Origin of the sequence: Bradyrhizobium sp. CCBAU 53338, assembly GCF_015291665.1 — a bacterium.
Taxonomy (GTDB): Bacteria; Pseudomonadota; Alphaproteobacteria; order Rhizobiales; family Xanthobacteraceae; genus Bradyrhizobium.
In genome coordinates, this window is the sequence record NZ_CP030048.1 from 564,369 (window position 1) to 620,177 (window position 55,809).

Annotated in this window: 55 protein-coding genes (2 of these 55 running past the window's edge); 26 read left to right on the forward strand and 29 right to left on the reverse strand. The window is 64.7% G+C overall.

The genetic code is table 11. The features are described from left to right. The 3 genes from XH90_RS02675 to XH90_RS02685 form a co-directional block, all read left to right on the forward strand. Nucleotides 1–448 carry the final stretch of an acetyl-CoA C-acetyltransferase gene (locus tag XH90_RS02675; RefSeq protein WP_194479085.1) on the forward strand. 731 nt of this gene lie to the left of the window's left edge, so 448 of the gene's 1,179 nt are visible here — the last part of the coding sequence; the start codon falls outside the window, past its left edge; the stop codon is at nt 446–448. 249 nt (nt 449–697) lie between these two features. Then, nucleotides 698–1,423, forward strand: a complete 726-nt coding sequence (phbB, locus tag XH90_RS02680) for an acetoacetyl-CoA reductase (RefSeq protein ID WP_194479086.1) — start codon at nt 698–700, stop codon at nt 1,421–1,423. Between the two features lie 100 nt (nt 1,424–1,523). Continuing rightward, nucleotides 1,524–2,393, forward strand: coding sequence for a DMT family transporter (locus tag XH90_RS02685; protein ID WP_194479087.1), 870 nt, complete (start codon nt 1,524–1,526; stop codon nt 2,391–2,393). Between the two features lie 6 nt (nt 2,394–2,399). Here the strand turns inward: XH90_RS02685 and XH90_RS02690 are convergent, their stop codons facing one another. The 3 genes from XH90_RS02690 to gloB all read right to left on the reverse strand — a co-directional run bounded on the left by XH90_RS02690 (nt 2,400) and on the right by gloB (nt 4,371). After that, nucleotides 2,400–3,083: a flavin reductase family protein gene (locus XH90_RS02690; protein ID WP_194479088.1), complete on the reverse strand. Its 684-nt coding sequence runs from the start codon at nt 3,081–3,083 to the stop codon at nt 2,400–2,402. Between the two features lie 74 nt (nt 3,084–3,157). Further along, nucleotides 3,158–3,580, reverse strand: a complete 423-nt coding sequence (locus XH90_RS02695) for a cupin domain-containing protein (RefSeq protein WP_194479089.1) — start codon at nt 3,578–3,580, stop codon at nt 3,158–3,160. A gap of 23 nt (nt 3,581–3,603) precedes the next feature. Then, nucleotides 3,604–4,371: a hydroxyacylglutathione hydrolase gene (gloB, locus tag XH90_RS02700; protein WP_194479090.1), complete on the reverse strand. Its 768-nt coding sequence runs from the start codon at nt 4,369–4,371 to the stop codon at nt 3,604–3,606. Nucleotides 4,372–4,479: 108 nt separating this feature from the next. On the opposite strand from gloB, the gene XH90_RS02705 reads away from it, so the two are divergent. Continuing rightward, nucleotides 4,480–5,223: a methyltransferase domain-containing protein gene (locus XH90_RS02705; RefSeq protein ID WP_194479091.1), complete on the forward strand. Its 744-nt coding sequence runs from the start codon at nt 4,480–4,482 to the stop codon at nt 5,221–5,223. A 61-nt stretch (nt 5,224–5,284) separates the two neighbouring features. Here XH90_RS02705 and XH90_RS02710 read toward each other — a convergent pair whose 3' ends face one another. Together XH90_RS02710 and prmC are read right to left on the reverse strand one after the other, a co-directional pair. Then, nucleotides 5,285–6,082, reverse strand: coding sequence for a DUF4167 domain-containing protein (locus tag XH90_RS02710; RefSeq protein WP_194479092.1), 798 nt, complete (start codon nt 6,080–6,082; stop codon nt 5,285–5,287). A 463-nt stretch (nt 6,083–6,545) separates the two neighbouring features. Continuing rightward, nucleotides 6,546–7,442 (reverse strand): peptide chain release factor N(5)-glutamine methyltransferase, encoded by an 897-nt coding sequence (gene prmC, locus XH90_RS02715; protein WP_194482566.1) that lies wholly within the window; start codon nt 7,440–7,442, stop codon nt 6,546–6,548. 93 nt (nt 7,443–7,535) lie between these two features. Between prmC and XH90_RS02720 the strand changes: the two genes are divergently transcribed. Then, a complete protein-coding gene (locus tag XH90_RS02720) occupies nt 7,536–7,961 on the forward strand; it encodes an HIT family protein (RefSeq protein WP_194479093.1) in 426 nt (141 codons plus the stop codon). On the opposite strand, the gene XH90_RS02725 is transcribed toward XH90_RS02720, so the two are convergent. The 4 genes from XH90_RS02725 to XH90_RS02740 form a co-directional block, all read right to left on the reverse strand. Next, the gene (locus tag XH90_RS02725) at nt 7,958–8,656 is read right to left on the reverse strand and encodes an ABC transporter ATP-binding protein (RefSeq protein WP_194479094.1); all 699 of its coding nucleotides are present in this window, start codon (nt 8,654–8,656) and stop codon (nt 7,958–7,960) included. The two genes, XH90_RS02720 and XH90_RS02725, sit on opposite strands and share 4 nt — an antisense overlap. Further along, nucleotides 8,653–10,494: an ATP-binding cassette domain-containing protein gene (locus XH90_RS02730; RefSeq protein WP_194479095.1), complete on the reverse strand. Its 1,842-nt coding sequence runs from the start codon at nt 10,492–10,494 to the stop codon at nt 8,653–8,655. Before XH90_RS02730 ends, XH90_RS02725 begins: the two co-directional genes overlap by 4 nt. Before the next feature lie 11 nt (nt 10,495–10,505). After that, complete coding sequence (locus XH90_RS02735; protein WP_194479096.1) at nt 10,506–11,381, reverse strand: branched-chain amino acid ABC transporter permease; 876 nt, start codon at nt 11,379–11,381, stop codon at nt 10,506–10,508. A 99-nt stretch (nt 11,382–11,480) separates the two neighbouring features. Further along, nucleotides 11,481–12,815: a substrate-binding protein gene (locus XH90_RS02740; RefSeq protein ID WP_194479097.1), complete on the reverse strand. Its 1,335-nt coding sequence runs from the start codon at nt 12,813–12,815 to the stop codon at nt 11,481–11,483. 250 nt (nt 12,816–13,065) lie between these two features. On the opposite strand from XH90_RS02740, the gene XH90_RS02745 reads away from it, so the two are divergent. Next, complete coding sequence (locus tag XH90_RS02745; protein ID WP_194479098.1) at nt 13,066–13,656, forward strand: hypothetical protein; 591 nt, start codon at nt 13,066–13,068, stop codon at nt 13,654–13,656. A 110-nt stretch (nt 13,657–13,766) separates the two neighbouring features. After that, the gene (locus tag XH90_RS02750; protein WP_194479099.1) at nt 13,767–14,246 is read left to right on the forward strand and encodes a MarR family winged helix-turn-helix transcriptional regulator; all 480 of its coding nucleotides are present in this window, start codon (nt 13,767–13,769) and stop codon (nt 14,244–14,246) included. A gap of 15 nt (nt 14,247–14,261) precedes the next feature. Here the strand turns inward: XH90_RS02750 and prfA are convergent, their stop codons facing one another. The 3 genes from prfA to XH90_RS02765 form a co-directional block, all read right to left on the reverse strand. Next, nucleotides 14,262–15,347: a peptide chain release factor 1 gene (gene prfA, locus XH90_RS02755; protein WP_194479100.1), complete on the reverse strand. Its 1,086-nt coding sequence runs from the start codon at nt 15,345–15,347 to the stop codon at nt 14,262–14,264. A gap of 57 nt (nt 15,348–15,404) precedes the next feature. After that, nucleotides 15,405–17,672 carry a phosphoenolpyruvate--protein phosphotransferase gene (gene ptsP, locus XH90_RS02760; protein WP_194479101.1) on the reverse strand — a complete coding sequence of 756 codons (2,268 nt, stop codon included), beginning with the start codon at nt 17,670–17,672 and terminating at the stop codon, nt 15,405–15,407. Nucleotides 17,673–18,040: 368 nt separating this feature from the next. Then, the gene (locus XH90_RS02765; protein WP_194479102.1) at nt 18,041–19,297 is read right to left on the reverse strand and encodes an aspartate kinase; all 1,257 of its coding nucleotides are present in this window, start codon (nt 19,295–19,297) and stop codon (nt 18,041–18,043) included. A 152-nt stretch (nt 19,298–19,449) separates the two neighbouring features. On the opposite strand from XH90_RS02765, the gene XH90_RS02770 reads away from it, so the two are divergent. From XH90_RS02770 to XH90_RS02780, 3 genes are all read left to right on the forward strand, one after another. Beyond that, on the forward strand, nt 19,450–19,917 hold the full coding sequence (locus XH90_RS02770) for a PH domain-containing protein (protein ID WP_194479103.1): 468 nt from the start codon (nt 19,450–19,452) through the stop codon (nt 19,915–19,917). 14 nt (nt 19,918–19,931) lie between these two features. After that, nucleotides 19,932–20,705 carry a bifunctional 2-polyprenyl-6-hydroxyphenol methylase/3-demethylubiquinol 3-O-methyltransferase UbiG gene (ubiG, locus tag XH90_RS02775; RefSeq protein WP_194479104.1) on the forward strand — a complete coding sequence of 258 codons (774 nt, stop codon included), beginning with the start codon at nt 19,932–19,934 and terminating at the stop codon, nt 20,703–20,705. Between the two features lie 140 nt (nt 20,706–20,845). Then, nucleotides 20,846–21,745 carry an EamA family transporter gene (locus XH90_RS02780; RefSeq protein ID WP_194479105.1) on the forward strand — a complete coding sequence of 300 codons (900 nt, stop codon included), beginning with the start codon at nt 20,846–20,848 and terminating at the stop codon, nt 21,743–21,745. Between the two features lie 113 nt (nt 21,746–21,858). Here the strand turns inward: XH90_RS02780 and XH90_RS02785 are convergent, their stop codons facing one another. From XH90_RS02785 to XH90_RS02800, 4 genes are read right to left on the reverse strand one after another with little or no spacing between them, the layout of a single operon-like run. Further along, a complete protein-coding gene (locus XH90_RS02785; RefSeq protein ID WP_194479106.1) occupies nt 21,859–22,335 on the reverse strand; it encodes a DUF1178 family protein in 477 nt (158 codons plus the stop codon). Further along, entirely contained in the window at nt 22,332–23,207 is an 876-nt protein-coding gene (locus XH90_RS02790; RefSeq protein ID WP_194479107.1) for a carbon-nitrogen hydrolase family protein, read from the reverse strand. Before XH90_RS02790 ends, XH90_RS02785 begins: the two co-directional genes overlap by 4 nt. Further along, nucleotides 23,204–23,479: a glutaredoxin 3 gene (gene grxC, locus XH90_RS02795; RefSeq protein ID WP_194482567.1), complete on the reverse strand. Its 276-nt coding sequence runs from the start codon at nt 23,477–23,479 to the stop codon at nt 23,204–23,206. Before grxC ends, XH90_RS02790 begins: the two co-directional genes overlap by 4 nt. 47 nt (nt 23,480–23,526) lie before the next feature. Further along, nucleotides 23,527–24,324, reverse strand: a complete 798-nt coding sequence (locus XH90_RS02800) for a ComF family protein (RefSeq protein WP_194479108.1) — start codon at nt 24,322–24,324, stop codon at nt 23,527–23,529. A 64-nt stretch (nt 24,325–24,388) separates the two neighbouring features. Here XH90_RS02800 and XH90_RS02805 point away from each other — a divergent pair, with 64 nt between their 5' ends. After that, the gene (locus XH90_RS02805) at nt 24,389–25,237 is read left to right on the forward strand and encodes a methyltransferase domain-containing protein (RefSeq protein ID WP_194482568.1); all 849 of its coding nucleotides are present in this window, start codon (nt 24,389–24,391) and stop codon (nt 25,235–25,237) included. Nucleotides 25,238–25,262: 25 nt separating this feature from the next. On the opposite strand, the gene mutT is transcribed toward XH90_RS02805, so the two are convergent. After that, a complete protein-coding gene (gene mutT / locus XH90_RS02810) occupies nt 25,263–25,673 on the reverse strand; it encodes an 8-oxo-dGTP diphosphatase MutT (protein WP_194479109.1) in 411 nt (136 codons plus the stop codon). A gap of 138 nt (nt 25,674–25,811) precedes the next feature. Here mutT and XH90_RS02815 point away from each other — a divergent pair, with 138 nt between their 5' ends. Next, nucleotides 25,812–27,143, forward strand: coding sequence for a TadE/TadG family type IV pilus assembly protein (locus tag XH90_RS02815; protein WP_194479110.1), 1,332 nt, complete (start codon nt 25,812–25,814; stop codon nt 27,141–27,143). A 3-nt stretch (nt 27,144–27,146) separates the two neighbouring features. Here XH90_RS02815 and argJ read toward each other — a convergent pair whose 3' ends face one another. Next, nucleotides 27,147–28,388, reverse strand: coding sequence for a bifunctional glutamate N-acetyltransferase/amino-acid acetyltransferase ArgJ (gene argJ, locus XH90_RS02820; protein ID WP_194479111.1), 1,242 nt, complete (start codon nt 28,386–28,388; stop codon nt 27,147–27,149). 111 nt (nt 28,389–28,499) lie between these two features. Then, a complete protein-coding gene (locus tag XH90_RS02825) occupies nt 28,500–29,438 on the reverse strand; it encodes a peptidylprolyl isomerase (RefSeq protein ID WP_194479112.1) in 939 nt (312 codons plus the stop codon). A gap of 352 nt (nt 29,439–29,790) precedes the next feature. On the opposite strand from XH90_RS02825, the gene secA reads away from it, so the two are divergent. Next, nucleotides 29,791–32,631 carry a preprotein translocase subunit SecA gene (gene secA / locus XH90_RS02830; protein ID WP_194479113.1) on the forward strand — a complete coding sequence of 947 codons (2,841 nt, stop codon included), beginning with the start codon at nt 29,791–29,793 and terminating at the stop codon, nt 32,629–32,631. Nucleotides 32,632–32,863: 232 nt separating this feature from the next. On the opposite strand, the gene XH90_RS02835 is transcribed toward secA, so the two are convergent. Both XH90_RS02835 and XH90_RS02840 read right to left on the reverse strand, forming a co-directional pair. After that, nucleotides 32,864–33,199, reverse strand: coding sequence for a GYD domain-containing protein (locus XH90_RS02835; protein WP_194479114.1), 336 nt, complete (start codon nt 33,197–33,199; stop codon nt 32,864–32,866). A gap of 272 nt (nt 33,200–33,471) precedes the next feature. Continuing rightward, complete coding sequence (locus XH90_RS02840) at nt 33,472–33,906, reverse strand: MarR family winged helix-turn-helix transcriptional regulator (RefSeq protein WP_057747431.1); 435 nt, start codon at nt 33,904–33,906, stop codon at nt 33,472–33,474. A 179-nt stretch (nt 33,907–34,085) separates the two neighbouring features. Here XH90_RS02840 and XH90_RS02845 point away from each other — a divergent pair, with 179 nt between their 5' ends. The 7 genes from XH90_RS02845 (at nt 34,086) to XH90_RS02875 (ending at nt 41,558) form a co-directional block, all read left to right on the forward strand. Further along, nucleotides 34,086–35,270: a substrate-binding domain-containing protein gene (locus XH90_RS02845; RefSeq protein WP_194479115.1), complete on the forward strand. Its 1,185-nt coding sequence runs from the start codon at nt 34,086–34,088 to the stop codon at nt 35,268–35,270. A 150-nt stretch (nt 35,271–35,420) separates the two neighbouring features. Beyond that, entirely contained in the window at nt 35,421–36,935 is a 1,515-nt protein-coding gene (locus XH90_RS02850; protein WP_194479116.1) for an amidase, read from the forward strand. A gap of 36 nt (nt 36,936–36,971) precedes the next feature. Further along, nucleotides 36,972–37,829 carry a branched-chain amino acid ABC transporter permease gene (locus XH90_RS02855; RefSeq protein WP_194479117.1) on the forward strand — a complete coding sequence of 286 codons (858 nt, stop codon included), beginning with the start codon at nt 36,972–36,974 and terminating at the stop codon, nt 37,827–37,829. 4 nt (nt 37,830–37,833) lie between these two features. Next, nucleotides 37,834–39,048, forward strand: a complete 1,215-nt coding sequence (locus XH90_RS02860) for a substrate-binding protein (protein ID WP_194479118.1) — start codon at nt 37,834–37,836, stop codon at nt 39,046–39,048. A gap of 6 nt (nt 39,049–39,054) precedes the next feature. Continuing rightward, nucleotides 39,055–40,149, forward strand: coding sequence for a branched-chain amino acid ABC transporter permease (locus XH90_RS02865; protein ID WP_194479119.1), 1,095 nt, complete (start codon nt 39,055–39,057; stop codon nt 40,147–40,149). Further along, on the forward strand, nt 40,136–40,870 hold the full coding sequence (locus XH90_RS02870) for an ABC transporter ATP-binding protein (protein ID WP_194479120.1): 735 nt from the start codon (nt 40,136–40,138) through the stop codon (nt 40,868–40,870). The genes XH90_RS02865 and XH90_RS02870 overlap by 14 nt, the downstream gene beginning before the upstream one ends. Beyond that, the gene (locus XH90_RS02875) at nt 40,863–41,558 is read left to right on the forward strand and encodes an ABC transporter ATP-binding protein (RefSeq protein WP_194479121.1); all 696 of its coding nucleotides are present in this window, start codon (nt 40,863–40,865) and stop codon (nt 41,556–41,558) included. The genes XH90_RS02870 and XH90_RS02875 overlap by 8 nt, the downstream gene beginning before the upstream one ends. A gap of 26 nt (nt 41,559–41,584) precedes the next feature. Here the strand turns inward: XH90_RS02875 and XH90_RS02880 are convergent, their stop codons facing one another. From XH90_RS02880 to XH90_RS02895, 4 genes are all read right to left on the reverse strand, one after another. After that, complete coding sequence (locus tag XH90_RS02880) at nt 41,585–43,114, reverse strand: L,D-transpeptidase family protein (RefSeq protein ID WP_246755678.1); 1,530 nt, start codon at nt 43,112–43,114, stop codon at nt 41,585–41,587. A gap of 439 nt (nt 43,115–43,553) precedes the next feature. After that, nucleotides 43,554–44,516, reverse strand: a complete 963-nt coding sequence (locus XH90_RS02885) for an acetyl-CoA carboxylase carboxyltransferase subunit alpha (RefSeq protein ID WP_194479123.1) — start codon at nt 44,514–44,516, stop codon at nt 43,554–43,556. A gap of 188 nt (nt 44,517–44,704) precedes the next feature. Then, a complete protein-coding gene (xerD, locus tag XH90_RS02890) occupies nt 44,705–45,670 on the reverse strand; it encodes a site-specific tyrosine recombinase XerD (RefSeq protein ID WP_194479124.1) in 966 nt (321 codons plus the stop codon). A gap of 17 nt (nt 45,671–45,687) precedes the next feature. Beyond that, nucleotides 45,688–45,834, reverse strand: a complete 147-nt coding sequence (locus XH90_RS02895) for a histidine kinase (protein ID WP_194479125.1) — start codon at nt 45,832–45,834, stop codon at nt 45,688–45,690. A 170-nt stretch (nt 45,835–46,004) separates the two neighbouring features. Here XH90_RS02895 and XH90_RS02900 point away from each other — a divergent pair, with 170 nt between their 5' ends. Genes XH90_RS02900 through XH90_RS02910 form a run of 3 tightly spaced genes read left to right on the forward strand, consistent with a single transcriptional unit; the run spans nt 46,005 to nt 49,108 of the window. Then, nucleotides 46,005–46,628, forward strand: a complete 624-nt coding sequence (locus XH90_RS02900) for a shikimate kinase (RefSeq protein WP_194482569.1) — start codon at nt 46,005–46,007, stop codon at nt 46,626–46,628. Continuing rightward, complete coding sequence (gene aroB, locus XH90_RS02905; protein WP_194479126.1) at nt 46,625–47,773, forward strand: 3-dehydroquinate synthase; 1,149 nt, start codon at nt 46,625–46,627, stop codon at nt 47,771–47,773. The genes XH90_RS02900 and aroB overlap by 4 nt, the downstream gene beginning before the upstream one ends. Nucleotides 47,774–47,803: 30 nt before the next feature. After that, complete coding sequence (locus XH90_RS02910) at nt 47,804–49,108, forward strand: HlyC/CorC family transporter (RefSeq protein ID WP_194479127.1); 1,305 nt, start codon at nt 47,804–47,806, stop codon at nt 49,106–49,108. A gap of 113 nt (nt 49,109–49,221) precedes the next feature. Here XH90_RS02910 and XH90_RS02915 read toward each other — a convergent pair whose 3' ends face one another. Beyond that, nucleotides 49,222–49,491, reverse strand: a complete 270-nt coding sequence (locus tag XH90_RS02915; RefSeq protein ID WP_371748380.1) for a BolA family protein — start codon at nt 49,489–49,491, stop codon at nt 49,222–49,224. Nucleotides 49,492–49,651: 160 nt separating this feature from the next. Between XH90_RS02915 and XH90_RS02920 the strand changes: the two genes are divergently transcribed. After that, nucleotides 49,652–50,284: a J domain-containing protein gene (locus XH90_RS02920; protein ID WP_194479129.1), complete on the forward strand. Its 633-nt coding sequence runs from the start codon at nt 49,652–49,654 to the stop codon at nt 50,282–50,284. A gap of 234 nt (nt 50,285–50,518) precedes the next feature. On the opposite strand, the gene XH90_RS02925 is transcribed toward XH90_RS02920, so the two are convergent. Together XH90_RS02925 and XH90_RS02930 are read right to left on the reverse strand one after the other, a co-directional pair. Further along, nucleotides 50,519–51,484, reverse strand: coding sequence for an IS5 family transposase (locus XH90_RS02925; RefSeq protein ID WP_194476884.1), 966 nt, complete (start codon nt 51,482–51,484; stop codon nt 50,519–50,521). A 100-nt stretch (nt 51,485–51,584) separates the two neighbouring features. Next, entirely contained in the window at nt 51,585–52,688 is a 1,104-nt protein-coding gene (locus XH90_RS02930) for a citrate synthase/methylcitrate synthase (RefSeq protein WP_194479130.1), read from the reverse strand. Nucleotides 52,689–52,770: 82 nt separating this feature from the next. On the opposite strand from XH90_RS02930, the gene XH90_RS02935 reads away from it, so the two are divergent. Continuing rightward, nucleotides 52,771–53,985 carry a citrate synthase family protein gene (locus XH90_RS02935; RefSeq protein WP_194479131.1) on the forward strand — a complete coding sequence of 405 codons (1,215 nt, stop codon included), beginning with the start codon at nt 52,771–52,773 and terminating at the stop codon, nt 53,983–53,985. A gap of 6 nt (nt 53,986–53,991) precedes the next feature. Here the strand turns inward: XH90_RS02935 and XH90_RS02940 are convergent, their stop codons facing one another. Continuing rightward, on the reverse strand, nt 53,992–54,651 hold the full coding sequence (locus XH90_RS02940; protein WP_194479132.1) for a DedA family protein: 660 nt from the start codon (nt 54,649–54,651) through the stop codon (nt 53,992–53,994). Nucleotides 54,652–54,947: 296 nt separating this feature from the next. Here XH90_RS02940 and cobS point away from each other — a divergent pair, with 296 nt between their 5' ends. Then, nucleotides 54,948–55,809, forward strand: the 5' portion of a protein-coding gene (gene cobS / locus XH90_RS02945) for a cobaltochelatase subunit CobS (protein WP_028141859.1). It continues 137 nt past the right edge of the window; only the first 862 of its 999 coding nucleotides appear in the window; its start codon is at nt 54,948–54,950; its stop codon lies beyond the right edge, outside the window.

Here is a 55,809-nt window from a genome sequence, read left to right on the forward strand (position 1 = left end):
CTCGGCCTCCGGCATCAATGACGGCGCCGCTGCCGTGGTGCTGATGACCGCCAAGCAGGCCGCCAAGGAAGGCAAGAAGCCGCTCGCGCGCATCGTGTCCTGGGCGCAGGCCGGCGTCGATCCGAAGATCATGGGCTCGGGCCCGATCCCGGCTTCGCGCGCCGCGCTGAAGAAGGCCGGCTGGAGCGTCGGCGATCTCGACCTGATCGAGGCCAACGAGGCTTTTGCGGCGCAGGCCTGTGCCGTCAACAAGGACCTCGGCTGGGATACGTCCAAGGTCAACGTCAATGGCGGCGCGATCGCGATCGGCCACCCGGTCGGCGCATCAGGCGCGCGCGTACTGGTGACGCTGCTGCACGAAATGCAGAAGCGTGATTCGAAGAAGGGCCTTGCCACGCTGTGTATCGGCGGTGGCATGGGTATCGCGATGTGTCTCGCGCGCGACTGAAGCTGACGCCACACTGACGCGTAACTTGCGCGTGCGCTGCACACATGAGTGAGTGCGTTGCACGCGACTAAAAAGGCGGCGGTTGCAAATCAAATATTCTTCGCAACCGCGCAAGCCTCGACTAAATACAAACGCCCGGCTCAACGCCGGGCGTTTTGTTCTTGATGTCCGTCAAAGCAGCCGCATAATCCACCACTAAAAAACGATCACGTCAGAAACGTCCGAAGAGTCCAAGGGAAGGAATACGATATGGCACGTGTTGCATTGGTCACGGGTGGTACGCGGGGCATCGGTGCTGCGATCAGCAAGGGTTTGAAGGCGGCCGGCTACAAGGTTGCGGCGAGCTATGCCGGCAACGACGCGGCGGCGGAGAAGTTCAAGGCCGAGACCGGTATTGCCGTCTACAAATGGGACGTCAGCAGCTTCGATGCCTGCGCCGAGGGCGTGAAGAAGGTCGAGGCCGATCTCGGACCGGTGGAGGTGCTCGTCAACAATGCCGGCATCACGCGCGACACCGCCTTCCACAAGATGACGCTCGAGCAGTGGAACGCCGTCATCAACACGAATCTCGGTTCGCTGTTCAACATGACGCGCCAGGTGATCGAGGGCATGCGTGCCCGCAAGTTCGGCCGTATCATCTCGATCTCGTCGATCAACGGCCAGAAGGGCCAGTTCGGCCAAGTCAACTATTCCGCGGCGAAGGCCGGCGATATCGGTTTCACCAAGGCGCTCGCGCTCGAGAACGCCAAGGGCGGCATCACAGTGAATGCGATCTGCCCCGGCTACATCAACACCGAAATGGTCCAGGCGGTGCCGAAGGACGTCCTGGAGAAAAACGTGATCCCGCAGATCCCGGTCAACCGGCTCGGCGAGCCAGAGGAGATCGCGCGCGCGGTCGTGTTCCTGGCGGCCGACGAAGCCGGCTTCATCACGGGATCGACGCTGTCCATCAACGGTGGCCAGTATCAGGCCTGACAGGAATCAAGCTTGTAGCGTTGGGCATGACAAGGCGATAGTGAAGACGCAAATGCCCGGCCTCGTGCCGGGCATAAGCGTCCTCAGAGCCTTGTGATTCATGACCCCGCGCACCGCCACCCTGATCGGGCTGACCGCGATCCTGATGTGGTCGCTGCTGTCGCTGATGACGGTGGCCACCGGCAAGATCCCGGCCTTTCAGCTTGCCGCCATGACGTTTGCGATCGGCGGTCTCGTTGGGCTGCTGACCTGGATTGGCCGCGGCGACGCCGCGAAGAGCCTGCGCCAGCCGCTGGTCGTCTGGGTCGTCGGCGTCGGTGGCCTGTTCGGCTATCATGCGCTGTATTTCCTCGCGCTGCGTTTCGCGCCGCCGGCCGAAGCCGGACTTCTCAACTACATGTGGCCGCTGCTGATCGTGCTGTTCTCGTCCTTCCTTCCGGGCGAGCGGCTGGCCGTGCATCACATCATCGGTGCCGTGCTCGGCCTCGTCGGCACCGTGCTGCTGTTTGCCGGCAATACGTCGGGCTTCGCGCCGGGCGCCGTGCCGGGATTGATCGCGGCGTTCATCGCCGCCTTTGTCTGGGCCGCCTATTCGGTCTTGTCGCGGCGATTGAAGGCCGTCCCGACCGACGCAGTCGCAGGCTTCTGCCTCGCCACATCGGCGCTCGCCGCGCTGATGCATGCTGGACTGGAGACCACGGTTTGGCCCGAGACCATGTTGCAATGGCTTGCGGTGGTCGGGCTCGGCATCGGTCCCGTCGGCGCGGCCTTCTACGCCTGGGATATCGGCATGAAGCGCGGTGATATTCGCGTTCTCGGCGCCGCGTCTTACGCGACGCCGCTGCTGTCGACCGGCTTCCTCATCGCCGCCGGTTTCGCCAAAGCCAGCGCCAACATTGCTGTCGCCGCGATCCTGATCGCCGGTGGCGGCCTGATCGCAGCCAAGGACATGGTGCTGCGGAAGCGCTGAAGCGCATCAACGCGCCGGCTGCCAGCCCGGAGGCCGGTACATCACCTCCGGGATCTGTCCAAGCTCGGAGCGCTGCAAGCGTTGCGGCGTCAGGGCATAAAACTCCTGAAAGCTCATGATCAGCGGCCGCCATTTGTCAGGATCGATACGGTTGCTTGAGCCATCCATCATGATGTCGGGATGCGCGTGCACGCGGGTAATGCGGACCTCGATCGCAGTGAGATTGCCGCCCCAGGCTGCATCGTCCTGCGCCATCTCGCGCACATGTGCGACCTTCGCTTCCATCTGCACCGGGCACTCGGCCACGCGCGGCGCCCGGATCGTTTCGCTCGCCAATGCCGTCAGACTGCTGAGCTCGAACTTGTCTTTCTCGTGCCGATAGCCGCAATAGAGTTTTCCAGGCGGTACAGGGTTGGAGCCCGTGGTGCGCGCGAGGCGGTCGACGGCGCTGACGAGATCGGCCGAGGGCAGATTGAGCGCGCATTCGCCGGTGCGAATCATGTTCTCGGTGGTCTTCGAATTGCGCGCGAGCCCCAACATGCAGCGCCATCCAACCCACCACGCCGAGGACATCGGTGCGAGATTGTGAGAGTCGTCGTCATTGGTCGATCCGATCAGGACGACCGGCGTTCCGAAATACAGAATGGCCGGGTCGATCTGGACGGCGGCGGGACCGAGTGTTCCGTGCATCGTGCGCTCCTTTTGATTGGAAGCGCTGTCGTAGTGGGGGAAGCCGATCGAACCCACCCGATTTCAGATTGAGATCAAGGCTCCCAGCCCTTCGGCGCGAGCTCGAATTTTGCAAACTCGAAAGCGGGGGCCACGGTGCAGCCGACCAGCGTCCACTCGCCTGACGTCTCCGCCATCTGCCATGCATCCGCCGGTACGATCGCCTGCGGCCGCTCGCCGCCGACAAGATCGGTGCCGAGGCGCACCTCGTGCTGCGAGCATCCCTCATGGGCGATGCGCAGCGTCAGCGGGCTGCCGGCGTAATAATGCCAGGTCTCGACCGCATCGATGCGATGCCAGTGCGAGCGCTCGCCGCGCGCGAGCAGGAAATAGATGAGGGTCGAGCGTGACCGGCCGTTGGCGTCGGTGGTCTGGTCGCGAAAGGTTTCGCGATAGTGCCCGCCCTCGGGGTGCGGGCGGAGTTCGAGGCGCGCGATGATCTCGGCTGCGGTCGGCATCGATCCCCGTCAGGATTTAATCTTCAGGACTTGTTCTTGCGCTCGCGCAGCTCGCCGAACACCGCGGCGGCCTCCGCGCCCTTCATGTGTAGCCTGGCTGCGACCGACGGTTCATCAGCGCGGAGGAACACGTTTGCTCGCTTCTCATCACCAAGCAGTGAGGGAATCGTCGGCTTGTTGTCCGCTCGCAGCTTCGCAACCTCGGCCGCGCGCGCCTGCAGCGCCGCATTGTCGGGCTCCACCGTGAGAGCGAATTTGACGTTGGACGCCGTGTACTCGTGGCCGCAATAGAGCTTGAAGTCGTCGGGCAGTGCCCGCAGCTTCAACAGCGAGTCCCACATCATCGGATAGTTGCCCTCGAACACGCGGCCGCAGCCGATCGAGAACAGCGTATCGGCGGCGAACAGCGTCTTCTCGGTGTCGAACACGTAGGAGATGTGGTCGAGCGTATGGCCGGGCGTTTCCAGCACGCGCCCCAGCAGCGAGCCGACCTTGACCACGTCGCCATTGGCGACGCGCAAATCGACATCGGCAATCTTCGTCGTCTTGTCGTGCGGCGCGACGACGCGGCAATCGTATTTCCGCTTGAGCTCGGCGACGCCGCCGACATGATCGCCATGATGATGGGTGATCAGGATGTCGGTGAGCTGCCAGCCCTCCCGCTCCAGCGCCTTGATGATGGGACCGGCCTCGGGGGCGTCGATCGACGCGGTTGCCTTGGTTTCCACATCGTGGATCAGATAACCGAAATTGTCGTTTAAACAGGTGAAAGTACGAATTTCGGCGGCCATGACATCTCCATCGCGCTCAGCCCCGCCAGACAAATATGGCGTTAACGTTGCGCAGGCAATGCAATATTCAGCGCGCGGCGAGCGCCCTGTGCATGTTACATTGCCGTCATGACCATCGACGTCGTCGACCTTCGCGAGTTCTATTCCCGCCGCCTCGGTATCGTGGCGCGGCAGATGATCAATCGCGGCATCAGGCAGCGCTGGCCGGGCGCCGAGGGCCAGCGCGTGCTTGGCGTAGGCTATCCGACGCCCTATCTCGGGCTGTTTCGCGAAGACGCCGAGCGCTGCATCGCCTTCATGCCGGCGGCCCAGGGCGTGTTGAAATGGCCCACGGGGCGGCCCGCGCTGGCCACGCTGGTCGACGAGTTCTCACTGCCGCTCCCCGACGCTGCGGTGGACCGTATCCTGCTGGTTCATGCGCTCGAGATGTCGGATGATCCCGCCGCGCTGCTGCGGGAGGTCTGGCGGGTGCTCTCGCCGTCCGGGCGCGTCATCGCTGTGATCCCGAACCGGCGCGGGGTGTGGACACGCAGCGACAATACGCCGTTCGGCCACGGCCGACCCTATTCGCGCTCGCAGATCACGGACCTGTTGCGCCAGACCTGGTTCACGCCGACCGGCTGGGGCGAGGCATTGTTCATGCCGCCTTATGCGGGCCGCTGGGTGCTCAAATCGGCGCAGATGTGGGAGCGAGCGGGCGCTGCGCTCTCGCTGCCGTTCGCAGGCGTCCACATCGTCGAAGCGACCAAGCAGGTCTATCGTGCGATCCCCGCCAAGCGCGAACGGGCGCGGCTGATCCCTTCGCTGAAGCCGGTGCTGGTGCCGTCCTCGACGACTGTAACGCGGACCTGAAAACAAATCGTCCCGGCGAAGCCGGGACGAAGCAGTCCATGAGATCGGGGATGGGTGCGGCTTACTCGCCGGGGGCGAGATCGTCGCTGGTCGCGGCCGGAGCGGCCTCGCGCTCGGGGCGCGGACCGCCATGCGGCCGGCGGCGCCGTCGCGGATAGCGCTCGCCACCGCCGCCACCATTGCCACCTTCGAAGCCGCCGGGCGCACCGTTCGTCTGCGGCTGTGCGCCGGTGATGAAGGACGGCAGGCGATCGACGCTGCCGGCGTCGGCGACGACGGGCTGCGGCTGGTTCTGCGGTTGCGGCTGCTGATGATACTGCGGCTGCGGACGATGGTCGCGTTCGCGGTGCTCGCGCGGCTGCTGCTGGTCGCGCTGATAGGGCTGCTGGCTATCGCGATTGTCGCGCTGCTGATAGTCGCGCTGGTGATCGCGCTGGCCGTCGCGGTCGCGCATGAAGGGCTGCTGCTGCTGGGGTGGCTGCGGAACGAAGCCGGGCTCCTGGCCGAACGCCGAGAAATTCTCGCCGTCGTCATCGCTATCGTCGCTGCTGGTGCTGATGGGCTCGTCGCCGCGCGGCTGCTGGCTCTGGCGGAACTGTTCCTGCGCCGCTGCGATCAGGCGGAAATAGTGCTCGGCATGCTGGTAGTAGTTTTCGGCGGCGACCGGGTCGCCCGAGGAGCGCGCATCACGCGCAAGCTGGAGATATTTTTCGGCGATGTGGGAGGCGGTGCCGCGGATCTTGATGTCGGGGCCGTTCGATTCGTAGACCCGGGTCATCGGGTTCTGGCCACGCCGGTTGTTGTTATTGTTGTTGTTATTGCGGTTGCGCATCCGCTGCTTGTTCTGACCGTTTCTCATGTCCTGCCTTTAATTCCAGCCCTAAAGGTTGCACGCATTACTGATTGCTAGGAGTGACCTGGTGACAGCGGTTCACAAGCCTCGCGCGCACCGCGCGCTGGAGCGGATTGAACCCTGCCAATGTTCGTCGACCGTCGCGTTCAACAAAGACGCGTTCCCCACCCGCCAGCATTCATTGCCAGCGAACCCATTCATATCGCTTGCCGAAACAAGCCCAGCTTTACTGCGTAAGTCTTCAAGCGCAATATCAGGCTTTCGTTCACTTTGCGGTCGGAGAGCAGCGCAGCGCCTCTGGCCATCGCGCTCAACAGGACCTGCGGCTTGGAACCTATAATCAGTAAAGCTCTCGCCCGAGAGCCCGGCTTTCGCCCGTAGGTCTACGGGGCCGGCACCGATGTGTTGACCGGAACGTAGTCGTTCCCACGGGATATTCCAAGAGGTTTTTTAGAGCCCAATCCGGCTTTTATGGGGGCATTTTTCGGGCCGAGACGGCCCTGGGAATGCCTGCCAGGTCGGCCTTGGGCGGCCGGTCGATCGATAACGCGGCAGCTGCCATCAAGGTTTCAATATCCGCGGCCTGGCCCTGTCCGGCCTCGACGATCAGGGCGCCGCCGGGGACGAGCCGCTCGGCCGCCTGCGGGATCAGGACGCGGTAGGCGTCGTAACCGTCATTGCCGCCGTCGAGCGCCAGATGCGGATCGTGCTCGCGCACCTCGATGCCGAGTTTCGGAATTTCCCCTGCGGGGATATAGGGCGGGTTCGACACGATCAGATCGAACGGACCCGAGAGCGCCGCCGCGTAGGAGCAGGCGACGAAGCCGGCACGGTCGGCAAGGCCGAGGGCGGTGGCATTGCCTCTGGCGGTATGAAGCGCGGTCAGGCTGAGATCGGTGCCGACGCCAAACGCATCGGGAATCTCGTGCAGCAGCGCGAGCAGGATCGCGCCGGACCCGGTGCCGATATCGGCGATGCGGGGTCGCCGGCCAGTGATCGCCAGCTCGCGAAAAATCTCGAGCGCCAGCTCGACCACGGTCTCGGTATCCGGCCGCGGCACCAGCGTTGCCTCGGACAGTCGGAACGGCAGGCCCCAGAATTCCCGCATGCCGAGAATGCGAGCGACCGGCTCGCGCGCGAGTCTGCGCTGCGCGTATCCCTCGAGCCGCGCTGCCTCGTCCAGCGAGAGTTGCCGCGTCGCCTGCGTGATCAGCCCGGTCAGATCGAGCCCCAGCGCGGCGCCGACGAGCAGGCGTGCATCGAGGGAGGGTTCTTCGATACCCGCTGCTTGCAGCCGCGTCGTGAGCGCGCGCCGCGCGCTCTCGATGCTGTGTCCGGAATCGAAACCTGTCGCCAAGGGAACCATCCTGCCTGGCATCGTGGATAGATCGGCGGCCTTGCTTGCGTCAATGGAAAGGAGCGCGTTTGATCGCGCACCGCGCTGCAAAGGAGAACGTCAATGAACGCCTATGACAGTCAGAACGTCTTCGCGAAGATCCTGCGCGGCGAGATTCCCTGTTTCGAGGTGTTCAGGGACGACCGCAGCTTCGCCTTCCTCGACATCATGCCGCGCTCGCCCGGGCATACGCTGGTGATTCCGAGGGCGCCGGCGCGCGGCATTCTCGACATTGCCGACGACGATCTTGCCGCGGTGGCCCGGACCGCCAAGCGGATCGCGGTCGCGGGCATGAAGGCGTTCGACGCGGAAGGGATCATCCTCCAGCAGTTCAGCGAGCCGGCCAGCGGGCAGGTGGTGTTTCACCTGCACATGCACGTCATGCCGGTCAGGGCCGGCGTCGAGCTGCTGCCCGCGCAGACGCGCAAGGAAGACATGGCCGTGCTCGCAGATCACGCCAAGCGGATGATTGTGGCAATTGGGAGCTAAACGCCGAGATAGCGCTGCAGCAGCTCTGGCTGGGCCTTGAGCTCCTGCGCCGGCCCCTCGTGGACGATATGGCCGTTGTTGATGATGTAGATCCGCGTCGCCAGCGCCAGCGTCGCCGCCAGATTCTGCTCGACCAGCACGATGGTCTGGCCGGCGGCGGCGAGCTCGCGGCAGGCCTTGACGAGATCGTGGACGATGACGGGCGCGAGTCCCTCGAATGGCTCGTCCAGCAGCACGATCTTGGGATCGCGAACCAAGGCGCGTGCGATCGCCAGCATCTGCTGCTCGCCGCCGGAGAGCTCGGTGCCGCGGTTGCCGCGCCGCTCCTTCAGCCGCGGAAACATCTCGTAGATGCGCCCGAGCGGCCAGCGCTTTGGCGCGGTGATGCCGGCGAGAAGGATGTTCTCCTCGACCGACAGGCTGCCGAAGATGCGACGCTCCTCGTGGACGAGCTGCATGCCCGCCTGCGCGATCTTGTGGCTCCTGCGGCCGGCGACATCGGTGCCGTCGAACTTCACGCTGCCGCTGCGCGGCGTCACCACGCCCATCAGGCTCTTCAGCGTGGTGCTCTTGCCGGCGCCATTGCGGCCGAGCAGCGCCACCACCTCGTGACGCTCGACATGCAGGTCGACGTCGAACAGGATGTGGGAATCGCCGTAATAGCTGTTCAGGCCGTTGACCTCGATCAGGCTCATGCGGCGATCTCCCCATGCACGCCGCCGAGATAGGCTTCCTGCACGGCCGCGTTATTCTTGATTTCCTCGGGCGTTCCCGAGATCAGCACCTTGCCCTCCTGGAGCACCGTCACACGCTCGACCAGCTCGAACAGCGAATCCATGTCGTGGTCGATGATGATCATGGTTCGGCCGCGCGCGATCGACTTGAGCAGCTTGACGGTCTCGACGCGCTCGCGCGGGCTCATGCCGGCGAGCGGCTCGTCGAGCAGGAGCAGGCGCGGTGACGTCGCCAGCGCAAGCCCGATCTCAAGCCTGCGCTTCTCGCCATAGGCGAGCTCGGAGACAGGCGTGTCGGCGCGCCGGGTCAGGTTGACCAGCGCGAGCGTGTGCGCCACCTGCTCCGTCAGGCCTTTGACGCCGGCGAGCGAGCGAAACAGGTCGAGCCGGAATTTGCCGCGCAGCTCGGCGAGGGCGGCGATCGTCAGGTTCTGACGCACCGTCAGGCCGGTAAAGAGCTGGTTGACCTGGTAGCTCTTGGTCAGCCCGAGCTGGCAGACGTCCGTGACCTTCAATCCCGTGATGTCGCGCCCTTCGAAGACGATCTGGCCGGAGGTCGGCGCGATCTCGCAGGTCAGCATCTTGAAGAAGGTCGATTTGCCGGCGCCGTTGGGACCGATGATGCCGCGCAATTCGCCCTGATTGACGCTGAAATCAATGTCACTGTTGGCGACGAGGCCGCCATAACGCTTGGTGAGGCCGGTGGCTTTCAGGATCGGCCCGGAATAGGCGGGGTGTTCGACCTCCTTGGCCTGCATCGGGGCAGGCGGCGCTTGCTGAGGCGTCTCGACCTCGGCCTCCTCGCTCTCGGCAGCCTTACGGGCGCGCCCGCCCGAGACGAGGCCGTAGAGATCGACGAGGCCGCCGACGATGCCGCCGCGGAGGAAGCAGACCAGCAGCACGAACACGACGCCGAGCACGAGCTTCCAGGCCGCTCCCAGCCCAAGTGCGGACTGGAGGAAATCCTGCAGGAATAGCCAGACGGTCGCGCCGACCAGCGGCCCGAACAGCGTGCCGCGGCCGCCGATCGCGGTCTGCATCACGAGCTGGCCGGAGGTGTCGAACGTGAAGGCGTCGGGCGGCATGAAGGCCTGGAGCACGCCGAGCAGGCCGCCGGCGAAACCCGCGTAAGCGGCGGCGATCACGAAGGCGGTCAGCTTGTAGCCGTGGATGTTGTGGCCGACCGCGGTGGCGCGCAGCGGATTGTCCCTGATCGCGCTGAAGATGGCGCCGACAGGCGAGCGCACGATCCGGAGTGCGATGATGACGCCGACGAAATAGCACAGCGCGATGAACTGATAGAGCGACCAGCCATTGGTGAAATGGATGGTGGTGAAGCCGAGATTGAAGCTCGGCGTCGGCACGCCCGGTAGCCCGTTCTCGCCGCCGGTGAAATCCGAGAGCGGATTGAATTCGACGAAGAAGAACACCTCCGCGATCGCCACGGTGATCATGGCGAAGTAGATGCCGGTGCGGCGCAGTGCGATCAGGCCGATCAGATAGCCGGTCGCTGCCGCTGCAATCATGCCGATGACCAGCGCGCCCAGCACGTTGCTGAAGCCGGTGCGGGTCAATAGGTATGCGGCGACGAAGCCGCCGGTGCCGTAGAAGGCGGACTGGCCGAACGACAACAGGCCGGTGAATCCGAACAGGATGTCGAAGCCGAGGCCGAACAGGCCCCAGACCAGGATCCGGTTCACCGTGTTCGGTGCGAAGCCGAGATGGGGCAGTACGAAGGGAGCCACGATCAGGCCGATGGCCGTCAGTGTCTCGATCAGGAACGGGCGTTGCTTGAGCATCAGCGGATCACTTATTCGCGGCCCTGCACGCCGAGCAGGCCATGCGGTCGCACCACGAGCACGAGCGTCATCGCCGCAAACAGCATCACATAGGCGTAACCGGGGTTGAACATGGAGGTGACGCTGATGATCTCGCCTGCGATCAGGCCGCCGAGGATCGCGCCGGGGAACGAGCCGACGCCGCCGATCACCACCACGACGAAGGTCTCGACGAGAATGTCGTCGCCGACGCCAGGGGTCAGCGACACCACCGGCGCGTTGACGATGCCGGCAAAGCCTGCGGCCATCGCGCCGATGCCGAACACCACCATGAAGACCTGGTAGACGTTGATCCCGAGCGAATCGACCATCACCGAGTCCTCGATGCCGGCGCGCACGATCATGCCGAGGCGGGTCCGGTAGAGCACGATGAACAGCGCGCCGAGCGCAATCGCGACGATGCCGACCACGGCGAGGCGGTAGGTCGGATAGAACATGAAGCCGAGATTGGTGATGCCCTGGAACAGCGCCGGCGGCGGCACCACCAGCGACTGGCTCGAGAAGATCAGCCGCACGATCTCGACGAAGCAGATGCCGAGCCCGAACGTCACCAGCAGTTGGTCCTCGTGCGGCCGGTGATAGAAATGGCGGATAATGACGCGTTCCATCACCACGCCGAGCAGCATCACGAACAGCGAGCCCGCGATGACGGCGAGGATGAACGATTCCGTGTACTGGTAGGTGACGTAGCCGGCATAGCCGCCGATCATGAACATCGCGCCATGCGCGAGGTTGAGCACGCCGAGGGTGCCGTAGATGATGGTCAGGCCGGAGCTGATCAGCGCGAGCAGGGCGCCGAGCGCGAGCCCGTTGAAAAGCTGCGAAACGAGATTAGGCCAACTGATCATGCGACGATCGCCGTTGTGACGCGCGTTTGAGCTGCGTCAAAAAAGGTGACGCCGCAGGTCCAGAGGGTGGCCTACGGCGTCACAGGGGTTAGCTCGGGCTCAGGTGTAGTCGCCGAGATGGCAGCCGAACGCGTCGGGCTTCTGCATCAGGCCTTCACCCGGAACGATCTCGACGACGTCGTACCAGTCTTCCTTGCTCTTCATGTCCTTCTGCTGCTTGCCCTTGACGATGATGACCGGGCGAACGCATTGGTGATCCTCGGGACGGTAGTGCACGTCGCCGACGAGCGAGGGGATCGTTTCGCCCCTCTCGTAGGCCTTGATCACGTCCGGCGGATTGAAGCTGCCGGCTTCCTCGCACATGTGGGCCCAGTGCGCGAAGCTGACATAGGCGTTCTCCGCGCCCCATTCCGGCTTGTAGCCGTATTTCTTCTCGAAGGCCGCGTTGAACATCTTGGCAAGCGGGAACTTGTCTTCGATCGTCCACCAGTAATCGGTCGCGGCAAAGACGCCCTGCATCAGGCCGCCGGTCTCGCGCGCGATGAAGGGCACCTGGTAGGGAACCACCAGCTTCATCTTGTCGAGCACGCCGAACTGCTTGGCTTGCTGGGTCGACAGCACCGCGTCATGGCCCCAGTTCACGTTGATGAGCACGTCGGCGCCGGAGTTGGCGACATTGAGCAGATACGAGGAATAGTCAGGCGCGCCGAGCGGGGCGACCTGGTTGGTGACGGTGGTCCATCCGGCTGTCGCGAGGAAGTCCTGCATCGACTTGGTGACGGTGTGGCCGTAGGTGTAGTCGGGGGTCAGATACGCGGCCTTCTTGCCCTTGCCGAACTCCCGCACCATCACCGGGCCGATCGCCGCCGCAGCAGTCTGGCCGAAGAAGTTCTGGCGGACGCCGTAGCGCACGCAGTCCTTGCCGGTGGTGTCGTTCGAGCCGGAGATGCCGCACACGAACAGCACATGCTCGCGCTGGGCCAGCTTGTTCAACGCCACGGCGACGGCGCTCGACGTGCCGCCCGTGATCATGATCGCCTTGTTCTCGCTGATGAAGCGCTGCTGCGCTTGCACGGCTTCGTTGGGCTTCGCCGCGGAATCCGCGACGCCGAACTTCAGTTCCTTGCCGAGCACGCCCTTGCTGGTCTTCGGCGAGATCTTCTTGATCAGCTCGTGACCTTCGTTGATGTGCTCGATCGCCAGCTGATAGCCCTTGAGCTCGTCCTCGCCCTGCACGGCGTATGTGCCGGTGCGCGGAACCGAGATTCCGATGAAGGCAGTGGAACCCGATACGCCCGCGGGATAGGTGCCGATCGCCGGCTTGTCCTCGGCGAAGGCGGGCATCGCGGGCAGCACCGAGCCGCCGATGAGACCTGCGGTGGTCTGGAGCAGACCACGGCGCGAAAGGCCGCGGCGGATGAGATCGTCAGTCATGGTGGTTCCTCCGAACATCATTCTTGTTTGTAGGCAAAACACGAGTTGTCCGGCGGCGGCCGACCTCGAAGGCCTGCGCGCGCCGGGCACGTCACATCCGCGTGTAGCTCTTGGACGCAAGCATTGCTTGTGAAGGCCTTCTGTCAATTTCGCCTTTGGTCGAACGATGGAAATTATGTCGTGAAAACATATCGGATCGCGATATATATTAGTCTTTGTGAGTACGAGGCTGGCGGGTTCGGCGAGGGAAATGGCGCGACAAACGACAGTGATGGGCAGCCGGAAGCGACAGGCCTGGCCGCAGGAGACGGAGCGGAAGGAGGCTGCGCGGCTTTCGGGGGAGGGTAGCGATGCCGCTCGCGCGCCCGAGCCGCGCAATCGCCCGGCTGGTGAGCGCGGACCCGCCGTCGGCGCGGTTCAGGCCAAGCGCGCGCCGGCACCGATGAAGCGATTGGGCGTGCGGGCCCAGAACGTCCTGAAAGAGCTCGCGCTCGAGCTCACCGGCGAGCAGCCGCCGAAGGGGAATTGGTCGCCCTCGCGCGATCTGCTGCGCGCGCTGACCGCCGAGCACCTCGCGACCGCGCGCAATTGCGGGCCGCATACGATACGGGAAATCGTCGACTGGGCGCAGGGCTGCGGCGTCACCATCAAGCCGGTGATCAAGTCCGGCGGCTCGTTGTCCGAGATGTGGGAAAAGCTGATCGCCAACGCAGCCTCTGGCGCGTTGACCAGCACCGAGATCGTCAGCGCGCTGCAGCGGTCCGTCAGGAGGAAAAGCGTGCGAATTCCGATCGCGTTTCAGGTCATCCTGGTGAAGATCCTGCTCTCGAGCTTCGAATAGACGATCGGATAGATGTGCATCGGTATCACCGCCCGGTTGGTCCGGTCGCGGCCGCTTGCTACTTTAGGCTAAGCCTCCCGCCATGGCGGGCGGCATGGTCGAGGTGGGGCATGGCTCAGGCGAAGAAGGCGCAGCGGTCCAAGGTGGTGACGTCAGCCAGGCGCACCGGCAGCGCGATGCGTGATTCGGATTACGCAGCGCTGGCGCAGTTTCGCTACCAGATCCGCAGCTTTCTGGCATTCAGCGAGGCGGCTGCCGTCAAGCAGGGATTGACGCCGACGCAGCATCAGGCGCTGCTCGGCATCAAGGGCTTTGTCCGTCCGGGCCCGGCAACTGTCGGAGACGTCGCGAAGTTTCTGCTGATCCGGCATCACTCCGCCGTCGAACTAATCAACCGGCTCGAAAAGCTGGAACTGGTCAGCCGCGTCGCCGATCCCGAAGACGCCAGACGCGTACACCTCAGGCTTGCGAAGAAGGGTGAGCAGAAGCTCCAGGCGCTCTCGCGGAAAAACCTCGAGGAACTCCGCCGCGCCCCGAGCTCGGCGCTGAGCCGTCTGTTGAAGTCGTTCGGAGAGCCCGGCGACGCCTGAGCGTCGTGGGCCCCGTTATGCCGCCGCCCCTTGCGCGGCAAGCTGTGCGGCTTGGTGCTCGGTGGTCAGCGCATCGGTGAGTTCGCCGAGCGCTTCGCCTGCGATCACCTGCGGCAGCTTGTAGAGCGTCAGATTGATCCGATGATCCGTGACGCGCCCTTGCGGGAAGTTATAGGTGCGGATGCGCTCGCTGCGATCGCCGGAGCCGACCTTCTCCTTGCGCTCGGCCGAGCGCGCGGCGTCGACGCGCTGCCGCTCGGCGTCGTAGATGCGCGAACGCAGGATGTTCATGGCGGAGGCGCGGTTCTTGTGCTGCGAGCGGCTGTCCTGCATCATCACCACGATGCCGGTCGGGATGTGGGTGATGCGGATCGCCGATTCGGTCTTGTTGACGTGCTGGCCGCCGGCGCCTTGCGCGCGCATGGTCTCGATGCGCAGATCCTCGTTCTTGATCTCGACGTCGACATCCTCGACCTCCGGCAGCACGGCGACCGTGGCCGCCGAGGTATGGATGCGCCCCTGCGTCTCGGTGTCGGGCACGCGCTGCACGCGGTGCACGCCGGATTCGAATTTCAGCTTGGAGAATGCGCCGCGGCCCTGCACCTCCGCGATGATTTCCTTGTAGCCGCCGACGGTGCCTTCGCTCGCCGAGATCACCTCGACTTTCCAGCCTTGCAGGCTCGCGAAGCGCTCGTACATCCGGAACAGATCGCCGGCGAACAGCGAGGCCTCGTCGCCGCCGGTGCCGGCGCGAATTTCCAGTACGACGTTGCGGTCGTCCATGGCGTCCTTGGGCAGGAGCGCGATGCGGATCTTCTGGACCAGTTCCTCGATCTTCGGATTGAGCTCGTCGCGCTCGGCTTCCGCCATGCTGCGCATCTCGGCATCGGTCGCGGGATCGGCGATCAGCGCCTCGGTGTCGGCGAGCTCTTTGACGGCTGAGCGATAAGTCTTCACCGCCTCGATCAGCGGGGTGATCTCGGCAAGCTCGCGCGTGACCTGTACGTAGCGTTCGGACGAGAGCTGTCCGAGCGATTCGGCTTCGAGCGAAGCGTGATGCGCGAGCAGAACGTCCAGTTTGGCTTCGGGGAGTGACGACATCGGTTCAGTCTCAAATGGCGGAGGGAGGCGAGGGGGCGAGGACGGGCGGCAGGCCCGCTACAACGCCAGGCCCTCGGCCTCGGCAAATTCCGTCAGCTTCTGCCGGATCGAGACGCTGCCGGTCGGCGCATCCAGCAGCGGGCCGAGCATCGCTGCGGCCTTCTTGACGTCGAGGTCGATCACCATCGCCTTGACCGGGCCGAGCGCGGTCGCCGACAGCGACAGCGAGCGGTAGCCCATCGCGAGCAGCGCCAGCGCACCGATCGGTTTCGAGGCCATCTCGCCGCAGAGCGACAGCGATTTCTTCGCGGCCTGCGTCTTTTGCGCGATGTCGCGCAGCGCCCGCAGGATCGGCGTCGACATCGTGTCGAAGCGTTCGGAGACCTTGGCATTGCCGCGGTCGACAGCGAACAGGAACTGGAACAGATCGTTCGAGCCGACCGAGATGAAGTCGACCTTCTTCAGGAGCTCGTCGAGCTGATAGAGCAGCGCCGGCACCTCGACCATGGTGCCGATATCGATGCGCTCCGGCAGCGTGTGGCCGTGCTGCCGCAAATATGTCAGCTCGCGCTCGACCAGGGCCTTCGCCGAATCGAACTCGGCGACCTCCGAGATCATCGGAAACATGATGCGCAGCGCACGGCCGCCACCGGCGCGCAAGAGCGCACGGATCTGGCCGCGCAACAGGCCGGGACGATCGAGCCCGAGGCGAATCGCGCGCCAGCCGAGCGCGGGATTCTCCTCGATCACCGTTTCCATGTATGGCAGCGCCTTGTCGCCCCCGATGTCGAGGGTGCGGAAAGTGACGGGCTTCTGGCCTGCGGCATCCAGCACGGCGCGGTAGAGCGCGAGCTGGTCGCTGGTGCGCGGCAGGCTCTGGCCGACCATGAATTGCAACTCGGTGCGGAACAGGCCGATGCCGGCGCTGCCGGTGTCGTCGATATGGGGCAGGTCGATGGCGAGGCCCGCATTGATCAGCAGCTCGACCTTCTCGCCGTCCTTGGTGACGCAAGGCCGGTCGCGCAGCGCCAGATATTGCGCCTGGCGGCGGGCGCGGAAACGCACCCGCTCGGCATAAGCCGCTTCGATTTCCTGCGACGGGCGCACATAGATCGAGCCCGAAGTGCCGTCGACGATGATGGCGTCGCCGGGGTCGGCAATGCCGGGCGCGTTCGGGACTTCACCGACCGCGGGAATGCCGAGCGCGCGTGCCACGATCGAGACGTGGGAATTGGCGGTCCCCTCCTCCAGCACGATGCCGCGCAGGCGCTTGCGGTCGTAGTCGAGCAGCGCCGCCGGGCCCATCGCGCGCGCGATGACGATGGCATTGTCGGGCATCTGCTCGCGCGAGGGCGCATGGTCCTGGCCGACCAGCTGCCGCATCAGGCGATAGCCGAGATCCTCGAGATCGTGCAGTCGGTCGCGCAAGTAGGGATCGGTCACGCGCAGCATGCGGGCACGGGTGTCGGACTGGACGCGCTCGACCGCAGCTTCCGCGGTAAGGCCGGTGGCGACCGCCTCGTGCAGCTTGTGCGACCAGCCCTGGTCGTTGGCGAACATGCGGTAGGCTTCGAGCACGTCGCGGTGCTCGCCGCCCTCGGCGACGTCGCCGCGCTCCAGCATGCGGTCTAGATCCGAGCGCAGCTTGGCCAGCGCGGCGTCGAGCCGCTTGATCTCCTTCGGCAGGTCCTCGGCGATATAGTCCTTGATGACGACGCGCGGCTCGTGCAGCACGACATGGCCGAGCGCGATGCCTTCCGAGAGAATGGCGCCGGCCTTCTGCGTGGAATGGCGCGCGGCCGGCTCCAGGCCGGGCTGGGCCAGCGCGGACAACTCGCCGGAGGCGATCAGCTCCGCCAGCACCATGGCGGTGGTTTGCAGCGCCTCGAGCTCTTCCTCGACATAGGTGCGCTTGGCGCGGTTCTGCACAACCAGCACGCCGAGGGTGTTGCCGGCGCGCAGGATCGGCACGCCGAGGAAGGAGTGATAGATCTCTTCGCCGGTCTCGGGGCGGAACGAGAAAGCCGGGTGGCTCTGTGCGTCGTTCAGATTGAGCGGCGTGGCCTCGCTGGCGACGAGGCCGACCAGGCCCTCATGGGCGCTCAGCACGGTGTGGTGCACGGCCTCGCGGTTCAGACCTTCGGTGGCGTAGAGCTCAAGGGTGTTGTCGATGCGCAGCACATAGACCGAGCACACCTCGGCCACCATGTTGGCGGCGATCAGCACCACGATCTTGTCCAGCCGCTCCTGGGCCGAGACCTGCTCCGCCATGGTTTCGCGGAGCCGTCTCAACAAGACGCGGGGACCTCCCGACGCGCTCCGCATGAACCGTCAATCTCCTCCGTCTGCCGGCCCGGCGATATTGGCCGGCGGCTGGCCTAAAATTCCAGAAAAACAATCAATTTGTTTGTCCGGCGCAGGCGCAAACCCAAATCTTCTTGAGATTCAGTGCTTGCACCGAATCAGCGGCCTGAACTGGGACACAGTCTGCGGCAGCCCACCCTGTTCGCCGTATAGCGAATTGAGGCTTGTTTTGCCAAGCAAAACGCCTGCCAAACGCGAAGGTGTGTACACCTTCGCATTTGCTGCGACCGCTAAGAGAAAATTAGTCCAGGCATGGTCCGGAAATGCGAAGCGGTTTTCCGGAGAGACCGTGCTCAAACAAGAACTTGAAGCGCGACGACGGTCGCGCTTCAGGCCTGATCGAGGCCGTAGAGCGTGTGCAGCGTGCGCACGGCAAGCTCGGTATAGGCGGTGTCGATCAAAACCGAGAACTTGATCTCGGAGGTTGTAATGGCCCGGATGTTGATATTCCGTCCGGCGAGGGCTGAAAACGCCTGGGCGGCGACGCCGGCATGGCTGCGCATCCCGCTGCCGATCACCGAGATCTTGGCGACGTCGGTCGCGGTGTCGAGCCTGGCATAGCCGATCTTGGCCTTGGCGGCGGTAATCGTGTCCTTGGCCCTGACGTAGTCGGCGGCCGGCACCGTGAAGGTCAGGTCGGTGGTCTTGCCGTCTTCCGACACGTTCTGGACGATCATGTCGACGTTGATATTGGCCTCGGCGAGCGGGCCGAAGATCGACGCGGCGACGCCGGGCTTGTCCTCGATCTGGCGCACCGAGATCTGGGCCTCGTCCTTCGAGAAGGCGATACCGGTGACGACGTGATTTTCCATGATCTCCTCCTCGCCGCAGATCAGCGTGCCGGGCGGCTGGTTGGCATGCGGGTCGATGTCCTCGGGCTTGTCGAAGCTCGAGCGGACGAAGATCGGCATGTTGTGGACCATGCCGAGTTCCACCGAGCGCACCTGCAGCACCTTGGCGCCCTGGGAAGCCAGTTCCAGCATGTCCTCGAACGCGATCTTGTCGAGCCTCTTGGCCTTCGGCACGATTCGCGGATCGGTGGTGTAGACGCCGTCGACGTCCGTGTAGATGTCGCAGCGGTCGGCCTTGACGGCTGCGGCGACCGCCACGGCCGAGGTGTCGGAGCCGCCGCGGCCGAGCGTGGTGATGCGGTTGGTCTTGGGATCGATGCCCTGGAAGCCGGCGATGACGGCGACCTCCTTGCGATCCTTGAAACGGGAGATGATCTCGCTGCCGTCGATGTCCTCGATCCGGGCCGAGGCATGGGCATCGCTGGTCTTGATCGGGATCTGCCAGCCCTGCCAGGAGCGGGCCTGGATACCCATGCTCTGGAGCACGATGGCCAGCAGGCCGGAGGTCACCTGTTCGCCGGATGCGACGACGGCGTCGTATTCGCGCGCGTCGTGCATCGGCGAGGCCTCGGTGCACCAGGCCACCAGTTCGTTGGTCTTGCCCGACATCGCCGAGACGACCACCGCCACTTCATGGCCGGCGTCGACCTCACGCTTCACATGGCGTGCGACGTTGCGGATACGTTCGATGTTGGCGACGGACGTGCCGCCGAATTTCATCACGAGACGGCTCATGACGACGCGTGCATTCCCTCTTGAGGATCAGTATGGTGACCCGCGCCGGACGGATGCCCTGGGGGATACCGACCGCGCGTATACAGAGGGGCGGGGCCGGGGGCAAGCGGGTTCCTGCAGGGCCCAATCCGGGCAATGGGTTATCAGAGGTTATGGCGCGCTATATTGACGAAATCCTGCAGCCCGGCGAGCGGGTGCTGTATTCGACCAATGCGCATTGGATTTTCTATTTCCCGGCCATTCTGGCCTGGATCGTGGCCCTGGTCCTGTTCGCGGTCTCCCGCCGGAGCGATATCTACAGCGTGGAGATGCTGTGCCTGCTCGGCTCCGGCCTGGTGGCGCTGGCCGCCCTTTACTGGACGGTGAAAGGCTGGTTCCATCGCCTCACCACGGAGACCGATGTCACCAATCTCCGGGTTGTGCACAAGATCGGCTTCATCAAGCGCCGCACCTTTGAAATGGCGCTGGACAAGGTCGAGAGTGTCGACGTCAACCAGACCATCCTTGGACGTATCCTCAACTACGGCGACGTGACCATCAATGGCGTCGGCGAAGGACGCGAGACCATCCGCACCATCGCCTCTCCTCTCGCCTTCCGTAGTTCGATCACCACGCGGTAGGACCGCGCGTAACCATGAGCATGCAGCAAGATTCTTCCGCAACTGCTTCCCCGCCGGCGGGCTCGACCGTCGATGCCGCCGAGATCGCGAAATTCTCAAAGCTCTCGGCCGAGTGGTGGGATCCCAAGGGCAAGATGGCGCCGCTGCACCGGATCAATCCGCTGCGGCTCGGCTATATCCGCGACGCCGCCTGCCGCAAGTTCGAGCGCAACGTGCGCAGTCTCAACTGCCTCGGCGGCCTGCGCGTGCTCGACATCGGCTGCGGTGCCGGCCTGTTGTGCGAGCCGCTGTCGCGCCTTGGCGCGCAGGTCATCGGCGTCGATCCGTCGGCCAGCAACATCGCTGCCGCAAAGCTGCATGCCGGCAAGAGCCATCTGTCGATCGACTATCGCTGCACCACGGTGGAGGGGATCGACCCGCGCGAGCGTTTTGACATCGTCCTGGCGATGGAAGTGGTCGAACACGTCGTCGACGTCGGCGTCTTCCTGAAGCGCTGCGCCTCGATGCTGAAGCCGAACGGCCTGATGGTAGTGTCCACGCTCAACCGCAACTGGAAGAGCTTTGCGCTCGCCATTGTCGGCGCCGAATACGTCCTGCGCTGGCTGCCGCGCGGCACCCACGAATGGAACAAGTTCGTCACCCCGGACGAACTGACCAAATACCTCCTCGACAACCGTCTCGTCATCACCGAGCAGACCGGTGTGGTTTACTCGCCATTCGCCGACAAATGGACGCTCTCGTCGGACATGGACGTGAACTACATGGTGGTGGCGGAAGGAATGGTCTGAGGCCAAGCAGTCTCTAAGTACTCGCCGGGACGACGGCGGAGAGTGTAGCGAGAGCATCGCTCCTATGACGTGGGCGTGATTGACCTCTTGCCGTGCTGACGGCAGGTTGCGTCAACATTTCCGCAGCAGCCACCCCACCCATGTTCACCGTCACCAGCCTCTGGATTCCCTTCACCGTCGTTGCTGCGCTCGGCCAGGTCGCGCGCAACGCGATGCAGCGGTCGCTGACAAAGCCGCTGGGGACGTGGGGCGCGACCAATATCCGCTTCCTGTTCGGCTTCCCGTTCTCGCTGCTGTTTCTGGGGCTGGTGCTGGTTGCGACCGGCGATCACATCGGCATGCCGCCATCAGTATTCTGGCCGTGGCTGCTGCTGGGCGCACTCAGCCAGATCGTTGCGACCGGGCTGATGCTGCTCGCGATGAACGACCGCTCCTTCGTGGTGACGACCGCCTATCTGAAGACCGAGGCGATCCAGACTGCGATCTTCGGCTTCGTCTTCCTCGGCGATCACCTGACCTGGCTGAAGGTGCTGGCGATCGTGGTCGCCACTGTCGGTGTCGTCATCACCGCGCTGCGGCCCGGCGGCGAGAAGAGTTTTGCCGAGTTGAAGCCGACCATCACCGGCCTCGTCGCGGCTGCGGCGTTCGCGCTGTCGGCGGTCGGTTTTCGCGGCGCGATCATCAACGTTCCCGGCATCTCCTTCGTGACCGCGGCCTCGTTCACGCTGGTGCTCGGCCTGTTCGTGCAGACGCTGATCCTGACGATCTATCTGCTCTGGCGCGCGCCAAAGGTGCTTCAGTCGATCCTGGGGCTATGGCGGCCGTCGCTGCTGGCCGGCTTCATGGGCGCCTTCGCCTCCCAGTTCTGGTTCCTTGCGTTCGCGCTGACGGCCGCCGCCAATGTCCGCACCCTCGCGCTGATCGAGGTGTTGTTCGCGCAAGCCGTTGCGTATTACTCGTTCAAGCAGCCGATCGCATCGCGCGAGATTTTCGGCATCATGCTGATCGTGGTCGGCGTAGCGCTGCTGGTGGGGTTCTAGCTATCTGTCATTCCGGGGCGATGCGTAGCATCGAACCCGCAATCTCGAGGTTCTCAGGTGCGCAACTGCGCACCCGAGTTCGCGCTTTGCGCGCCCCGGAACGACAGCAACCGTCAGTTCCGGTCTTCCGGCAAGGTCGGCAACGGCGAGACCTCGATGCCTTCGTCGATCAGCGACTTCGCATCCTCCGGCGAGGCCTCGCCGTAGATCGGGCGATGCTCCTTGTCGCCGTAGTGCATCGCGCGCGCTTCGTTCGCAAAGCGCTCGCCGACATTATCGGCGTTCTTGACGATGTGGTCGCGCAACTCTTTCAGCTTGGTGCGCAGCTCGCGCTCCTGCGCCATCATCAGCGAGGTGGATCCAGACTGCGTAGCCTCGGGCGGCGGCGTCGTGGCCGGCTCCGCCGGAGGTGTTGCGCGCCCCTTCTTGCCGACGATGCGCGGCGCCATGATCGCCTTGTCGACCTTGGCCGAGCCGCAGATCGGGCAGGTTACCAACTTACGCTTCACCTGCGAATCATAGGCAGCCGAGCTCTGGAACCAGCTTTCGAACTCGTGTTTGCGGTCGCAATGAAGCGCGTAGCGGATCATGCCGATCCCCGCACCAGATGCAGATGATCCGGCCCGGCCTTGGGATCGGAGACGCCGAAGCGGCGGCCGTGCTGGAGTGACGGGATCGCGCGGCGCGCGGTCTCGACCCTGGCCGGATCGATCTTGGCCATGATGATGCCGGGCTCGACGTCGCCCTCGGCGAGGATCTCGCCCCAGGGATCGATGATCAGCGAGTGACCATAGGTCTCGCGCTTGTTCTCGTGGGTGCCTGCCTGGGCGGCCGCGAAGATGAAGCAGCCGGTCTCGATCGCGCGCGAGCGCAACAGGATGTGCCAGTGCGCTTCGCCGGTCTTGCGGGTGAAGGCGGAAGGAACGGTGATGAAGTAGGCGCCACTTTCGGCGAGCGCGCGGTAGAGCGCGGGGAAACGCACGTCGTAGCAGATCGTCAAGCCAACGCGACCCCAGGGCAGGTCGGAGATGACGGCCGTCTCGCCCGGCTGGTAGTTGGCGGATTCGCGATAGCTCTCGCCGTCCGGCAGCTCGATGTCGAACATGTGGATCTTGTCGTAGCTCGCGAGCACCTGGCCCTCGGGCCCGATCAGGAAAGAGCGGTTGACCGCCTTCTCGGCCGAGAAGCGCAGCGCCAGGGAGCCGACATGGAGATGGATCTTCAGCTCGGCCGCGAGCGCGCGATAGGCCTTCAACGAGGCATCGTCCTCTTCGCTCTGCAGATGCTCGAACAGCGCCTTGCGATTCAGCTGCATCATGTTGCTGACTTCAGGCGTCTGCACGTAGTCGGCGCCCTTGGCCGCCGCCTCCCGGATCAGCTTGGTGGCCTGTGCGAGGCTCGGCTCGGGTAACAGGCCGGTCCGCATCTGGATCATCGCAGCGGTGAAGGTCCTGTCGCTCATGACGCGGCCTTCACGCTTTCGAGCAGGCCGTCGAGCTTGCCCTCGCGATCGAGCGCGTAAAGGTCGTCGCAGCCGCCGATATGGGTTCCGCCGATCCAGATCTGCGGGAAGGTCGAGCCCTCGCCGGCGCGGTCGTACATCTCCTCGCGCCAGGCCGGATTCTGGGCGACGTCGAATTCCGTAAAGGCCGCCTTCTTTCGGGTCAGAAGCGACCTGGCGGCGGAACAATAGCCGCACCCCGGCCTGGTGTAGATCTCGACAGCAGCAGTCATGTCGTCCAGCGCTCTCATGTCATGAATTCATTGAATTATATGGGAGTTTACCTGATCTCGACAACCCGGGCAAAGACCAGCACGTCGACCTGGGCCGCCTTCGCGCGCAGCAGGGCGCGGGCGCAGGCATCCAGGGTCGCACCCGACGTCAGGACGTCATCGACAAGAATGATGCGCCGGCCCTGGATTTCGGCCTGGCGGTCGGGGGATACCTGGAATGCGCCCTGTACATTGGTGGCGCGCTGGGCCCGCGACAGGCCGATCTGCTGCTCGGTGGCGCGCACTCTGCGGAGCACATCGCCGCGCACCTTCACCCCGCTCTGCCGTGAGACGATCTGCGCCAGCGCGCCGGACTGATTGTACCGGCGGCGCCAGGCCCGGCGCCAATGCAGGGGCACCGGCACCAGCATGTCGGCGTCCGCGAGCAGCTCACTGCCCGCACGCGCCATCCAGCGGCCCATGGCGGGTGCGAGGTCCGTCCGGTCCTGGTATTTCAGCGCATGCACCAGCGTGCGCGCGACGTCGTCGTAACGCAACGCCGCGCGGGCGCGCATGTAAGCCGGCGGGCTCGCGATCGCCTCCATCGACAGCATGTCGGGGCCGGGGTCATAGACGAAGGGAATGCCGAGCCGCGGACAATAGGGCCGCTCGATGAACGACAGCCGTGACCAGCACGCCGCGCACACGCCCTCGCCATCGACCGGCTCGCGGCAGGACACGCACAGCGTCGGCAGCGCAATGTCGAGCGCAAGCCGCGCGGCGCGCGACAGCACGTGGCGGCCGGCCGTCCACGCGGCACGAAGGGGTGCGGCGATGGAGCGGGTGCGGGCGGCGTCGGCGTCCATGGAGAGAGGCTAGCGCCGCATGCAACGGATTGCCAGAACCGTCGTGATCGGCGTAACCAGCGGCATGGCTCAGACCCCGCAAACCCCGCCCGCTCTGTTCGATCGCACCTTGCTGCATACGCGACAGCGACGTGCTCGGGCGCTGGGTGATGTGACCTTCCTGCTCGACCGGGTCGCAGAAGACATGTCCGACCGGCTTGCCGCGGTGACGCGCGAGTTTCATGCCCCAGTCGAGCTCTGGACACCAGGGGAGGGGCTCGCCGGATTGCGCACGCGGCTGCCTTCCATCGAACGGATCGCGCTCGATGGGGCGCGCGCGGAGACATTGCCGTTCGCACCCGAGAGCCTCGATCTCGTCGTCTCGGCGCTGGCGCTGCAATTCGTCAACGACCTGCCGGGCGTGCTCGCGCAGATCCGCCGCGCACTGAAACCTGATGGCTTGCTGCTGGCGGCGATGATCGGCGGCGATAGCCTGACCGAGCTGCGCCAGGCCTTTGCCGCGGCGGAGGCCGAATGCGAAGGCGGCGTGTCCCCGCGCGTCGCGCCGTTCGCCGATCTGCGCGACATCGGCGCACTGCTGCAGCGGGCGGGCTTCGCGTTGCCGGTGACCGATGTCGACCGCGTCGTGGTGCGTTATGGCAATGCGTTCGCGCTGATGCAGGATCTCCGCCGCATGGGCGCGACCAATGTGCTGATCGAGCGGCGGCGCACGCCGAGCCGTCGCAGGACCTTGCTGCGCACGGCCGAAATCTACGCCGAACGCTTCGCCGATGCCGACGGCCGCATCCGCGCGACCTTCGACATCATCTGGCTCTCCGGTTGGGCGCCGCATGCAAGCCAGCAGCAGCCGCTGAAGCCGGGATCGGCGAAGGCGAGCCTGGCGGAGGCGGTGAAGAAGGCTGGGAGAGATTGAGCTGCGTCCGTGACCCAGCTCGCCCTCACAGCAGCAAATCGATCAAATGCGGGATCAGCGGAATGTCCGCCGGCGGCATCGGGTAGTCGCGCAGCTTGTTGGCGCGGACCCAGGCGAGGGTCTGGCCTTCGCGCGGCGTGACCTGGCCTTCCCAGCGCCGGCAGATATAGAGCGGCATCAGGAGGTGAAACGTCTCGTAGCCGTAGCTCGCGAAGGTGAGCGGCGCGAGGCACGGCTCGGCGACCGTGATGCCGAGCTCCTCGTGGAGCTCTCGGATCAGGCTCTGCTCCGGCCGTTCGCCGGGCTCGAGCTTGCCGCCGGGAAATTCCCAGAGGCCGGCGAGCGTCTTGCCCTCCGGGCGTTGCGCGATCAGGACGCGCTTGTCGGCATCGACCAGCGCGCAGGCCACCACCAGTGTCAATTTGAGATCGGCCATGCGCAACTGTCGTTCGCTGGAGGTCATCGGTAACCGTCTGTTAACCCCGTTGGGGACCGCGTTCTACGGTCTCAATAAGTCATATTTAATCGGCGGTTCCTAGAGTGGGAACTCTTAAAACCATTCCAGGTCCGATCCATGCGCGCTGCGCTTCGCACTCTCATTCGCCGGTTCGTCCGCGACAACAGCGGCAATATCGCGGTCATCTTCACGATTGCCTGCGTCCCGTTGATCACCGCGGTCGGCTGTGCGATCGACTATTCCCGCGCGACCCAGACCCGCTCCAAGCTTCAGGCCGCCGCCGATGCGGCCAGCGTCGGCTCGATCGCCAAGGCCTCGCCGGCCTTCGTGGCGGCGGGCTCGATGACGTCGGACGGCTCGATTCCCGCCGGCGTGACCGACGCCCAGAACATCTTCGATGCCAACCGCGCCAATCTGACCGGCTACACGCTCAACAGCGTCACGCCGACCGTGGTCAAGAGCGGCTCGACCGTCACCTCGACGGTCGCGTTCAGCGCCAACATCAACACCATGTTCCTCGGCCTGATCGGCAAGACCGCGCTCACCGTGACGGGCACGTCGACCTCGACGGCCAACATGCCGCTTTATGTCGATTTCTATCTCCTGCTGGACAATTCGCCGTCGATGGGCGTGGCGGCGACGCCGGCGGATGTCACCAAGATGGTCAGCAACACGTCCGACAAGTGCGCCTTCGCCTGTCACGACTACAATGACGCGAACAACTACTACAACCTCGCCAAGACGCTCGGCGTGACCACGCGGATCGACGTGCTGCGCAGCGCGACCCAGTCGCTGATGGACACGGCTGCGGCCACCGAGACCTATTCGAACCAGTTCCGCATGGCGATCTACGATTTCGGCGCCGCGTCGAAGACCATCGGCCTGCGCGCGCTGTTCTCGCTGTCGGCGAGCCTGTCGAGTGCCAAGACCGCGGCAGGCTCCATCGATTTGATGGGCGTCTACGGCAACAACGATGCCTATACCGCCGACAAGGACACCCAGTTCAGCACGGTATTCCCGGCGATCAACACGGCAATCACGACGCCGGGCGCGGGCACCTCGGCGGCGCCGATGAAATATCTGTTCTTCGTCTCGGACGGCGTTGCAGACGAATACAACACCGCCTGCTCCAAGCCGACGGTGAGCGGCGGCCGCTGCCAGTCGCCGATCGACGTCTCTCTCTGCACCACGATCAAGAACCGCGGCATCAAGATCGCGGTGCTCTACACCACCTATCTGCAACTGCCGACCAACAGCTGGTACATGACCTACATCGATCCGTTCAACCAGGGACCGTTCGGTCCGTCGCCGAACAGCCAGATCGCGCAGAACATGCAGAGCTGCGCCTCGCCCGGGCTCTATTTCGAGGTGAGCCCGACCCAAGGAATCTCGGACGCGATGAACGCGCTGTTCAAGAAGGCGGTCGCCGACGCGCGCATCGCGGGCTGAGGCCTACGACCGGTAATCCCCGTTGATCGCGACGTACTCCTTGGTGAGATCGCAGGTCAGCACGCGGTCGCGACCCTTGCCGAGGCCGAGCGAGACCTTGATCGCGATCTCCGGGGCCTTCATCGCTTCCGACACCTGCGCCTCGTCATAATCAGGATCGCGCGCGCCGCTCTTGGCGACGCGGATGCCGTTGAAGGAGATCGACAGCTTGTCGCGATCGGCCGGCTCGCCGGCCTTGCCGACGGCCATGACCACGCGGCCCCAATTGGCGTCTTCGCCGGCGATCGCGGTCTTCACCAGCGGTGAGTTCGCGATCGACATCGCGATCTTTCGGGCCGAGGCCTTGGTCTTGGCGCCCTCGACGGTGATCTCGACCAGCTTGCGCGCGCCTTCGCCGTCGCGGGCGACCTGCTCGGAGAGATTGGCGAGGATCTGGTTGAAGGCCTTCACGAAGGGCTTCAGGCGCGGATCGCTGGCGCGGCTGATCTTGGGCGCGCCGTGCTGGCCGGCGGCGCCGGTGGCGAACGCCAGCAGCGTGTCGGAGGTCGAGGTGTCGCCGTCGATCGTGACCGCGTTGAACGTGTCCTCGACGCCGGCCTTGAGCAGCGCCTGGAGCGCGGCGGGCGCGATCGGGGCGTCGGTGAAGATGAAGGACAGCATCGTCGCCATGTCGGGAGCGATCATGCCGGCGCCCTTGGCCATGCCGTTGATGGTGACCTTGGCCTTGCCGAGCTTCACGGTCGCGGTCGCGACCTTGGGGAAGGTGTCGGTGGTCATGATCGCCTTGGCGGCGGCGAGGTAATCGCCGGCTTCCGCGGTCTCGGCCAGGCGGCCGAGCACGCCGTCGAACTTGGTCGCGTCCAGTGGCTCGCCGATCACGCCGGTCGAGGCCAGGAAGATCTCACTCTCGCTGCAACCGACGGCCTTGGCCGCGATCTTCGCGGTCAGCGCGGTCGAGCCGCGGCCGGTCTTGCCGGTGAAGGCGTTGGCATTGCCGGAATTGACGACCAGGGCGCGGGCCTTGCCGCCCTTCAGTTTTGCACGGCACCATTCGACCGGCGCGGACGGGCACTTCGACTTGGTGAAGACACCGGCCACCGCGGTGCCCTTGTCCATGATCGCCAGCAGCACGTCGGTGCGGTTCTTGTAGCGGATGCCGGCCTCGGCCGTCGCAAGACGGACGCCCGCGATCACGGGCATGTCAGGGACGTTCTTCGGGGCGAGCGGGGAGACTGATGAGGACATCGCTGGGTGCCTTGGTGAGGTCTGGATATGCAGATGCCCGGCCCCTCTTTGCGGGGCCGGGCATCTGGTAGGCTTAAATACTCTTCGCGTCGCCGAAGTGACAGCGAATTCTTACTTCTTGGCGGGAGGCGCCATCTTGCTGTCGGCCGGCTTCGCATCAGCAGGCTTCGCATCGGCCGGCTTGGCATCCTTGGACGCGTCCGCCGCCGGCTGGTCCAGCCGCTCGACCTTCGCCTCGGCGCGGAGCTTGGCGACGTAGTCGGCCTGGGCCTTGCGGGTGACGTACTGCTCGATCTGCGGCTTGACCTGGTCGAACTCCGGCGCCTTGCGGTTGCGCTTTTCCTCGACCTTGATGATGTGCCAGCCGAACTGCGACTTCACGGGGTCGGAGATCTTGCCCGGCTCGAGCGAGAACGCGACGGCCGAGAATTCCGGCACCATCTGTTCCTTGGTGAAGAAGCCGAGGTCGCCGCCGTCGGCGGAGCCCGGATCCTTGGACTTCTTCTTGGCCAACTCGGCGAAATCGGCGCCCTTGTCCAACTCGGCCTTCACCGCCTTGGCCTCGTCCTCGGTTTCGACCAGGATGTGGCGGGCGCGCACTTCCTGCTCGCCGGTGATCTGCTTGGAGGCCTCCTCATAGACCTTCTTCATGGCGTCGTCGGTGGTCGCCGCCTTGCCTTCCTGGGCCAGCAGGCTGTCCATGAGCAGGCGGTTGCGGGCAAACGCCATCCGCTTCTTGAACTCGTCGCTGTCGGCGACCTTCTTGTCATCGGCCGCCTTGGCCACGATCTTCATGTCGATCAGGAAGGAGAGGACGTTCTCGTCCTTGGTCGCCGGGTCCATCTGGGCGAGGCTCGGTCCGAGCTCTTCCTCGGCCATGGTGACGTCGCTCTTCTTGATTTCAGCGCCATTGACCTTGGCCAGAACCGGATCGTCGGCCGCCCGGAGCGGGCCCGCGAACGCCAGGGACAGCGCCAGGGCCAGGAAGCCAGCCAGGGCGGATGCATGGCGAAAACGCTGGCCGGTGGTTACCGGGAACGAGGTGGTCATGGAAAATCCTTATGTTGAAGCAGGGGCTGCTTAAGCGCGGCGGACACTCGCCCAATCGCGGAGGCTTGGCAACGCGAAAAGTCTGTCAAAATGATGAATTAGCCGCAATGCGCCCGCCGTTGACAAGGCCCTGACCGGGCCATATCTCTGCGCGGTCGCGACCATGGCGATGGCGTTTATTTTGCTGCGTTTTTGGCCGTTGAACCCAGACTAGCCCAATTCCCACCCATATGGCGGATGACCCCCGATAGTCCGGGCTCTGGCACCATAAGGCGTCACGGTGAGTTGATGGGCCGGAGGGTGACAACTTCTTGGCTGCAACGCGGTTGAATCGCGAACACAGGAACTAGGCATGATCGGCGCGCTCGCCCGCAAGTTTTTCGGCTCCGCCAACGACCGGCGGGTGAAGGGATACCAGTCCCGCATCAACGCGATCAATGCGCTTGAGCCTGAGGTCTCGAAACTCTCCGACGAGGCGCTCAAGGCCCGCACCGCCGAGTTCAAGAAGCAGCTCGCCGAAGGCAAGACGCTCGACGACCTGCTCGTTCCCGCCTTCGCCACGGTGCGCGAGGCCGCCAAGCGCACGCTCGGCCAGCGCCATTTCGACGTCCAGCTGATCGGCGGCATGGTGCTGCACGAGGGCGACATCGCCGAGATGAAGACCGGCGAAGGCAAGACGCTGGTTGCAACGCTCGCGGTCTACCTCAACGCGCTCGCGGGCAAGGGTGTCCATGTCGTTACCGTCAACGACTACCTCGCCCGCCGCGACTCCGGCTGGATGGGCCAGATCTACGGCTTCCTCGGCATGACCACGGGCGTGATCGTCCACGGCCTCGACGATGCCGAGCGCAAGGCGGCCTATGCCTGCGACATCACCTACGGCACCAACAACGAATACGGCTTCGACTATCTTCGCGACAACATGAAGTACCGGCTCGAGGACATGGTCCAGCGGCCGCACTTCTTCGCCATCGTCGACGAAGTCGACTCCATCCTGATCGACGAAGCGCGCACGCCGCTGATCATCTCCGGCCCGCTCGACGACCGTTCGGATTTCTACAACACCATCGACGGATTCCTGCCCAAGCTCGACAAGACCGACTACGAGGTCGACGAGAAGCAGCGCACCGTGACGCTGACCGAAGGCGGCATGGAGAAGATCGAGACGCTCTTGCGCGATGCCGGCCAGCTCAAGGGCGAGTCGCTCTACGACGTCGAGAACGTCTCCGTCGTGCACCACATCAACCAGGCGCTGCGGGCCCACACGCTGTTCACCCGCGACAAGGACTACATCGTCCGCGACGACGAGGTCGTGATCATCGACGAGTTCACCGGCCGCATGATGCCGGGCCGCCGCTATTCGGAAGGCCTGCACCAGGCGCTGGAAGCCAAGGAGCACGTCCAGGTTCAGCCCGAGAACCAGACGCTGGCCTCGATCACCTTCCAGAACTACTTCCGCATGTACGAGAAGCTCGCCGGCATGACCGGTACGGCTGCGACCGAAGCGGACGAGCTGTTCGACATCTACAAGCTCGAGGTCGTGGAAATCCCGACCAACCTGACCATCGCGCGCCTCGACGAGGACGACGAGGTCTATCGGACCCAGAAGGAAAAATACCAGGCCATCCTCGCCGAGATCGAACGCGCCAACTCCCGGCTCCAGCCGGTGCTGGTGGGCACCGCCTCGATCGAGAAGTCGGAAGTGCTGGCCGAATTCTTGAAGCAGAATGGCTACAAGCAGATCGACTTCGGCAAGGAGAACGCGCTCGACAAGCTCTACGCCGCTGCCCGCGCCGGCAAGCCGGCGAAATTGTTCGCGGTGCTGAACGCGCGTTTCCACGAGCAGGAAGCCTACATCGTCGCCGAAGCCGGCGTGCCCGGCGCGATCACGATCGCGACCAACATGGCCGGCCGCGGTACCGACATCAAGCTCGGAGGCTCGCTCGAGATGCGCCTCCAGCAGGAAACCGCCGGCATCGAGGACGAGGCCGAGAAGGCCAGGAAGATCGAGCAGATCAAGGCCGACATCGCGCATTTCCGCGACATCGTGCTGAAGGCCGAGGAGACCGTCGAACTCGAGCCGGCCAAGGGCTCGAAGCCGGCCAAGACCGTCAAGAAGCCGGGTGGCCTCTACATCATCGGCTCGGAGCGGCATGAATCCCGCCGCATCGACAACCAGCTTCGCGGCCGCTCCGGCCGTCAGGGCGATCCCGGCCGCTCGAAGTTCTTCCTGTCGCTGGAAGACGATCTGATGCGCATCTTCGGCTCGGATCGCCTCGACAGCATGCTCCAGCGTCTCGGCCTGCAAGAGGGCGAGGCGATCATCCATCCCTGGATCAACAAGGCGCTCGAGAAGGCGCAGCAGAAGGTCGAAGCCCGCAACTTCGACATCCGCAAGAACCTGCTCAAGTTCGACAACGTCCAGAACGACCAGCGCAAGGTGATCTTCGACCAGCGCGTCGACCTGATGAAGGACGACAGCGTCGCCGAGACCGTCACCGACATGCGCCATGCCTTCATCGACGATCTCGTCGCCAAGCACGTGCCCGAGCATGCCTATGCCGAGCAGTGGGACGTCGCCGGCCTGAAGGACGAATTGAAGCGCGTGCTCGATCTCGACCTGCCGGTCGACGACTGGGCCAAGGAAGAGGGCATCGCCGACGAGGAGCTGCTCAAGCGTATCGAGACCAAGGCGGACGAGCACATGGCGGCCAAGGTCGCGCAATGGGGCCCCGACGTGATGCGCTACGTCGAGAAGACCATCCTGCTCCAGACGCTCGACCATCTCTGGCGCGAGCATCTGATCATGCTCGACCATCTGCGCCAGGTCATTGGCCTGCGCGGCTACGGCCAGCGCGATCCGTTGCAGGAGTACAAGACCGAGGCCTTCAACCTCTTCCAGGAGATGAGCGCGCATCTGCGTGAGGCTGTGACCGCGCAGCTGATGCGGGTCGAGATCGTCCCGCCGGAGCAGGAAGCTCCCGTGCTGCCGCAGATGGAAGCGCACAAGTTCGATCCGAACACCGGCGAAGACGAAATGGCCATTGCCAACGTCTCGCTGGCCCCGCAGGCCACCGACGCCGCGCTGCGCGACCCGAAGAACCCGGCCAGCTGGGGCAAGGTCGGCCGCAACGAGGACTGCCCCTGCGGCTCAGGCAAGAAGTTCAAGCACTGCCACGGGCGCTACGCTTAAGGCGTGAAGCCTGGTGGGGCGCGAGGTCGGCGCCTCACGCTCCACTGTCGTCGCCCGGCTCGACCGGGCGACCCGGTACGCCGCGGCCTCTCGACTCAATCATATCAGTCTCCGGGTGCTGGATCGGCCGAACAAATCGGGTGATCGCATGTGGCGCGCGCAACTCCGGCGCAATGCCCCGGCTTGGCTCCGGGGCATCCGTTACGTTGCGCTGTGAGGTGACGCGGAGCCTCTAGCTGCCGGGCGGCCGATACTTGCCCCGCAGTTCGCTCGCCATTTGCCGGACCTTGGTGATCTCATCCTGCGTCCACAGACGCGTGAGGTTCACATGGTGGATGGCGCCGGACGCCACCACGGTGCCGGATATTGCCGGTGCGGCACTGGGGTCGGGCACGTCGAAGATGACGAGCACGCCGGGCCCGTCGGCAGCCGTGCTGTACATCGAAATCAGCTTGCCGCCTGCAGCCTCGATCAGAGCCTTCGCCGCCTCGTAGCGATTCGTCTTGGGATTTTCCATGATGCTGTTGAGTGATTTTGGCGTGTACTGTCCTGTCATACAGAAATGCATGATGACTTCTCCTCTCGGGAGCGAGTGATGAATGAATGTATGCAGTCCATCCGGCGTGATGAAAAAGCGCCGGCGCAAAAGAGATCAATGAAGGATTGCGCGCCCTGCCGTGGGCAAATTGCCGCTAACGATATCTTGGGCCTTCGGCACTGCCCTATGGCGGCTGCAGGAAACTCTACATCACTTGGCCATCGTGCGGAAGGGTGACGAAATGCCCCTTGAAGGCGCCGGCAGACACTTGCGCGCCGCGCGCGCCGTCGCTGGGTACCGCGTCAATTCGAGCTGTCGATCAAGCTCTCCAGCAGCCGCTTCAACTCGCTCGTCGACTTGTCGCCGTAGCTCTCCAGGATGTGCTCTTCCTGATCCACCGCGAGCGAGTTGAGCTTCTTGCACAGCACCTTTCCGCGATCGGAGATGAACATCAGCACCTTGCGACGGTCGTTGGGGTCCTGCACGCGATAGACCAGCGTGTCGGAGACCATGCGGTCGATCATCTTGGTCAGCGTCGGATGGTTGAGCAGCACGGCGTCCGCAAGCTCGCCCATCGAATGGCCGTCGCCGTCCGACAGCACTTTCAGGATGCGCCATTGCTCGACGGGAACTCCCTCCTTGCTCAACCGCAGTTCGAGCTGCCGGTTGATCTCGCGGTTGGCTTGCGCGAGCAGGTAGGCGAGGTGTTCGGTGATGGGAGCGTTCGATTTTGCCACGGCTAAGACTTCGTCTTGACCCAAATGAGTGAATGTCTTGCAATCAATGCTGCATCTATATGCACTTCAATTGTTGAATATTCAATATTTTCAAAATAGGATCATTGCCCAACAAAAGGGCGGATGCCGCGGCCGCCTGCTCAATGTGCTTTCAGGTCTGGTGCCAGACAGGAGTTGGCGTGCGCGCGACGGTAAATTTCCCGGCTCACGGCGGTCCGGCGTTGCCGCCGTCCTTGCTGTTCAGGAATCTGTCGTCATCGGCGGCTGATGGCTCGTTGTCGCCGAGCGATCACGCCTTTCTCCGGCGTCGTGGCACGAACAGGCTGCGTGTCGGCGGCTTCATTTGCTGCACGGGATCCCCGGGGGTCTGGGGCCCCTGCGCGACCTATAGCGCGCAGCTCGCGGTCGCCGAGATCAACAAGCGCGGCGGCATCCTCGGCCGCGAGATCGAATTTTCCGTCTACGACGCCGGCGGGCCGCTCGATGACGTGCTGAACCGTGCCGAGCAGGCCATCGCGTTTGACGAGGTCGATGTCATCGTGGGCCTGCACACCAGCGCGGTCCGGGTCGCCTTGCGCGACGTCACCACGCGGCATCGTATCCCCTACGTCTACACGCCGGTCTATGAAGGTGGCGAGCGCACGCCGGGCGTGATGGCGATCGGCGAGACGCCGCGCTGGCAGAGCCGACCGTCGATCCACTGGCTCGCCGACGTGAAGAAGGCGCAGCGCTGGTATCTGATCGGCAGCGATTACGTCTGGCCCTGGCAATCGCACCGCGCGGTGAAGAACTACATCAGGGAAACCGGCGGCCACGTCGTCGGCGAAGAGTTCGTTCCCCTCGGCGAGGATAATCACGAGCCGCATCTGGCGCGCATCCGCGCCGCGCGGCCTGATGTGGTGCTGATCTCGCTGATCGGCACTGACAGCAGCACCTTCAATCGCGCCTTCGGCGAATGCGGCTTGGGTGCCACCACGCTGCGATTTGCAGGCGCCATGGACGACACCGTTCTGCTCGGCATTGGGGCTGACAACAGCGAGAACATGTTCTGCGCCTCCGGCTATTTCACCGGCACCGGCGCCCGCGCCAACGACGACTTCCAGGGCCGCTATCGCGCGATGTTCGGACCGAATGCGCCGCCGATCGGCTCGGTCGGGCAATCCGGTTACGAGGGCATGCGCTTTCTCGAAGCGGTCGCCAACAAGGCCGGCTCTTTGGCGATGGGGCCGATGCTCGCAGCCGGCCGCAACATCGTCTACAGCGGCGCCCGCGGGCAGGTCACCGTCCGCAACGGGCGTGTGCGGATGCCGATGCATCTCGCCGAGGCCGATGGTCTCGACTTCAAGCTGATCAAGCCGATCTGACACGCGCGCGACAATCCGCGGAGGCACGAACGCAAAATAATACTTGAAAAGGAAAATATTTCCGTTTTGAATGTTTCGGCGAGGCCGGTGGTGCGTCGTGCCGGGGCGGCAGCGCCCAATTTTCGTTTCAAGAAACTCCAGGAGAGCGCCGTGACAGTTGTCCTTCCCACGCCAGCCCAGCTTCGCGACGTCGCCGAGCAGTGCGGCCTCGCGCTGACCGACGCCGACGTCGCCTCGTTCCGCGGCCTGATGCAGGGTTCGATCGACGCCTACAACCTCGTCGGCGCGATGCCGGACGAGGTGCCGGAGGTGAAATATCCGCGCACGCCGGGTTACCGGCCGGCGGCGGAAGAAAATCCGCGCAACGCCTGGTACCGCAAGTCGACCGTGAAGGGTGCGGCCAGCGGCAAGCTCAAGGGCAAGACGGTCGCGCTGAAAGACAACATCATGCTGGCCGGCGTGCCCATGATGAACGGCTCGACCACGCTCGAAGGCTACGTCCCGGATTTCGACGCCACCATCGTCACGCGCATGCTCGATGCCGGCGCCGAGATCGCCGGCAAGGTGCATTGTGAATCGTTCTGCATGTCGGGCGGCAGCCACACCAACGCGGTCGGCGCCGTGCACAATCCCTACAAGATGGGCTATTCGGCCGGCGGCTCGTCCTCGGGATCAGGCGTCGTCGTCGCGCTCGGCGAAGTCGACATGGCGATCGGCGGCGACCAGGGCGGCTCGATCCGCATGCCGTCCTCGTTCTGCGGCACTTACGGCATGAAGCCGACCTGGGGTCTCGTGCCCTACACCGGCATCATGCCGATCGAGATATTCGTCGATCACACCGGCCCGATGACGGCGACCGTGGCCGACAACGCGCTGCTGCTCGAAGTGCTCGCCGGCGACGACGGCTACGATCCGCGCATCAAGGCCCCGAAGGTCGAGGAATACACCAAGGCGCTCGGCCAGGGCGTCAAGGGCATGAAGATCGGCATCTTGAAGGAAGGTTTCGAGCAGGCAACCGCCGAAGCCGCCGTCAACGAGAGCGTGCGCGAAGCCGCCAAGCGCTTCAAGGATATCGGCGCCACCGTCGAGACCGTCTCGATCCCCATGCATCTCGTCGGCCCCGCGATCTGGACCCCGATCGGCACCGAGGGCATGACCCAGACCATGATGTATGGCGACGGCTATGGCCTCTCCCGCGCCGACCTCTACTCGACCACGCTGATGGACTTCCATCGCGGCTGGCGCCGGCAGGCGGACTCGCTGTCCGAGACCACAAAATTGTTCCTGCTGCTCGGCACCTACATCAACAACACCTTCGGTCCCCGCTACTACGGCAAGGCGCTCAACATCTCGCGCCGCCTGACCGCAGCCTACGACAAGGCCTTTAGGGATTACGATCTCCTCCTGCTGCCGACGACGCCGATGAAGGCAACGAAGCTGCCGGAGCCTACTGCCAGCCGCGAGGACTACGTCGCCCGCGCGCTTGAGATGATCTCCAACACCGCGCCGTTCGACATCACCCACCATCCGGCGATGTCGCTGCCCTGCGGCATGGTCGACGGTTTGCCCGTTGGCCTGATGCTGGTCGGCAGGATGTTCGAGGAATCCACGATCTACCGCGCCGCGCACGCCTTCGAGCAGATCGGCGACTGGAAGAAGATGTGAGCGGAGAATCAATGCAGACGGACGGAACAGCATCAGATGGCTAACGCGTTCGTCGCGGCGTTCGAAATTCTGAGCTTCGCCGCGATCATCGTCCTGATCGTGCTGGGGCTCGGGATCATCGCCAGCATGATGGGCATCTTCAACTTCGCGCAGGGCGAGTTCGTCCTGCTCGGCGCCTACATCACCTATCTCGCCTACGCCAACGGCCTGCCGATCTGGGCCGGTATGGTCGCCGCACCGTTCCTGGTCGGCGCGCTCGGCTTCGTGCTTGAGGCGCTGGTCATCCGGCGCTTCTACGCTGCGCCGATCGTCGCCATGCTCGGCACCTACGCGCTCGGCCTGATCATCCGCGAAGCCGTGCGCGGCCTGATCGGCGGCTTCTATCTCACCGTGCCCGAGCCGATCGGCGGTTCGATCGACATCGGCACCATGCACATCTCGGCGTGGCGCTTCACCATCATCGTCATCACGCTGCTGGTGATGGCCGGCTGCTATCTCCTGCTGTCGCGCACGAGCTTTGGGCTGCGCATGCGCGCCACGCTGGAGAACCCGTCGCTGGCACGTGCATCGGGCATTTCCACGCCTCTGATGTACGGCGCCACCTTTGCCTTCGGATCGGCGCTCGCCGGCCTTGCCGGCGCGCTGATCGTGCCGGTGTTCAGCCTCTACGCCGATCTCGGCATCCGCTTCCTGATCCAGGGCTTCGTCGCCGTCATGGTCGGAGGTGTCGGCTCCTTCATCGGCCCGGTCGCTGGAGCCGGCGTGATCGGCACGCTCAGCGCAGCGCTGCCGTGGATCATGGCGCCCGTCGTCGCCGATGTCCTGGTCTTCGTTCTCGCCATTGCCTTCATCAAATTCCGGCCGCAGGGCCTCATCGCTGGAAAAGGGGTTTAGTCATATGTTCGATAGCCAACTGTCGCGCCGCCGCTTTCTGTCCAATTTCGCCTTTGCGTCCGGCGCGGTCGCGACCGGCGTCGGCAGCTGGGTGATCCCGGCGCCGTGGGCCAACGCGGCCGAAGCCCCGATCAAGGTCGGCATCGCGACCGACCTCACCGGTCCAATCGCCTATGCCGGCAATGCCGACGCCAACGTCGCCAAGATGGTGATCAAGGAGATCAACGCCGCAGGCGGCCTGCTCGGCCGTCCGCTCGAGCTCTACATCGAGGACACCGCGTCGAATGAGTCCGTCGCGGTGGGCAACGTGCGAAAACTGATCCAGCGCGACAAGGTCGACATGGTGCTGGGCGGCATCACCTCGTCGATGCGCAACGCGATCAAGGACCCGATCGTGGCGCGCGGCAAGACCCTCTACATCTATCCGCAGCTCTACGAAGGCAAGGAGTGCACGCCCTATCTGTTCTGCACCGGACCGACGCCGGCGCAGCAGTGCGACGAGTTCATTCCCTGGCTGGTCAAGAACGGCGGCAAGAAGTTCGCTCTGCCGAGCGCCAACTACGTCTGGCCGCACACGCTCAACGTCTACGCCCGCAAGGTGATCGAAGCGAACGGCGGCGAGGTCGTGTTCGAGGAATACTATCCGCTCGACCAGATCGACTTCTCCTCGACCGTCAACCGCATCATTTCCAACAAGGTCGACGTCGTCTTCAACACCGTCATCCCGCCGGGTGTCGGCCCGTTCTTCAAGCAGCTCTATGAAGCGGGCTTCCTCAAGAACGGCGGGCGTCTCGCCTGCGTCTACTATGACGAGAACACCCTCAACATCAACCAGGCCAACGAGATCGAGGGCCTCGCGAGCTGCCTCGACTATTTCAAGGTTCTGACCAAGGAGAACCCGTTCGACGCCAAGCTTCAGGCGGCCTATGAGAAGGATTTTCCGGGCAATTTCCTGTTCGCGGCCGGCAGCGCGGCGACCGGCACCTATCGCGGCCTCAAGCTGTGGGAAGCCGCCGTCAAGGAAGCCGGCAAGATCGACCGCGAATCGGTCGCGGCCGCGCTCGACCACGCCAAGATCTCCGAAGGTCCCGGGGGACCTGCCGAGATGGTGCCCGGCAAGCGGCACTGCAAGATGAAGATGTACACCGCGGTCGCCAAGGGCGGCAATTACGAGATCGTCGGACGCAGCGACGGTCTCGTCGATCCCAAGGAATGCTAGACTGGAATGCCGAAGTCGATGGGCGCAGTGAAACAGGCGATCCCCGCCGAGATCGGCGGGGAGACGGATGTCGAAATGGCCAGCAGCGGAGCGACGGCGCGAGCCGTCGCCGGACGAAAAATCCTGCCGATCGTGGAGGTCGTTGTGCTCGTCGCCGCGCTCGTCGCGCCGCTGGTGCTGCAGGACTATCTCACGGTGTTCGCAACGCGCGTGGTCATCCTCGCGCTGTTCGCGCTGTCGTTCGACCTCGTCTGGGGTTATGCCGGCATCATGAGCTTCGGTCAGGCCCTGTTCTTCGGCTCGGCCGGCTATGGCGTTGCGCTGCTGGCCCGCGACCTGGACATCACCAACATCTTCCTGGTGCTCCCTGCGGGCACGCTGATCGGCCTGACCTTCGCACTGTTGCTCGGCGGCTTCCTGCTGCTGGGCCGGCATCCCTCCAGCGTGATCTTCGTGTCGCTCGGCACGCTCACCGGCTCCTACGTTGCTGACCGTCTCGCACGCGGTTGGTATTATCTCGGCGGCCAGAACGGCATCCCCTCGATCTCCTCGATGACGCTGGGTGGCTACGAATTCTCGGAAGGGCCGGCGTTCTACTATCTCGTGCTCGGCATCCTCGTCGCCGTCTATCTGCTCTGCCGATTCCTGGTGCGCTCGCAGTTCGGCCTCGCGCTCGCGGGCCTGCGCGAGAACGAGCAGCGCATCGCCTTCTTCGGCTACAAGGCGCAGCACCTGAAAGCGATCATCTTCGCGATCGGCGGCGCCATCGCAGGTCTCGCCGGCAGCCTCTACGCCTTCCACGAAGGGTTCGTCTGGCCCAACATGGTCGGCGTCGTCGTCTCGACGCAGGTGGTGCTCTACGTGCTGTTCGGCGGCTCCGGCACGCTGATCGGCGCGGTCATCGGAACCGTCATCGTCGAGGGCGTCAGCTTCTGGCTCTCGGACAATTACCGCGACGTCTGGCCGATCATTCTCGGCTTGTTGCTGTTGCTGGTCATCCTGTTCCGGCCGCTCGGCCTGATCAGCTTTGTCCTCGGCGAGCGCGAGCGGGTCGGCAGTTTCGGTGCCAAACTCAAGGGGAAGCAGAATGCCGCTCCTTGAAGCCGCCGGCATCTCAAAGGTCTTCGGCAAGCTCACCGCGCTCGATGGCGCCGCGCTCACCGTCGGCGAGAACGAGTTTCACGGCCTGATCGGCCCGAACGGCTCCGGCAAGAGCACGCTGATGAAATGCATCGCCGGCGCGGAAGCGCCGACGCAGGGCAAGGTGAGCTTCGTCAACACCGACATCACCGCGTTCACGCCGACCGAGCGCGCCCGTGCCGGCATGAGCCTGAAATTCCAGATCACATCGGTGCTGCCGTCGCTGACGCTGTACGACAACATTCTGCTCGCGTTGCAGGCGCAGTCCTCGCTGCTCGATCTCGTGTTCTCGCGCACACGCGGCGCGCTGCACGATCAGGTCATGACCATGCTGACGCAATTCCGCCTCGCCGACCGCGCCTTCGATGCGGCGGCGGCGCTCTCGCACGGCCAGCAGCAATGGCTGGAGATCGCGATGGCGCTGGCGGGCAAGCCGAAGCTTCTGCTGCTCGACGAGCCGACCGGCGGCATGAGCCTTGAGGAGCGCCGCGTCACCGGCGAATTGCTGCAGCCGATCAAGCAGCACTGCTCGCTCGTCATCGTCGAGCACGACCTCGATTTCATCCGCGACATCTGCGATCGCCTGACCGTGCTCGACCAGGGCAAGGTGCTGGCCTCAGGCACCGTGTCGGAGATCCAGGCCAACACATCCGTCCAGGAGATTTATCTGCGCCGTGCCTGAATTTTTGGACATAAAGCATCTCGACGCCGGCTATGGCCGTAGCCAGGTCCTGTTCGACGTCAACCTCGGCATCCCCTGGCGGGGCGGCGTTGCCGTGCTCGGGCGCAACGGTGCGGGCAAGACCACGCTGATGAAGACCATCGTCGGCGAATTGCCGGCGTGGAAGGGCGAGGTCGGCTTCGACGGCCGCGATATCAGCCGCAGGCGGCCGGAGGAGCGGGTGCGCGCCGGCATCGGCTACGTGCCGCAGGAGCATTCGGTGTTCGCGCGCCTGTCGGTGCGCGACAATCTCGCGGTCGGCTCGCTCTTCAACAAGGATGCCACCGCCGTCGACCGCGTGCTGGCCATTTTCCCGAAACTCGGCCAGCGCCTCGACCAGCCCGCCGGCACGCTCTCCGGCGGCGAGCGCAAGATGCTCGCCATCGGACGCGCCATGCTGGGCGACCCCAAACTGCTGCTGCTGGACGAGCCGACCGAAGGCGTCTGGATCGGTGTGATCGAGGAGATCACCGAACGCCTGATCGAGCTTGCCAGGAGCATCGCCGTCATCATCGTCGAGCAGCACCTCGATCTGGCACTGCGCGTCGCCGACTACGCCTACGTGCTCGATCGCGGCCGCGTCGCGCTGCAAGGCGCGGCGGGCGAGGTCAGGGGCAATCCGGAATTGATGCGGTACATGGCGCCGTAGATTTAGGCGGGCGGAGGGGCGCCCGCCTACTTCAACGCCCCAAACCGGCTGTCGAACGAATTCGACGACACCACCGGCGCGGCGCCCGCCATCTGTGCGTTCTCACCCGAACCATCGTTCACCGACGGCTTCAGCGCAGGCCGCGTTGCGGCGACCCTGGTCTCGGCGGGCTTTGCCGGCTCGGCGGGCTTGGCGGCAACTGCCGGCTTGTCCTTTGCGGCATCGTGATGGCCGGGCACGAAACGGGTTACCGCGGCCTTGAGCCTGGAGGCCGCGCTCGGCGGCGTGACGGCCGCCGGGGCCGGCGTCACCGACGCGGTCGCTTTTGGCGGCGGCGTGGTCGCCGTGGTGTCGGCGGTGCCGAAGCCCATCTTGCGGCCGAGGTTCGAGAAGAAGCCCGACTTCTCGGCGGGCGCGACCGACGCGACGCGGGTGTTGGTCGCGGGTGCGCTCACGGCGACGACCGGTTCTCCCTGCGGGGCAGCGGCCGTCGGCTCGAAGTTCGGCTTCGGCGGATTGACGGTACCGGGAATCGTGCCGGGAGCCTTCGACATCGCCAGCATCTGAATCGTGTTGCCTTCGGCGCCGTCCGACAGGCCGGTCGAGCCTTCCGGAATCTTGGAGGCGAAGATCTTGTTCATGCCGCCATCGATGCCGGTGTTCATGCGCGCCACCGGCGTGCCCCTGGCGACGAGCTTGTTGTATTCGGCCTCGTCGCGCTGCTCCTTCTCGCGCACGGCGCTGGCGATCTCCTCGGGGATCACATAGGCCGGGCACTTGGCGGAGGCGTCGAACACGGGATCGCGCTTGGCGTCGGGCGCCTTGGCGGCGTCGAACACGTACTTCTTCTCGCAGAAGTCGACCTTCGGCTCCTGCCGCGTCACCTCGAAATGATCGTAGCCTTCCTTGATCATGCGCCAGAACGGCATGTTCGGATTGTTGCGGTGCTTGGCCATGTTCACCGGCGTCATCCGGAAAGGATAGGCCTGGAACTGGAACGCCTTCTGGCCGCCGAAGAAGGATTCGCGGCCCAGCGAATAGATCTCCGCGATCTGCTCGTCCGTCATCGCGTAGCAGCCGCGCGAGGAGCAATCGCCGTGCACCATGAGTTGCGAGCCGGTGCGACCGAGCGCGCGGTCGAACGCGTTGGGGAAGCCGGTGTTGAACGAGAGGTAATAGGCCGACTGCGGATTCATCTGGCTCGGATTGATCGAGTAGAATCCTTCCGGCGCCTGCCGATCGCCTTCGCGCACCTTCGGACCGAGGTCGCCCGACCAGCGGCAGATCGGATAGGTCTTGAGCAGCGCGAACTGGCCGGAGCGGGTCTGCTTCCAGATCTCGAGCTCGGCCTCCTGCTTGAACAGGCGGATCAGGATCGGCGAATTGAGATCCATGTCCTTCTCGCCCATCGCGGCGACGAGTTTCGGCGAGACCGGCTGGTTGGCCTTGGCGTTGGTCGCCAGCGACACCTGATCGGTATCGCAGCCGGCAAGCACAATGCTGGCGGCAAGCGCAACCGAAGCCAAGAGCGCGCGAGCAAGCGAACGAGAATTCAAGATGGACCCCACAACGTGCCGGGCAAGGAGCGCAAACCCCAATTTCGAAGCATGGCCTGACCGGAATATCCGGACTTTCTCAGACCAAGCCCCAGCGCTTATGCCCTGAAGCCATTGATTAAAATTCTAACCTCCGCACCTTGGGGTCGCAACCCGACCGGGGATCACGAGCCCGTTGGCGAGGCGGTGTGGTCAACGAAGACTTAAACTGGGCCGGAACTTGGACTTGCAGCCAAACCAGTACTGAGATCGCCGATTTGGGCAAAAAAAGGGTTAATGCGGGGTTACCGGCCCGTCTTCTCCTCCCCCGCGCGGGGGAGGCCGGAAGGGGGCTCGCGCCTCGTTGGGAATGTCGCGAGAGGAGAGACCCCGCCCCAATCCTCCCCGCGCAAACGGGAGAGGGGGCGCACCGCGTCCGAGACACCAAAATCCGGGCGGATCAGCCCAGTTTTCGGCCGATATCGAGGAATTTCTGCCGGCGCTGCTTGCGGATGGCATCGCCGTCCATGCCGCGGAGCTCGTCAAAGGCCTTGGCGATGGCCTCCCCGGTGGTGGCGATCATGGCGGCGGGGTCGCGATGGGCTCCGCCCACCGGCTCCTTCAGGATGGTGTCGATCACCCCGAAGCGCAGCATGTCCTGGGCCGTGATCTTCATGTTGTTGGCGGCTTCCTGCGCCTTGCTGCCGTCGCGCCAGAGGATGGAGGAGGCCGCTTCCGGCGAGATCACGCTGTAGATCGCGTGCTCCAGCATCAACACCTTGTTGGCGGTGGTGATGGCGATCGCGCCGCCCGACATGCCCTCGCCGGTGATGATGGCGACGTTCGGCACCGTCAGCGCCATGCAGGCATCGGTCGAACGCGCGATGGCTTCAGCCTGGCCGCGCTCCTCGGCGCCGATGCCGGGATAGGCGCCGGCGGAATCGGCGAGCGACAGCACCGGCAGGCCGAACCGCTCGGCCATCTCCATCAGCCGCACGCATTTGCGGTAACCTTCCGGCCTTGCCATGCCAAAATTGTGCTTGATGCGGCTCTCGGTGGAATCGCCCTTTTCCTGGCCCATCACGCAGATGGCCTCGCCACGGAAACGGCCGAAGCCGGCGACCAGCGCCTCGTCCTCGCCGAACTTGCGGTCGCCGGCGAGCGGGGTGAATTCGGTGATCAGGCCCTTGATGAAGTCGTTGAAATGCGGCCGCTGCGGGTGCCGCGCGACCAGTGTCTTCTGCCACGGCGTCAGGTTTAGATAGAGGTCGGCCAGCGCCTGCGCGGCCTTGTCCTCGATCCGGCCGATCTCCTCGGCAATGTCGGTGCCGGAGGCAGCCAGCGTCCTGAGCTCGTCGACCTTGGAGTCGAGCTCGGCGACGGGCTTTTCGAAGTCGAGATAGCTGCGCATCTGGTCTGGCATCGTTTCAATATAGGGGGACGGGACTGGGAGGCGAAGCGAGGTTGGCTTCTTGATGAGAAGTGCAGCTTCTTCAAGGGCTTGACCTGTGCGCTCCCGAGAGCGCGCCAAATCACTGACAAGGCCACGGCTGTTTCTGCGGAGATGTGGCCGAAGTCAAGGCGGTTTCGCCCGCCGCAGAGCGGCGGCGGTTACTTCTCCGCCAGCGGGTGCAGGTCTCGTACCAGGCTCTTCAGCCGCTCCTCGACCACGTGGGTATAGATCTGGGTCGTCGAGATGTCGGTATGGCCGAGCAGGGTCTGGACGATGCGCAGGTCCGCCCCGTTGTGCAGAAGGTGGCTGGCGAAGGCGTGCCGCAGCACGTGCGGGGAGACCAGGCGCGCCTGAAGTCCCGAGGCGACCGCGAGCTCCTTGAGGTCTCGGGCAAAATGCTGCCGCGTCAGGTGCCCGCTCTCGCCGAAGGAGGGAAACAGCCATTTCGAGGCGGTGAGACTGCCCTTCTTCTCACCTTTCGCGGCCTCCGTTGCTGCGAGATAATCCGCCATCGCCTGCCGCGAGGCCTCGTTGAGCGGCACCAGCCGTTCCTTGTCGCCCTTGCCGCGCACCACGATCATGCGGGCATCGCGTTTGGCCGCCGAGCGCGGCAGCGACACCAACTCGGAGACGCGCAGGCCCGTGGCGTAGAGTACCTCGAGCAGGCAATAGAGCCGCAAGGCCCGCAGCCGCTGCGAGGGCGATACGTCCGCCGCCTCGCTCATCTGTTTTGCGCGGCGGAGCATGCGATCGACGTCAGAGATCGACAGCACCTTTGGCAGGCCGCGGCCGCGCTTGGGGCCTGACAGGATCGCCGCGGGATCTTCGGTTCTGATGCGCTCGTTCAGCAGGAAGCGGAACAGGTGCCGCATTGCCGACAGCCGCCGCGCAACGCTGGAGGATTTGAAGCCGCGCGCATCGAGGTCGCCGAGATAGTCGCGCAGGACTTGCGTCTCGGCGTCTACAAAGCTGTGACCGACGCGGCCCAAAAACTCGGAGAAATCGGTGAGGTCGCGCCTGTAAGCATCGAGCGTATTGGCCCCGGCGCCCTGTTCCGCCGCCAGCATGTCGAGGAACAGGCCGGTGAGCTTGGCATCGGAGGGCTTGCTGGAGGATTTGGGCATGCCCTGGAGGCTAGCTCCTATTTCTTGAGAAATTTATCCGGCGTGATCGTCAGCGTCATTTCTCGCGGCTTCGGATTGACGAAGTTGGCCAGCGCGAACACCACGCCGTAGACGATGCCGGCGATCACGGCGACGACCGTCAGGAAGCGGAACAGGCTGGGCATCGGGCAAGGTCTCGGCGAAGTCTCAGGATTGCAAATTAACCAATGAAATCATCCAACATGTTCGCCGTTTCGTGGCAAGAGTCCTCTGGCGAGGGCCCCAAGGGGGTCGTATAGGTGGCCCGGATGCCGCCTTTGTCGGCAGTTTGAGCGAGATCCAATCGAGCGACATGATGCCGGACGCCGTATTCCCAGCACAAGCGAGCCCTGAGGCCGACATCCTGTCGGCGCTCGGGACGCGTTCGATCGTGTTGGTCGGCATGATGGGCGTAGGCAAATCGACCATCGGCCGCCGCATGGCGGCCCGGCTCAAGCTGCCCTTCGTCGACGCCGACACCGAGATCGAGGCGGCGGCCGGCATGACCATACCGGAGATTTTCGAGCGCCATGGCGAGCCGCATTTCCGCGACGGCGAGGCGAGGGTGATCGCCCGCCTGCTCGAGGGAGGGCCGGTGGTGCTGGCGACCGGCGGCGGCGCCTTCATGCGCGAGGAGACGCGCAGCCGCATCGCGTCGAAGGCGATATCGATCTGGCTCAAGGCGGACCACGACGTCATCATGCGCCGTGTGCGGCGCCGCGCCGATCGGCCGCTGCTCCAGACCGCGGACCCCGAGGGAACCGTGACGCGCCTGCTCACCGAGCGCGAGCCGGTCTACAGCCATGCCGATCTCACCATCGCCTCGCGCGACGTGCCGCACGACAGGATCGTCGACGAGACCATCGAGACGCTGCACGCGCATCTCTGCGGCGAGCCGGCTGCCCAATCTCCTGCCGACATCGCGAGTGCCGTTCGATGACCGCGCCTCTGAAGCACTCCGATCCTGTCAACGTGGACGTCGCCCTCGGCGACCGCGCCTATGACATCGTCATCGGCCGCGGCGTGCTGTCCTCGCTCGGCGAGCGCGTCGCCGCGTTGCGTCCCGGCGTGCGCACGGCCATCGTCACCGACCGAACCGTCGCAAGATACTGGCTCGAGCCGACCGAGGCCTCGCTCGCGGCGGCCGGCGTTCCGACCTCGCGCGTCGTCGTCGAGGAAGGTGAGATCTCCAAGACCTATGCTGGCCTCGAAAAGGTCAGCGAAGCCCTGATCGCCGCGAAGATCGAGCGCAACGATCTCGTCATCGCGCTCGGTGGCGGCGTGGTCGGCGATCTCGCCGGCTTTGCCGCCGCGATCCTGCGCCGCGGCGTCGATTTCGTGCAGGTGCCGACCTCGCTGCTGGCGCAGGTCGATTCCTCGGTCGGCGGCAAGACCGGCATCAACTCGCCGCAGGGCAAGAATCTGCTCGGCGCCTTCCACCAGCCGGTGCTTGTGATCGCCGACACGGCCGTGCTCGACACGCTGTCGCCGCGGCAATTCCGCGCCGGCTATGCCGAGGTCGCCAAATACGGCGTGCTCGGCGACGAGGCCTTCTTCACCTGGCTTGAGAAGAATCACGCGGACATCTTCAAGGGCGGCCCGGGACGCGAGCATGCGATCGCGACCTCCTGCCGCGCCAAGGCGGGCGTCGTCTCGCGCGACGAGCGCGAGACCGGCGAGCGCGCGCTGCTCAATCTCGGCCACACCTTTGGTCATGCGCTGGAAGCCGCGACCGGTTTCTCCGAGCGCCTGTTCCACGGTGAGGGCGTTGCCATCGGCATGACACTGGCGGCGCAGTTTTCCGCAAGCCTCGGCATGATCGGCGAGATTGAGGCGGCCCGCGTCGAGCGCCATCTGATCGAAGCCGGTCTGCCGACACGCTTGCAGGACATCGCGGGCTTTGCGCAGGAAGGCCTCGCCGATGCCGACACGCTGATGGCGCTGATGGCGCAGGACAAGAAGGTCAAGCGCGGCAAGCTCACCTTCATCCTGTTGGAGGCCGTGGGGCGTGCCGTCATCGCAAAGGATGTCGAGCCGACTCCGGTGCGCGATTTCCTGAAAGAGAAGCTCGCCCTCAAGGCGTGATTACGCGGCTGTACGGCTGTCGAGTGATTCATGGACTGGCTCGGATTCACAATCGTCATTCTCTGCCTACTCGTGTCGGGCTTCTTCGCGGCGAGCGAGACCGCGCTGACCGGCGCCTCGCGCGCCAGCATGCTGCGGCTGTCCAAGCAGGGTAATCGCGACGCCGACGTGGTCTCGCAGCTGCTCGACATGCGCGAGCGCCTGATCGGCGCGCTGCTGCTCGGCAACAACATCGCCAATATCAGCGCCTCCGCGCTGGCAACCTCCATCTTCACCGCATGGTTCGGCGATGTCGGCGTGCTCTATGCCACCGGCGTGATGACGGCGCTGGTCGTGATTTTTGCGGAAGTGCTGCCCAAGACCATCGCCATCAACGCGCCGGATCGCATGGCGCTCGCGGTCGCGCGCCCGATGCGGCTGACGATGTATGTGCTGGGGCCGCTGCTGCGGATCGTCGAGGTCATCGTCCGCCTGCTGATGCGCGGCTTCGGTCTTGCCGGCGAGCACCAGGCGATCCTGTCGCCGACCGAGCGCCTGCGCGGCGCGGTCGACCTGCTGCACCACGAGGGCAAGGTGGAGAAGCAGGACCGCGACATGCTCGGCGGCCTGCTCGATCTGCGCGAGCTCCAGGTCTCCGACGTCATGATCCATCGCACCGAGATGATGATGATCAACGCCGACATGCCACCGGACGATCTGGTCCGCGAGGTGCTGGCGACCGAATACACCCGCATTCCGCTCTGGCGCGAGAAGCCGGAAAACATCATCGGCGTGCTTCACGCCAAGGATCTGCTGCGCGCGATCCGCGCCTCCGACGGCGATACCTCGCGCATCGATGTCTCCACCATCGCGCTGCCGCCCTGGTTCGTGCCGGAGATGCGGCCGCTCGCCGAGCAGCTCAAGGCGTTCCGCCGCCGCAAGACCCATTTCGCGCTCGTCGTCGACGAGTATGGCGAAGTCGAAGGTCTCGTGACGCTGGAAGACATTCTGGAGGAGATTGTCGGTGACATCTCCGACGAGCACGACGTGGTTGTCGCGGGCGTACGTGCCCAGCCTGACGGCTCCGTCGTGGTCGATGGCTCGGTGCCGATCCGCGACCTCAACCGCGCCATGGACTGGCGCCTGCCCGACGAAGAGGCAACCACGGTAGCCGGCCTCGTCATTCACGAAGCGCGCTCGATCCCCGATCGTGGCCAGAGCTTCACCTTCCACGGCTTCCGTTTCCGCGTCCTCCGCCGCGAACGCAACCGCATCACCGCGCTCCGTATTTCTCCGGTCCCGCGCGAGGCCGAGATGGAAGAGGCGAGGCCGAGACGGGCGGGGACGTCGTTCTAACGCCTCAGTCATTCCGAGGCGACGCGAAGCATCGAATCCGGAATCTCGAGATTCCCCGGTGCGCAATTGCGCAGCTGAGGTTCGGCTCTTCGAGCCGCCCCGGAATGACGGAGCTAATTTTCCCCCGGCGCCTGCGCGTGGATGGCCAGCGCATGCACGCTGCCGGAAAGTTCCGCGGCCAGCGCCGCATTTATCATGCGGTGACGGTCGACCCGGCTCTTCCCTTTGAAGGCCCGAGACACGATATAGACGCGGAAGTGCGTCTCGCCGCTCGGCCGATGGCCGGCGTGGCCCTCATGCAAATGTGACTCGTCGACGACTTGCAGGCTTTCCGGCGTGAAAGCTTCCTGCAACTTGTTGCTGATAGTGTCTTTCATAACCATGAGTGCCATTAAATCCTGCGATCGCGCTCCGTCAATTGCATAAGGCCGTCTCCGGCGGCCGTAGTTCAAGCGACGCCGAAGTGAAACTTCGGTTACGGGTAGTCAGCTAATTGCGATGTCAAGACTTGAAGGTTTTTGCATTGCGTAGTCAAAGTCAGCCATGCCGATCGATTCATCAAAGTTCTTCGACTCCATCCGTGTGAAGCCGCGGGGTAAGCAGCCCGAGGCGAAACCGCGGGACACCGTGGTCGCCTGCGAGTGGGCCGGGTGCCAGAACAAGGGCGCGCATCGCGCGCCGAAGGGCCGTGATAACCAGCGCGAGTACTGGCACTTCTGCCTGGACCACGTGCGCGAGTACAACCAGAACTACAATTTCTTCTCAGGCATGAATGCCGACGCCGTTGCGCGCTATCAGAAGGACGCGCTGACCGGACACCGCCCGACCTGGAAGATGGGCGCCAACGGCGGCAAGAAGGGTGCGGAAGCCGAGATCGACATGGCCTCCGATCCGTTCAGCATGTTCAGCGAGATCAACGGCCGCGCCAGTTGGCGGAAGGGTCCGGAGGCGGAGCCCAAGGCCGAAACGCGCAAGGTCATGAACGCCGAGCGCAAGGCGCTCCAGGTCATGGGCCTCGGTCCGAATTCCACGCTCGCCGACGTCAAGACCAAGTACAAGGCGCTGGTCAAGCAGCACCACCCCGATGCCAACGGCGGCGACCGCTCCACCGAAGACCGCCTGATCGAGATCATCAAGGCGTACAACTATTTGAAGACTGTGGTCCGGGAGGCCTGAGGGCTACGGGGCTCGCTTTCTTCCCTTCTCCCCTTGTGGGAGAAGGTGGCGCGTAGCGCCGGATGAGGGGTTGCATCCGCGAATTCAGATGCGCGAGGTTCGCGCGCGGAGAGAACCCCTCTCCCACAAGGGGCCTGTTGCGCTACTGCCTTTTGATGCGGGAGACGTAAGGAGAGAGGGCGTTGTCGGCCCCGATTGTCGGGCCGAAGCTGTATTTTGCGCCCTTGATGGGCGTCAGGCGGCGATCGTGGCCCACCGCCTCATATTGAACGCGATGGAGGCAAGCAGGACTTGTCCGCGTGCCTTGGCGAGACCGACGTATCGGATGCAGGTGAGCCGCATCCGACGTTTGAGGGTGGCAAAGGTTGTCTCCACCGTTGCCCGTCGTCGTGCGATGAGACGGTTGTAGCGTTTGAGCCTCGGCGGCAGTTCCGGGTGATGCCTGTTGGGACGGCGGGCGATGCGGGGCTTCTTGCCTTCCGCTTTCAGCCGCGCCCGCCGGGCGTGGGTGTCGTAGGCCGCATCGGCCCATACCACGGCTTCGTCGCCGCGGATCAGTTCGTCGGCTGGCGTTGTATCGTTGATATTGGCGGGCGTGGTCAGGACTGAGCGGATCAGACCGGATCCCTCGTCGACACCCATGTGAGCCTTGTAGCCGAAGGTCGAACCACCCTTGCCCTGTCGCTTGGTGAACCGGGCGTCTGGGTCGTTTGATGGACGATCCTCCTTGGGAGGAGCTGAGACGGCCTGGATCAGGGTCGCGTCGAGCATCGTGCCGCGCTTGAGGATGACACCAGCATTCTCAAGCTGGCGGTCCAGCTCGCCAAACAACTTCTCCAGCAGGCCTTGTTCGATGAGTTGATTCCGGAAACGGTTCAGAACCGTATGGTCGGGCGTCGCATCCTCGAGGCTCAGACCAACGAAGCGCTTGAACGACAGCCGGTCGCTCAGCGCTTCCTCAAGCTCGCGGTCCGAAAGACCATAGAGCGACTGCAACAGCAGCGCCCGAAACAGCACCAACACCGCGTACCCCGGCTGACCGGGTCCCTTCTCGTCCCGCAAATGGCCGATCAGCTTCTCGAACCGGTACCACTTGACCAGGCCGGCCAGCCGATCCAGCGACGCATTGGCGCCGGCTCCCTTCGGCATCAGCGCATCTACAAAGCTCGGCTGTCCCGTCTGCTTCACCGCCATCGTCATTCCCCCAAAAGGCTCAACCGCAGGGAATCACAACTGGCGAATTACGCAACAGGCCCACAAGGGGAGAGGGAAAGCGCTTCGTTCCACCCGAGCTACCTCATCACGCAACGTATGGCTTCGGCATCGCGCCCACATAGGACGAACTCGGCCGGATCAACCGGCCCGTCCGCTGCTGTTCGCGCGCGTGCGCGGTCCATCCTGCACTACGCGCCACCGCGAAGATCGGCGTGAAGGCCTGCCTTGGAATCGCCAGCGCATCGAGCAGGATCGCGGTGAAGAACTCGACATTGGTCTCCAGCGGCCGCTCTGGATTCTTCTTGCGGAGTGCTGCGCGGATATAGGCTTCGACCTCGCCGGCAAACGGCAGATCGGCGCCGTTGGACGCGAGCGCCTCGACCGCGGTCTTCAGCACATCGGCGCGCGGATCGCGCACGCGATAGACGCGGTGGCCAAAGCCCATCATCCGTTCGCCGCGCGCCAGCGCCGCATCGACCCAGGGCTGGATCCGCTCGCGCGATCCGATCGCGTCGAGCATTTCCAGCACCGGCTCCGGCGCGCCGCCATGCAGCGGACCGGTGAGTGCGCAATAGCCGGCGGTGACGGCCGCGAACAGATCGGCCTGTGTCGAGGCCACCACGCGTGCGGTGAAGGTCGAGGCGTTCATGCCGTGATCACTGGCGGTGACGAGATAGGCATCGAGCGCAGTGACCTCGCGTGCGGCCGGCGCGCGCCCATGCAGCATGCGCAGCGCATCGGCGGCGTGGCTGAGGTTCGGATCGGGTGCGACCGGATCGAGCCCTTTTGCGCGCCGGACCAGCGCGCCCGCGATAACCGGAAACGCGCCGACGATGGTCGCTTCATGCGCGAGGCCGTGCTCGGCGCGCAATCCCGCGACCGCCGCACGAAACCCGTCGACGATCCCCATGCCTTGCGTCGTCGGCAGCAGGCCGGAAAGCCGAGCAAAGGCGCGCTCGCGCGCCGCCCCCAGGCTCGCCCGCACATTGGCTTCGCTCAGCGTGGTCTGGCTGGCGCCATTCCAGAGCCGGGCGGTGACGCCCTCGAAACTCGAGGCGGAGGCGAGCGTGCCGACATGCTCGCCGGCAATGATCAACTCGCCGCGCTCGCCATCGACATGGCTCAGCACGGTTTCGGCTGCGGGAACGCCGTCCAGCCCGATCTGGCTTTTGGTGAGGTGGATGTTCATGGCCCAAATCTTCCTTTTGCACTGCACCGTGGGAAAATCGGGCCTCTCGACAGATTGATCAATCTTGATTACATCAATCAATATGAAAAATTCTGAAGGTCTGTATCTCTCCGCCCGGGAAGCCGCGGCCGAGCTCGCGATCTCGCCGGCCACGCTCTACGCCTATGTCAGCCGCGGCCTGATCCGCTCGGAGCCGACGCCCGACTCGCGCAAGAACCGCTACCGCGCCGAGGATGTCCGCGCACTGAAGGAGCGTCGGGTGCCGTCGCCGGAGCCGCGGGGCTTGCGCAGTTTCGATGCCGATCTGCCTGTCATGGATACGGAGATCTCGACCATCACCGAGGAAGGCGCCATCTATCGCGGCGTCAACTGCGTCGATCTCGCCGAGAACGACACGCTGGAGCACACCGCAACGCTGCTCTGGGACGTCGCCGACGTCGATCCCTTCGCGCCCGACAATCAGCCGAAAATCTCCGATGAGATGCGTGCGATTGCGGAAGCTGCACGACGCGCGGCGCCGATCGATCGTGCGATCGCCGTGCTCGCGCTCGCGACGAGCGCCGATTCCCGGGCCTTCACCCGCGCGCCGGATGGCCGCGCGATGGTCGGCGCGCGCATCGTCCGGCTCCTCGTTGCCACGATGCTGAATTCCGAGCCGTCATCCGACGCCTTGCATCAGCAGATTGCGCGCGCCTGGGCTGCCGACAACAAGCATGCGGGCGATCTCATCCGCCGTGCACTGGTGCTGCTCGCCGATCACGAGCTGAACGCCTCGACCTTCACGGCGCGCTGCGCGGCTTCGACCGGGCTCAGTCTCTACGATTCCGTCATCGCCGGCCTCGCTGCGCTGAAAGGACCAAAGCATGGCGGCGCCGGCGTGCTGGCCTCGCAACTGGTCAAGACATTGGTCGATCGCGACGTCGAGCCGATGGTGCGCGAGCGCGTTGCGCTCGGCGAGCGTTTTCCGGGCTTCGGCCACGGCGTCTACAAGCGCGGCGATCCCCGTGCGCAATCGTTGCTGAATGCGCTGGCGCGCGCCGGCGCACCGCGCAAATTCACGAAAGAGGTGCCGGATCGGATTGCGGAGGCGACCGGCGAGTTCGTCAACATCGACTACGTGCTCGCCGTGCTCGTGCACGCGCTGCGCCTGCCTGCAGGCAGCGAGCTCGCGCTCTTCGCGATGGCCCGCAGCGTCGGCTGGATCGCGCATGCCAGCGAGCAATTGCAGTTCGGCAAGCTGATCCGGCCGCGGGCACGGTATGTGGGGCCGGCGCCGGGGCGGAGGGCCGGAGCCTAGCTAAATTCAGCCTCGGGGCTTGGCCGCCGCGACAACGCTGCCGTGCCTCCGGCGGATGGTCCAGATCGCCAGCCCCAGCACGATCGCGATGCCGACGACGCTGAAAATCCAGATGTGCTTGCCGATATGCTCATGGTGCGGCAGGCCGGCATATTGGTGCAGAGCCGAAACCGCCAGGACGCCCGGCAGCACATGGGCCGGCGCCCAGACCAGGATCGCCGGGATGTTCACCGCGTAGAATTTGGCCGGCGCCATGTCGAGCGCGCCGGCGGTAATCGGCACGAAGGCGCGGATCGGCGGCACGAAGCGGGCGAAGAACACGGCCCAGGTGCCGAAGCGATGGAAGAAGGCCTCGCTCTCCTCGACCACGCGCGGGTAATTCGCGAGCGGCCAGGTGTCGAGGATTTCGCGCTGCTGCCGATGCCCGACCCAGTAAGCCGATCCGTCGCCGAGCACGGCGCCGGTGACGGCCGCCAGCAGCACCCATTGCAGCTTCAACTCTCCGCCGGGAACCAGCGCGCTCAGCGCCAGGATGATGGTCGAGCCCGGGATCACCGATCCCACCACCGGCACAGCTTCGAGCAGCGCTGCCAGGAACAGGGTCAGATAGGCCAGCCACGCATGGACTGAGACGAAGGAGATCAGGGGATCAAGGAAGGACGTCACGTCGTCTCTGTCACGGGCTGGGGCATTCGGGTTCAGACCCTTACATAAGTAAGGCGGGGCCAAGAAAGTGCCATTTGCTTGGGCAGGCGGCTGTCCGGCGCGAAATTTGGGCGAGATTTGCAGGGCAGCCTTCCCAAAATCGCGTTCCTTGCCTATCTAAATGAAAAGACAACGGAACTTTGATTGGCGCGCGGGCTTCTGCCGGCACGTTGTCTCTGATAGGTTCGCAGCCGCACCCAGCCGCAGCCAACGTGCAAATAACTGGTCTCGGGACCGCCCGGGGCCTCGGAGGATTGATGACGACCGCCGCCCTGTCCAAAGTTGAGGAAGTTTCCGGTTTGCCCGACATGAAGGTGTCGGTGCGCCAGGTGTTCGGGATCGACAGCGATCTCGAAGTGCCGGCCTATTCCGAAGTCGATCCTCACGTCCCTGAAGTCGATTCCGACTACCGTTTCGACCGCGCCACCACGCTCGCCATTCTCGCCGGCTTCGCCCGCAACCGCCGCGTGATGGTCACCGGCTATCACGGCACCGGCAAATCCACCCATATCGAGCAGGTCGCCGCTCGCCTGAACTGGCCCTGCGTGCGTGTCAACCTCGACAGCCACATCAGCCGTATCGACCTCGTCGGCAAGGACTCCATCGTGGTCCGCGACGGCAAGCAGGTCACCGAATTCCGTGACGGCATCCTGCCCTGGGCGCTGCAGAACAACGTCGCGCTGGTGTTCGACGAATACGACGCCGGCCGTCCGGACGTGATGTTCGTGATCCAGCGCGTGCTGGAAGTCTCCGGCCGCCTGACGCTGCTCGACCAGAACAAGGTGATCAAGCCGCATCCGGCGTTCCGCCTGTTCGCGACCGCCAACACGGTCGGCCTCGGCGACACCTCGGGCCTCTATCACGGCACCCAGCAGATCAACCAGGGCCAGATGGACCGCTGGTCGATCGTCACCACGCTGAACTATCTCAGCCACGACGAGGAAGTGGAGATCGTGCTGGCCAAGGCCAAGCACTATCGCACCCAGGAAGGCCGCGACATCGTCAACAAGATGGTGCGCCTTGCCGATCTGACCCGCAACGCCTTCGCCAATGGCGACCTGTCCACGGTGATGAGCCCGCGCACGGTGATCACCTGGGCGGAAAACGCCGACATCTTCG

Coding starts and splice junctions, on each gene's coding strand:
- XH90_RS02730 (WP_194479095.1), bottom strand. CDS start 10,494: ATGCTCAAGCAACGCCCGTTCCTGATCGAGACACTGACGGCCATCGGC.
- gloB (WP_194479090.1), bottom strand. CDS start 4,371: ATGGCCGCCGAAATTCGTACTTTCACCTGTTTAAACGACAATTTCGGT.
- XH90_RS02725 (WP_194479094.1), bottom strand. CDS start 8,656: ATGAGCCTGATCGAGGTCAACGGCCTGAACAGCTATTACGGCGATTCC.
- XH90_RS02895 (WP_194479125.1), bottom strand. CDS start 45,834: ATGCCCAGCCTGTTCCGCTTCCTGACGGTCGTCGCCGTGATCGCCGGC.
- XH90_RS02805 (WP_194482568.1), top strand. CDS start 24,389: ATGGCTCAGACCCCGCAAACCCCGCCCGCTCTGTTCGATCGCACCTTG.
- XH90_RS02695 (WP_194479089.1), bottom strand. CDS start 3,580: ATGCCGACCGCAGCCGAGATCATCGCGCGCCTCGAACTCCGCCCGCAC.
- XH90_RS02800 (WP_194479108.1), bottom strand. CDS start 24,324: ATGGACGCCGACGCCGCCCGCACCCGCTCCATCGCCGCACCCCTTCGT.
- XH90_RS02925 (WP_194476884.1), bottom strand. CDS start 51,484: ATGACGATGGCGGTGAAGCAGACGGGACAGCCGAGCTTTGTAGATGCG.
- prfA (WP_194479100.1), bottom strand. CDS start 15,347: ATGTCGTCACTCCCCGAAGCCAAACTGGACGTTCTGCTCGCGCATCAC.
- XH90_RS02770 (WP_194479103.1), top strand. CDS start 19,450: ATGGCGCGCTATATTGACGAAATCCTGCAGCCCGGCGAGCGGGTGCTG.
- XH90_RS02870 (WP_194479120.1), top strand. CDS start 40,136: ATGCCGCTCCTTGAAGCCGCCGGCATCTCAAAGGTCTTCGGCAAGCTC.
- XH90_RS02685 (WP_194479087.1), top strand. CDS start 1,524: ATGACCCCGCGCACCGCCACCCTGATCGGGCTGACCGCGATCCTGATG.
- XH90_RS02735 (WP_194479096.1), bottom strand. CDS start 11,381: ATGATCAGTTGGCCTAATCTCGTTTCGCAGCTTTTCAACGGGCTCGCG.
- aroB (WP_194479126.1), top strand. CDS start 46,625: ATGACCGCGCCTCTGAAGCACTCCGATCCTGTCAACGTGGACGTCGCC.
- ubiG (WP_194479104.1), top strand. CDS start 19,932: ATGAGCATGCAGCAAGATTCTTCCGCAACTGCTTCCCCGCCGGCGGGC.
- XH90_RS02745 (WP_194479098.1), top strand. CDS start 13,066: ATGGCGCGACAAACGACAGTGATGGGCAGCCGGAAGCGACAGGCCTGG.
- prmC (WP_194482566.1), bottom strand. CDS start 7,442: ATGGTTCCCTTGGCGACAGGTTTCGATTCCGGACACAGCATCGAGAGC.
- XH90_RS02690 (WP_194479088.1), bottom strand. CDS start 3,083: ATGCACGGAACACTCGGTCCCGCCGCCGTCCAGATCGACCCGGCCATT.
- ptsP (WP_194479101.1), bottom strand. CDS start 17,672: ATGCGGAGCGCGTCGGGAGGTCCCCGCGTCTTGTTGAGACGGCTCCGC.
- XH90_RS02765 (WP_194479102.1), bottom strand. CDS start 19,297: ATGAGCCGTCTCGTGATGAAATTCGGCGGCACGTCCGTCGCCAACATC.
- XH90_RS02785 (WP_194479106.1), bottom strand. CDS start 22,335: ATGATCCGCTACGCGCTTCATTGCGACCGCAAACACGAGTTCGAAAGC.
- XH90_RS02815 (WP_194479110.1), top strand. CDS start 25,812: ATGCGCGCTGCGCTTCGCACTCTCATTCGCCGGTTCGTCCGCGACAAC.
- XH90_RS02920 (WP_194479129.1), top strand. CDS start 49,652: ATGCCGATCGATTCATCAAAGTTCTTCGACTCCATCCGTGTGAAGCCG.
- XH90_RS02900 (WP_194482569.1), top strand. CDS start 46,005: ATGCCGGACGCCGTATTCCCAGCACAAGCGAGCCCTGAGGCCGACATC.
- XH90_RS02780 (WP_194479105.1), top strand. CDS start 20,846: ATGTTCACCGTCACCAGCCTCTGGATTCCCTTCACCGTCGTTGCTGCG.
- XH90_RS02935 (WP_194479131.1), top strand. CDS start 52,771: ATGAAAAATTCTGAAGGTCTGTATCTCTCCGCCCGGGAAGCCGCGGCC.
- XH90_RS02740 (WP_194479097.1), bottom strand. CDS start 12,815: ATGACTGACGATCTCATCCGCCGCGGCCTTTCGCGCCGTGGTCTGCTC.
- mutT (WP_194479109.1), bottom strand. CDS start 25,673: ATGGCCGATCTCAAATTGACACTGGTGGTGGCCTGCGCGCTGGTCGAT.
- XH90_RS02720 (WP_194479093.1), top strand. CDS start 7,536: ATGAACGCCTATGACAGTCAGAACGTCTTCGCGAAGATCCTGCGCGGC.
- argJ (WP_194479111.1), bottom strand. CDS start 28,388: ATGTCCTCATCAGTCTCCCCGCTCGCCCCGAAGAACGTCCCTGACATG.
- XH90_RS02910 (WP_194479127.1), top strand. CDS start 47,804: ATGGACTGGCTCGGATTCACAATCGTCATTCTCTGCCTACTCGTGTCG.
- XH90_RS02915 (WP_371748380.1), bottom strand. CDS start 49,491: ATGGTTATGAAAGACACTATCAGCAACAAGTTGCAGGAAGCTTTCACG.
- secA (WP_194479113.1), top strand. CDS start 29,791: ATGATCGGCGCGCTCGCCCGCAAGTTTTTCGGCTCCGCCAACGACCGG.
- grxC (WP_194482567.1), bottom strand. CDS start 23,479: ATGACTGCTGCTGTCGAGATCTACACCAGGCCGGGGTGCGGCTATTGT.
- XH90_RS02705 (WP_194479091.1), top strand. CDS start 4,480: ATGACCATCGACGTCGTCGACCTTCGCGAGTTCTATTCCCGCCGCCTC.
- XH90_RS02855 (WP_194479117.1), top strand. CDS start 36,972: ATGGCTAACGCGTTCGTCGCGGCGTTCGAAATTCTGAGCTTCGCCGCG.
- phbB (WP_194479086.1), top strand. CDS start 698: ATGGCACGTGTTGCATTGGTCACGGGTGGTACGCGGGGCATCGGTGCT.
- XH90_RS02865 (WP_194479119.1), top strand. CDS start 39,055: ATGCCGAAGTCGATGGGCGCAGTGAAACAGGCGATCCCCGCCGAGATC.
- xerD (WP_194479124.1), bottom strand. CDS start 45,670: ATGCCCAAATCCTCCAGCAAGCCCTCCGATGCCAAGCTCACCGGCCTG.
- XH90_RS02835 (WP_194479114.1), bottom strand. CDS start 33,199: ATGCATTTCTGTATGACAGGACAGTACACGCCAAAATCACTCAACAGC.
- XH90_RS02825 (WP_194479112.1), bottom strand. CDS start 29,438: ATGACCACCTCGTTCCCGGTAACCACCGGCCAGCGTTTTCGCCATGCA.
- XH90_RS02885 (WP_194479123.1), bottom strand. CDS start 44,516: ATGCCAGACCAGATGCGCAGCTATCTCGACTTCGAAAAGCCCGTCGCC.
- XH90_RS02930 (WP_194479130.1), bottom strand. CDS start 52,688: ATGAACATCCACCTCACCAAAAGCCAGATCGGGCTGGACGGCGTTCCC.
- XH90_RS02750 (WP_194479099.1), top strand. CDS start 13,767: ATGGCTCAGGCGAAGAAGGCGCAGCGGTCCAAGGTGGTGACGTCAGCC.
- XH90_RS02860 (WP_194479118.1), top strand. CDS start 37,834: ATGTTCGATAGCCAACTGTCGCGCCGCCGCTTTCTGTCCAATTTCGCC.
- XH90_RS02710 (WP_194479092.1), bottom strand. CDS start 6,082: ATGAGAAACGGTCAGAACAAGCAGCGGATGCGCAACCGCAATAACAAC.
- XH90_RS02790 (WP_194479107.1), bottom strand. CDS start 23,207: ATGAGCGACAGGACCTTCACCGCTGCGATGATCCAGATGCGGACCGGC.